The sequence below is a fragment of the Pontibacter actiniarum genome (assembly GCF_003585765.1).
GTDB classification, from domain to species: domain Bacteria; phylum Bacteroidota; class Bacteroidia; order Cytophagales; family Hymenobacteraceae; genus Pontibacter; species Pontibacter actiniarum.
This window is the reverse complement of record NZ_CP021235.1, coordinates 2,873,040-2,930,710: the sequence shown is the minus strand read 5'-3', so window position 1 is coordinate 2,930,710 and position 57,671 is coordinate 2,873,040. Positions and strand designations below refer to the sequence as shown.

Sequence of the window (57,671 nt, the reverse complement as noted above, 5' to 3'; positions counted from 1 at the left end):
ACGAAGGAAAAAGACCTGGACACGTTGATCAGCGAAATCGGGGACGCCCGGGTGGTCATGCTGGGGGAGGCCTCGCACGGCACCTCGGAGTACTACACCTGGCGCACGGCCATCTCCAAACGGCTGGTACAGGAAAAGGGCTTCAACTTTATAGCGGTGGAAGGTGACTGGCCTGAGTGCTACGCCGTGAACAGGCTGGTAAAGGGCTACCCGAACGCGGGCAGTAAGATTGCGGATGTGCTGCAGGTGTACCGCCGCTGGCCCACCTGGATGTGGGCCAATTGGGAGGTGGCCGCCCTGACCGAGTGGCTGCGCGAGTACAACAACCAGCGCAACGGCAAAGAGAAGGTGGGCTTCTACGGTTTGGATGTATACAGCCTGTGGGAGTCGCTGGACCAGATCGTGCGTTTCCTGGAGCGTAACGACGGGCAGGCCGCCGAGGCGGCGCGCCTTGCCATCAACTGCTTTGAGCCCTTTAACCGCGACCCGCAGACCTATGCCCAGGCCACGGCCTTTGTGCCGACCGACTGTGAGAGCGAGGTGGTCGAGATGCTCCAGAAAGTGCAGCAGCAGCGTACCTTCACCGATGACCCGGAGCAGGATTTCAACACGAAGCAGAACGCGCTGGTGGCTGCCAATGCGGAGAAGTATTACCGGGCCATGGTGCGGGGGAGCAGCGAGTCCTGGAACGTGCGTGACAGCCACATGATGGAGACCCTGGACCGGTTACTGGAGTTTCATGGGCCGGAGGCCAAAGCGATTGTGTGGGAGCACAACACCCACATCGGCGACGCCCGCTACACCGACATGGCCGATGACGGCATGTTCAACATCGGGCAGCTGGCCCGGGAGAAGTACGGCCGGGAGAATGTGAAGCTGGTCGGTTTTGGCTCCTACCAGGGCACCGTTATTGCCGGGAGAAGCTGGGGCGCCCCCATGCAGAAAATGGACGTGCCGCCTGCCGTGGAGGGAAGCTGGGAGGAGATGCTCCACAACATCAGCACAGATGACAAGATCATCCTCTCTGCCGACCTGAAAAACGTGCCGGAGCTGCAGCAGCGGATCGGCCACCGCGCTATTGGCGTAGTGTATGACCCCAAGTATGAGATGTTCGGCAACTATGTTCCCACTGTTATCCCCGAGCGATACGATGCCTTCCTCTATTTCGAGGAAACCGAGGCTGTGCACCCGCTCCGCATGAAGAACCGCGGCGGAAAAGAGCCGGACCTCTACCCCTGGAACTACTAAAGCCTTGCCACTATGGGAAAGTACGATGGAGCGGGTGCCTGAGAAGGCTCCCGCTTTTTTTTGTGGCCCGCTGTGTACAGCTGCCTGGGTACAAGCCGGTTTGTTAGCGGGCTGTGGCTGCCACAGGGTAGGCGCGCTACGTAAGTGAGTGCTGGCTTTTTGAAAATTCCTTTTTATTTACGAATATTAAATTATGCTTTACAATGAGTGTTGCCGGTTTCTGGTAATGCGGCAGCTCGTGCGGGCAAAAAGGGGAACACCCTGTTTCCGGTGAGCAGAGTAAAGCCGTCTGCTGCAGGCGCTCCTGAAAGTAAGGGGATAGCCGAAGGCAGGTGTAGTTATCAACTCCATATCTTAAAGCAGATCTATAGAGAGGCGGGAATTACCATGAAGAAGCTGAGTGTGTTGCTGCTGTTCTTGCTCTTACAATGCTGCCTGGCGCTGGCACAGGTAAAGAACGAAGGTATACCCTACATCAAGAACTATACACAGAAAGAGTACAAGGCGGCACCGCAAAACTGGGATGTGGTGCAGGACCATCGCGGTGTCATGTACTTTGGGAACAGTTTCGGTGTGCTGGAGTTCGACGGAAACCACTGGAGGCAGATCTCCCTGGCCAACCGCACCATTGCCCGCTCCCTTGCCGTGGATAAGGCCGGGCGTATCTATGTGGGCGGGCAGGATGATTTCGGTTACCTGCAGCCCGACAGCCAGGGGCTGATGAGCTACGTTTCCCTTAAGCAGAAAATAGCGCCTCAATACCGAAGCTTTGACGATGTCTGGAAGATCTATACTTCCGACGAGGGCATCTTTTACTGTACCGTGGAGGCCATATACCACCTGCAGAACGACAAGGTAAAGGTGTACAGGGCACCCGCATCACCAACTGGTTTTCCTTTTTTTGTGCTGAACAAGCTGTTGGTGCCTGTGCCTGCCAAGGGGATATATGAGCTGAAGAACGAGAAGTTCGTGTTGATACCCGGCAGCGAAAAGATGGCTGACTACGTGGTGGTGGCCATGCTGCCTTACAAAGACGGACAGTCGCTGGTGTTTACCGAGGAGGACGGCATTTTCGTGTACGACGGCTACAGTGGTTTTACGCCGGTAAACTGGGAGGTAGAGGCGTTTCTGAACAAAAACAAAGTATACACAGCCATTAGCCTGCCCGAGGAGTACGCCATAGGCACAGCCCATGACGGCCTGCTCATTGTGGACCAGGAGGGAGTGCCGCGGCAGCACCTGAACAGGGAGAAAGGGCTTCAGAACAGCAACGTGCGCAGCATCTACCAGGACCAGGCGGGTAACCTGTGGCTGGGGCTCAACAACGGCATCGACTATGTGGAGACAAACTCTGCTTTCACGCTTTTCAACGCCAAAAACGGTGTGCTCGGCACCGGCTATACTTCGTTGCTGCACAACAACACACTGTACCTGGGCACCAACGACGGCCTGTACTACAAGGCCTGGTCCAATGCCGAGAACCCGCTACACCCAGCGCCCTTTAAGCTGGTAGAGAACTCCCACGGGCAGGTGTACAACCTGCAGAAGATCAACGGAAAGCTTTTGCTCTCGCACCACAACGGCCCCTACGAGCTTATCAATAACACAGCACGCCGACTGTCGGGGCACCGCGGCGCCTGGATGTTTATGCCCCTGGCTTCTCACCCGGGTTACGTGGTCTGTGGGACTTACAATGGGCTTTTGCTTTACCGGTTTGTGGATGGGCAGCTGGTTTTCCAGCACAAGATCAACGGTTTCGAGGAGTCTTCGCGGGTAATGGAGGAGGACAAGGAAGGCAACATCTGGGTGGCGCACGGCTATAAGGGAGTCTACAGGCTCCGGCTTTCGGAGCAACTGGACAGTGTCAGGCAGTTGCGTTTCTACGATGAGCGGGCCGGCTTCCCGTCCAGCTTGTTTATCAATGTCTTTAAGATTGACGGGAAGCTTGTTTTCACCGGCGAGCGGGGCGTGTACAAGTATAACCCGCGCAGCGACCGCTTTGAACCGCATGAGGAGCTGGGCAAGCTCTTTGACCGCGAGCAGCACATCCGGAAGCTGACACAGGACAGCGAGGGCAGCATCTGGTTTTCGGCCGGGGATGAGATGGGGGTGCTAAAGAAGCGGAGCAACGGCAGCTATGAGGTGGAGAAGAACGTCTTCAACAAACTGCAGGGCAAGCTGATCGGCGGCTTTGAGCACATGATGCACTACAACCCGCTAAACGTGCTGATCGGTATCGACGAGGGCTTTGTGCATTACCACCCTTCGTACCTGCAGGCTAAAAGCCTAAGCAAGACCTTCTACACGCTGATCAGGAAAGTGGAAAGCAACACCCAGGCCCAGGACTCGCTTTTGTCGGGCGGTACGTACCAGAACGCCGGGCTGGTGGTGCTGCATCAGCCGGGAGAGGAGGTGCCGGAACTGCCCTATGGCCTCAACTCCCTGAAGTTCACGTACGGTGCCATCTCTTACGATGACATCGACAAGGTGCGCTACCAGTACTACCTGGAGGGGCTGGACGAGAAGTGGTCTACCTGGACTGCATCGCTGCAAAAGGAGTACACCAACCTGCGGGAGGGCACTTATACGTTCCATGTAAGGGCAAAGAACATTTACGATAAGCAGAGCGAGGAGGCGACCTATACCTTTGTGGTGCTGCCGCCCTGGTACAGGTCCTGGTGGGCGTACGTGGGCTACGCTGTACTTGCCGTGGTACTTCTTTTGCTGACCAAGTACATGGTAGGCAGGCACATCCACCACACCAAACTGCGGCTGCAGGAAGAAAAGGAGAAGGCCCTGAAGCTGAAGGAAGCGCAGCACATGGAGGAGGTGCTGCTGGCCGAAAGAGAAATTATTCGCCTCAACAACGAAAAGCTGGAGAACGAGCTGCTGCATAAGAATAAGGAGCTTACGACCTCAGCCGTTCATGTGATGCACAACGTGGAGGCGGTGCACAAGGTGCGGGACCAGCTGCACGAGACAATTGAGCTGGTTAGCTGCAAGGACACGCAGAAGCAACTCAAAAAGCTGCTTAAGTCGGTAGAGGAGGAGATAAAGTTTGAAAATAACTGGGAGCAGTTTGAGCTCCACTTCAACCAGGTGCACCAGGACTTTCTGAAGCGCCTGCGCGAGGCCTACCCAGACCTGACACACCGCGACCTGAAGCTCTGCGCCTACCTACGCCTGAACCTGACCAGCAAGGAGGTGGCTTCGCTGCTGAAGCTCTCGCTTAGGGGGGTGGAAACGAGCCGGTACAGAATCCGGAAGAAGATGAACCTGGGCCAGGAGGTGAACCTGACGGAGTTTATGCTGCACTACTAGCCTCTCTGTTTAGTTGCGGCCCCTGCAGCCAAGTATGAAAAAAGGATCGGCCACCATGGCCGATCCTTTTTTCATACTTGCGTTTACACTTGGCAGGTTTACACCGCAGAGGTTTTGCTGCCGTGGCAACAGCTGCCTCAGAACGTGTGGCCCACCAGGGTAAACTTCTGTGCCTGATCCCCGATCCGTACCTCAAACTCACCGGCCTCGATTGTTTTCTTGCCGTTTCTGTCGATATAGGCAAGATCATCCGGGGTGAGCGTAAAGGTGAGGGTTTTGCTTTCGCCCGGCTTCAGCGCTATCTTTTCGAACCGGCGCAGGCGCCTTACATCCGGGGTAATGCCACTGGCATACAGGTCGGAGGTAAACAGCTGCACCGTTTCCTTGCCCTCTCTGCTGCCGGTGTTCTTCACGGTTACAGAGACCGTAAGCTGTTCGTTGGCTAAAAGCTGCGGCTTGCTTAGCTCCAGGTTGCTGTACGTGAAGGTGGTGTAGCTCAGGCCATGGCCGAACTCGTATTGCGGGCTGTAGTCTGCCTCGTAGTTATAGACGCCTGCTACCTTGCCCTGCTCTGCTGCCGGCTTGTGTATGTAAGGCACCAAGGCATTGGGGTAGCGCGGGTAGTTGTAAGGGAGTTTGCCCGACGGGTTCACGTCACCGGACAGCACGTCGGCCAGGGCGTCGCCCCCGAAGTTGCCCGGCTGGTAAGCTTGCACCACCGCCTGTACTTCCGGCTCAATCCGGCTGATCACCCGGGGCCTGCCCTCGTTTAGCACAAGTATAACAGGCTTGCCGGTAGCGGCCAGCTTCTGTGCCAGCTCTGTCTGCAGGTCTGACAGGTACAGGTCGCTAAGGTTACCGGGGGTTTCGGTGGAGGTGTTCTCCCCAAGGCACAGAATGATGGCGTCCACCCCTTTGGCGGCTGCTACGGCCTGGTCTATGTTCTCGGCGACTTCTTCGTAGTACTTGCCGTCCGCCTTGTAGCTCACGCCGGGCACGTAGGTAACGTTCTTCTTCCCAAGCTCCTGCTGCAAAGCCTCCAGAATGGTGTTGTACTTGCCGGTAAACTCCTCTACTTTTTCGCCTTGCCAGGAGTAGGTCCAGGCGCCGTTCAGGGTGCGCATGCTGTTGGCGTTTGGCCCGGTTACCAGCACTTTTGCGGACTTGGCAAGCGGCAGCACGTTCTTCTCGTTCTTGAGCAGCGTGATGGACTCCGCCGCCATTTGGTAGGCTGCCTGCTCAAAGGCCTTGCTGCCAAACAGCGGGTAGTCTTTCGGGTTGGTGGTGGGCCGCTCAAACAGGTTCAGGGCGTACTTTACGCGGAGAATACGGCGAACGGCGTCGTTTATGCGCTCCTCTTTCACCTTTCCCTCCTTCACCAGCTCCACCAATCCGTTGCAGAAGGGCTCGTACTGGTAGGGGATCATCGACATATCCACCCCCGCGTTAACAGCCATCATAATGGCCTCTTTGTGGGTGGAGGCGACGCGGTCGCGGGTGTGCAGGTACTCAATGTCGCCCCAGTCTGTTACCACTAAACCTTTAAAGCCGAGTTCTTCCTTGAGCAGCTTTGTCAGGATGTCGTGGTTGGAGTGCACCGGCACGCCGTTTATAATGCCCGAGTTGATCATAATCGTGTGCGCCCCGGCGTCGATTGCGGCTTTAAAAGAGGGGAGGTGGTACTCGCGCAGCTCCGTTTCTGAGATCGTGGTGGGGGTTCTGTCTTTGCCCGAGGTCGGTACCTGATAACCCAGGAAGTGCTTCATGCAGGAGGCTACATGCTCCGGGTGGCCGATGTTGTTCCGCACGCCTTCATAGCCGTCTATCATCTGCACACCCAGCTCTGCCGCCAGGTAAGGGTCCTCGCCGAAAGACTCGAACTGGCGCGAAAACCTCGGGTCAGCCCCTAAATCCAGTACCGGCGAAAAGTTCCAGGGGATGGAGCTGGCGCGCGTTTCGTAAGCGGTGATTTCGGCCCCGCGCCGGACCAGCTCCCGGTTGCGGCTGGCCGCCTGGCCGATCTGCTGGGGGAACATAGTGGCTCCTGCGGTGTAGGTGGCCCCGTGAATTTCATCCACGCCGTAAATCACCGGTATGCCCAACCGCGTGTCTTTGGTTGCCACCTCCTGAATCTGGCTGATAACGCTGTACCACTTCTCCGGTGTAAGGGCGCGGTTGTTGGCCGTGTTCAGCACCGAACCGATTTTGTAGTCTACCAGGGCCTTCTTCAGCTCGGCTTCGTCCAGTTGCAGGGGCTCGATGCTGGAGTAGCGGTTTTCCCCCTTTCCAACCACGTCCAGGGTTATCTGTGCCATTTGGCCCACTTTCTCCTCCAAAGTCATTTTGGCAAGCAGCTCCTCCACCTTCTGGTCTATGTCGGTTGGGCTGGGGGTGGCCTGGGCCTTAAGAGCTTTGGAGGTTTTGCCTTTCTGGGCTTGTGCATTCGGCAGGCACGCGAGTGCGACAAGTGCGGCAAGCGCTAGGTTTTTGATTTTCATGCTGTGGTGTATAAAGGTATTCGTGTTGCTTAATTGTGACCGGTGTGGAGGCTAGGCGCTTTTCATTTTGTACACGCGCACATAGTCTACCTCCATCGTTTGTGGGAAAACAGAAGCGTCAACCCCTTCGGCACCGCCCCAGTCGCCACCCACGGCAACGTTTAGCAGCAGGTGAAAGCGCTTATCAAAGGGCCAGGACGTAAAGCCTTTGCCTTCGTTGGTGTACTCGAACACAGGCTGGTTGTCTATGTAGCCCCTGACGGCGTACGGGGTCCAGTCCACGCGGTAAACATGGAACTCAGTGCTAGCCGTAGGTATAACTTTGCTGTTGCCTTTCTGTGTGCCTTTGCTGTGGTTGTAGGCATCGGTGTGTACCGTAATGTGCACCTTGTTCTGGTCGTAGCCGACGTGCTCCATAATGTCTATCTCCCCGGATTTTGGCCAGCTGCCGTAGGCCCAGTCGGTCGGGAGCATCCAGATGGCCGGCCAGGTGCCCCGGCCGGTAGGCAGCTTTGCCCGGATCTCGAAGCGGCCGTAGAGAAAGTCGCCTTGCCCCTTGGTGATCAGCCTGGCCGAAGTATAGCCTTTGCCCTCCATGTTCTCCTTTCGGGCGGTGATGGAAAGGATACCGTTGGCTACACTTGCGTTGGAGGCCCTGTCGGAGTAGTACTGCAGCTCATTGTTGCCCCAGCCGGTGCCCCCGATATCGTAGCTCCACTTGCTCTTGTCGGGGAGCCCGTTGTAGTCAAACTCGTCTGCCCAGGCAGGGGTGGTCTCAAAGGTCCAGTTTTTGTCGGTAGGGGCCGTAGGGGTGGTAATCACCGGTTTCGGCGATTCGCTCTTGGAGCATGAGCAGCAGCTAAGCACCGCGCAGAAAGCCGAAAGCAGTAAGAGGGATTTGTTGTATAAGCTAAGCATATAGATAGGTGGTGGTTGCCGCAGCAGGACCGCGGCGGGTTGTGTAAATGTGGTGTTTTAGAAAAGCCAGCGCTACAAGCGCTGACTTTCTCTTTTACTCACCTTATTTTACTAGTTCAAAATCATCCAGGAAGAAAATACCCGGCACATAGTTGCCTTCACCGCCTACTTGTATGACGATGCGGTCGAAGTCTTTTCGGCTTATTGTCTCGGCTGCCCCGAAATCAAACGTCAGCTCCACCCACTTGTCCAGCTCGTTTACCTGCTGCTTTAGCTCTACCTGGTTGGCCCATGGTTCAGCGGCTGAGGCATCCTGTAGCTTAACAGAGACTTGCTTTTGCAGACGCTTATCGGTAACCCAGGACTCGCCGGCAGCGGTTTCGAAATCGTTATAGCCAGGTATGAATACCTTGAGCTTGAACACATGGCGCTCGCGCAGGTCCAGTTTGTGGTCAAAGTCGGTGAACATGTTGGCAAAAGCGTAGGGCTGCCCTTCCTGCTTTGCGTACAAGGCTACTTTGGCGGAGGTGTTAACCGGAACAGGGGCAGGGTTGTCGTAGTCCTCTTTAAGGGTGAGGGCGTCCTTTTTCCACGCGATGTTCCCTTCCTCGTCAAAGTTGTCGTAGATGTCGGCGATCTTGTACGGCTTCTCCACGACCGGAACGTCGTAGCCTTCCGGCACTAGAACGTAGTTGCGCACGCCGCCGCCGCCGCAGCATACTTTTCTGATGTGCAGCCTGTTTTCGGTAAGCTCTACCACCTCGTAAGTTCCTTCGTCGTCGTCCCAGGCGATGGTTTCCCCGTTGCTGACCGACAGCATCGTTTTGCCGTCTGCCTCGTAGAGCGTCCAGGTGCTGTTGGCGGCCGGTGTCTGGGGCACGCACACGTTTTCCTGCCCGTCGGCAATCCCCCACATGGAGCCGCCGCTCTTGTTCTCGAATCCGAACCCCTGCAGCTTAAACACATACTTATCGTCTTTCATACAGTCGTTCTGGGCAGCCAGCGCCTGGCTCCACCACGAGGAGGGCGCTTCTGGCGGGCCGCCGAAGTTCATTGGGCCTACCGGGGCAAACACCCAGGTTTTACCGTTCAGGCTATCGGCGCCTCCCGTCAGGAAGTTGTAGTCCTCCCGGTTCAGCAGTGTCTCATCCGTATTATCGATGTGGATAGTCTGGGTGTTGGACGTGTAGCCGGACTTGGTAAAGACGGTAAGTTTTACCGTATAGTCTCCCGCTAAGGCATAGGTGCCGCTTACGTTTGTTCCCTCCGTTGTTGTGCCGTTGCCCAGGTCCCAGAGGGCCTTGATGACGCCCGGCGTCTGATTCTGGAAGTTGATGATGTTCGCGTTATCATCGCTGGGTGTGGCAGAGAACGTCACGATGTCCGAGGTCGGGACAGGGCCTAATTCCTCCTCCATGTCGTCTGGAGTACATGCCACAAAGAAGCATGTCATCAACACCATTGCCAGGCAAGAGACAAGGTGCGGGGTATGTTTTATCATCTTCATGATCTTTTCAGTTAAGGTGGATTAATAACCTGGGTTCTGCTTCAGGACACCGTTGGTAATGTCTACTTCCTGCTGCGGGATTGGCAGCACCTCGTTCTTGTTTGCCTGGAAGCCCAGGGGCCCAAGTACGGCAGCGGCCCTGCCGGTGCGCACGAGGTCGAAGTAGCGGTGCCCTTCGGTGGCCAGCTCCAGGCGGCGCTCTCTGTAAATGTTTTCCAGGGTGGGCTCTACAGGAGCCAGGCCAACGCGGGCGCGCACAGCATTCAGGAGCTCTTTCGCGCGGTTCGTGTCACCTCCGCTGCGCACGAGCGCCTCCGCCTCCAGCAGGTACGTGTCGGCCAGGCGGATCTCTATTTCGTTGATTGGCCAGTTAAGCTCCGGTGTACCCACCGTAGAGCGGTAAGCTGCCAGAGGGGCGTACTTGCGGATGAAGTAGTCGGTGTTCTGGTAGCGGGTGTTGTAGGTGGCTCCTTCCTCTTTCAGCTTCTTGCCATCAATGATGGTGTACTCAAAGCGGGGGTCACCCTCCATGGCTTCCACCAGCTCCAGGGAGACGGGGGCAAAGCCCCAGCCACCGGTAAAGGTAGGGCCGCTGTAGTCGGCGGGGCCGACAAACTGTGGCGCAACGTTGCCTTCGCCGCCGTTTACCCAGTTCCAGTCGCCCCAGGCGGCTTTGCTGGAGTGGGGGATCTCCAGGATAGACTCAGAGTTAAACGCGTTGTCGGGACGGAAAACGTCTTCGTAGCTCTCCTGCAGCGCATACACCCCGGAGGTGTTAACTTCATTGAAGAGCTGGGCAGCCTCCGCCATTCTGGCGTTGTTGTTCTGCCACATAATCACCTTACCAAGTATGGCCGTGGCCGTGTACCTGGAGAAGCGGCCCTTCTCACCTGCCGGAATCGTTGTCGGTAGCGCGGCTCTGGCATCGTTCAGGTCCTGCTCAATCTGCGCGTAAACAGCGTCCGGCTTTGCCTGTGGCTGTGTGTAGAGTTCAGAATTTGGAATGGGCTCTGTGATTAGGGGGACGTTGCCGAAGAAACGCACCAGGTCGAAGTAGAAGTAGGCCCTCAGCGCCTTGGTTTCGGCCACAACCCGGGCCTTCACGGGCTCGCTCAGGCCCGGCACCTGCTCGATCTTGGACAGCAGCAGGTTGGCGCGGTAAACGCCGGAGTAGCTCTTCTGCCACAGGCCCGAGGAGGGGGTGATGTAGGGGTCCAGGGTGAAATTGTCCCAGGCGACCCAGCTTGGCTGATCCGAGGCGTCGCTGCCGCCGGCGTAGGCCTCGTCTGAGGCTACCGTGAGCAGTGGCTGCTTCATGGTGTAGCCGCCACTGGTGCCCCACTGCAACACATCGTAAACGGCCACCAACGCCTGGTATACCTGCTCCTCGTTCTGATAAAAGTTGCTCTCCAACTGGGTGCCTTTGGGCTGCAGCTCCAGAAAGTCTTTGTCGCAGGAGCTAAACCCGGCTAGCCCGGCCGCCAAAAGCGTTGGATAAAGTATATGTTTAAGTCTCATGTTGATTTGCGTAAAAGGTTAGAAGCCAATGTTGATGCCTGCCATGTAAGCGCGTGCCTGCGGGTAGATGCCGCGGTCCACCCCAAAGCTGCCGCCGCCGATCTCCGGGTCGTAGCCGGTGTAGTTGGTGAAGGTAAACAGGTTGTTGCCGGTCACGTACACACGCAGCCTGCTCAGGCCAACCTTGCTGATCAGGTTCTGCGGCAGCGAGTATCCCAGCTGCAGTACCTTAATCCGGAAGTAGGAGCCGTCTTTCACGTAGAAGTCTGAACTGCTGCTAAAGTTCTTGTTGGCATCGTTGAAGGAAAGCCTTGGAAAGGTGTTGCTGGTGCCTTCGCCTGCCCAGCGGCCAAAGACCTCGGTTGTCCAGTTGGCGCCCTGCAGGTCGTAGCGGCGGATGGCCTGGAACACGTCGTTGCCGGCTACGCCCTGGCCAAACACCATCAGGTCAAAGCTTTTCCACTTGGCCGATGCCGTAAAGCCGTAGGTCCAGTCCGGCGTAGGGTCGCCGATCATGGTGCGGTCATCGCTGTTGATGACACCGTCGCCGTTCACGTCCACTCTTCTGAAGTCGCCGGGCTGCGCTTTGGGTTGCAGCATTTCACCTTCGCTGTTTACGTAGGTGGCGATTTCTTCTTCGTTCTGGAAGATACCGTCGTTCTTCAGGCCGTACAGGAAGTTTATGGGTTTGCCCACCTCGATGCGGGTGATCACCTCGCCGGAAGGGCCGAAAACCTGCCTGTTCAGGAATTCCTTTTCAGGCCCCAGAGAGGTTACCTCGTTTTCTAGATAAGAAGCGTTGCCGTTAAGGCTAAAGGCCACTTGGCCAATGGTTTTGTTGTAGCCGAGCTCCACTTCGAAGCCCCTGTTCTCCATTTCTGCAATGTTGCCGTAGGGACCGTTGTTCCCTACATACCATGGGATAGTAGTCTGAAGAAGCATGTCAGACGTTTTCTTCTTATAGTATTCTGCTGTCAGGGTAAAGTCGCTGAACAAGACAGCCTCAAAGCCAAAGTTCAACTGCGAGGTTTCTTCCCACTGCAGGTCGGGGTTCGAGAGCGCTTCCGGGCTCACCCCGTTAACCAGCTCCAGGTCAGGGCCATAGCCGATGGTATAGTTACGGCCACCGCCAACCCTGGCCAGGTACAGGAAGTCGTCAATCCGGTTGTTGCCTACAACGCCGTAAGAGCCTCTGATCTTCAGGAAGTTTACAATGTCGTTGGCCGGGAAGAAGCTTTCGCGCGAGGTAACCCATCCTACCGAAACCGAAGGGAACACGCCATACTTGTTGTTGGGCCCGAACTTGGAGGACCCGTCCCGGCGAATGATACCGGTGAGCAGGTACCTTTCATCGTAGTTGTAGTTCACTCTGCCGAATATGGACGAGAGCGTGTTTTGATACTCACCGCCCCAGAAGAACTGGTCTTCGGTAGGCACGCTAAATGCGAGAGAAGCGTCGTCGAGGTGGCTCACCGGTATACCGGACTTGGTGCCGCCCTGGGTTTCGCCTTTGTTTTTCTGCGCAGAGGTACCAACCAGCAACGTAGCGTTGTGCCTGCCAAAGCTGCGGGTATAGGCCGCCGTGGCTTCCCACAGCCAGTTCAGGCCCCGGTTGTTGTTGCGGGTATAGTCGTTCTGGGTGTTGTTGTTGGTGGTGTTCAGGTAAAACACAGGCGAGAAGTTGTGGTCTCCCCAAAACGCCAGGTCAGCGCCAATGGAAGACCTTAAACGGAGGCCTGCCAGGGGCTCTATCTCCACAAAAGCGTTGCCTACCACCTTATCTGACCAACCCCTGCGCTGGTCTACCAGCAGGGCGGCAACAGGGTTTACAATCTCGGAGGAGATGTTGTTCGATATGCCGTAGGGGCGCCCCTGCGGGTCTCTTACAACAGCTTTGTCATAGGGGCTGGCATTCGCCTTTTCGGGATCCGTCTCTATGAGCGGCGTAAGCGGATCCATGTTGATGGCCCGTGTCAGCGGCGCCCCCCACTCACTGTTGGGCTCTACGCCTACCGACGAAATGCGGGTGTAGCCAATGTTGTTACCGAAGGTGATGGCCTTGGTAACCTTGTGCGTGGAGTTGAAACGCGCCGTAAACCTTTCGTACTGCGAGTTGGACGGGGCCACGATGCCTTCCTGGTTAAAATAGCCGAAGGAAGTATAAAACGTGGATTTCTCACCGCCGCCGGATACGCTCAGCTCATGGTTCTGGATAGGGGAGTTGTCGCTGAAGACGGCTTCCTGCCAGTCGGTGCCTTCGCCCAGGTCCTGCGGGTTCGGGTATTTAATGGCACCGCCGCCGGCCACACTCGCCTCGTTGTAGAGCGTGGCGTACTCGCGGGCATTCAGCAGGTCGAGCTTGCGCCACGGCTCCTGCACACCGTAGTAACCGTTGTAGCTCACCTGCATCTTTCCGCTGGTCCCTCTCTTGGTTGTTACAAGTATAACGCCGTTCGCCGCACGGGTACCGTAAATGGCAGCAGAGGCCGCATCCTTCAGCACCTCAATAGAGGCGATGTCCGACTGGTTAAGGTAGTCGATGCCCCCGTCAATCGGCACGCCATCCACCACATAAAGCGGGTCACTGTCCTCAGGGTTTTTGCCGATAGTTGTCGTACCCCTCACCCGCACGGTGGCAGGTGAGCCTGGCTGGCCTGAGTTAGAGGTGATCGTAAGCCCGGACGCCCTGCCCTGCAGCGCCTGCTCTACACGGGTAACAGGCATGTTGTCGAGGTCAGAGGCCTTAACGCTGGAAATTGCGCCTGTCACCACGCTCTTCTTCTGTTCTCCGTAGCCAACCACTACTACCTCCTCCAGGGCTTTTGTGTCTGGTGCCAGCGAGACGTTAACGGTTGCGCGGTTGTTGATCTGGACCTCCTGTGAAGTATACCCGATGAAGGAGAACAGTAGGGTGCCGCTGCCGTCGGGTACTGGCAACGAGAAGTTTCCTGTCGCATCTGTTGTGGTTCCCTTTGTGGTTCCTTTGAGCACAACTGTTACGCCAGGGAGCCCGGAGCCGTTTTCATCCACGACCCTTCCGGAGACGGTAACCTCCTGGGCCGTTTGCAGGGGCAGGAGCGGCTGCCACTTACCAGGGCCAGCCGCGTGCGCACCCGTGTGCAAGCATGCGGTCAGGGTAAGGCAGCCAAGTGCTGTGTGTAAAATTTTTCTCATAAGGTGTTATGTTAGGTTGAGCGTTAGGTGATAATAGTTTGTGATTAATCAGTTACTGCATCCGGCAAAATTTTTTAAGCCGGTTCGTTCTGGTGCGTCCATCAAACAGGCACATTAGAAGGGGCTTGTTTGAATGCTTAATGTTATGCCTAATATGGAATATATCAAAAGAAGTAGCTACAGCATGACTACTTAAGGGCTACGTCATGACTACTTCACACGGCAGGATTTGGTGTGTAACTAGTTGTAAGCTAAGGGAATTTGCTTGCAGGGCTGGCTTTGCCCTTGCTCCTGCTACAGAATTGGAGCTGGTGAGTGAGTGGTAAGTGACGTGCACTGCGGCTGTACCGAAGTAACCGTTTCGGCTACTTCGGTACAGCTGCAGTGCACAAGTAAAGAGAGTGCGAATAATGAGAGAAGGAGTACGCCCAGGTGCGCCTCAAAAGGCAGGAGGAGAAAGCCGCCCGGCTACCCGCGCATGATCAGGTAAATGATGTAGCCGAAGTAGGTAACCAGAAAGAAGACGCCGTTCCAGCGGTCGATGGCGTTGCGCTTGCCGATAGGCATGGCAATGATAAGCAGGGTGCTGGCCAGGATCATCATCACAATATCGTCATTGTTCACCACGTCAAACGGAAGCGGGTTGATAAGCGCGCTGATGCCCAGGATCCAGAGCAGGTTAAAGATGTTTGAGCCCACCACGTTGCCAACGGCAATGTCAATGTTGCGGCGGTAGGCGGCCATGGCCGAGGTAACCAGCTCTGGCAGCGAGGTGCCTATCGCCACCACGGTCAGGCCGATGAACGACTCGCTCAGCCCCATCGACTGCGCCATGCCCACAGCGCCGTCTACCACCCATTTCCCGCCCACAAACAGGCCCACTACGCCCAGCAGAATGTACAGGATGGATTTGCCCATGGGCATCAGCTCCGTTTGCTCCTCCTCCGGCAGTTCATCGTCTTTGTTCGTCTTGGCGATGTTGTAGATGTACACCATAAAGAGCAGGAAGAAGAAGAGCAGGATAGCGCCGTCCGCCCGGCTGATGTAGAGCTCCGGGCGTTTGTCTATCAGCGTGGCATTGGCCAGAAAGCCTACCAGCAGCGTGGCGATGAGAGAAAAAGGGATTTCCGTGAGAATGGTGTTGCGCTTGATGGGCAGCGGGCAGATAAGCGCCGTAACCCCAAGTATAAGCAGCAGGTTGGCCACGTTGCTGCCAAACACGTTACCGATCGCCAGCTCCGACTGCCCCTGCATACTGGACAGTATGTTGATGATGAGCTCCGGCAGCGAGGTACCGAACGAAACAATGGTCAGACCTACTACCATATCCGGAAGGCCATAGCGTTTGGCGATAGAGGAGGAGCCGTCTACTAGTAAGTCGGCGCCCTTTATCAGCATTACAAATCCTATCGCGAAGAGTATGTAGAGGAGCATGTTGTGTGGGTTTCTGGTGGCTAGGCTTGGGTACGAATAAGCTAAAAAAAGAAGGCTGCCCTAAGTGTTATCTACGGGCAGCCATTAGTATCTACAGGGTCAGGAGCTTAGGCCATGTTGTGGAAAACAGCCTGCACGTCGTCATCTTCCTCAAAGCGCTCAATCATACTCAGTACTTCCTCCTCCTGCTCTTCCGTTAGTTCGGTACGGGTTGTAGGGATGCGCTGCAGTTCCGCACTTATTACCTCCAGGCCTTTTTCCTCCAGGCCCTTCTGCATGTTGCCGAACTCGGTGAAAGGCGTTTCGATGATGATCTCGCCTTCGTGCTCATAGATGTCCTCGGCACCAAAGTCAATCAGCTCCAGCTCCAGTTCTTCCAGATCCACGCCTTCAGATGAAATCTTAAAAATGCCCTTGCGGTCGAACATGAAATCCAGTGATCCGGTTTTGCCCAAAGACCCGCCGCCCTTGGAGAAGTGCATGCGCACGTTGGCAACGGTGCGGTTCAGATTATCGGTGGCACACTCCACCACCACAGCGATGCCGTGGGGGGCGTATCCCTCGTATACTACTTCTTCGTAATCCTTCTCCTCTTTGGAGGATGCTCTTTTGATAGCAGCCTCGATCCGGTCCTTCGGCATGTTGACGCCTTTGGCGTTCTGGATGGCCGTGCGGAGGCGGGAGTTGGTGTCAGGGTTGGGGCCGCTTTCTTTCACGGCCATGACAATCTCTTTGCCAAGGCGCGTAAAGGCCTTCGACATTTTATCCCAGCGTTTAAATTTACGGGCTTTTCTGAATTCAAATGCGCGTCCCATAGTATGCTTTTTGTGTGTTTACAAAGTTAGGCAGCTTAGGCGTAAATTGGTAATCTTTTCGGTTTTCGTTGAGCGTTTTTCCCAAGCCGGGTACTAGCACCGTGGCGCAAAAACCTCTGGCGGAGGCTAAGTACAGTAAGTTAGTGAGTTAAAGCAGGCAAGCCCTTTTCTGCCTGCGCCCCCGTTGTTAGCGTATTCTCCCTTGCATAGAGCCTCTTAGCTGCCGCTAAGTTCTTTTGCTTCAGCCGCCGCATAGCGGGAGTTTACGGGTTGTAGGCTAGAGGGGTGGAGCCAGGGCTACAAGTATAAACCGGCTGCGGGCACCGATGCATGTAACACGGTCGTGCAACGGTAATGTGCTTACTTTCCGGGGGTGGTGTGGTAGTCGGAAATGCGCAGCTGCTGATCGCAGAAGCTGTACTCGTGCTGGATGTTGGAGCCAACAATGATGAGGCGGTCTTGCCTGTTCTGGCTCACGTGCTCCTGGTACCAGGCCACGCCCTCCTGGTCAAGGTTGGTGGTTGGCTCGTCTAGCAGCAGCATGGAGCTGTTGGAGTAAATGGCCAGGCCCAGCTTCAGACGCTGCTTCATGCCCGACGAGAAGTCCTTCACGTATTTGTGCTTTGACTTCTGCAGGCCCATGCGGTCCACGAGCTGCAGGGCGGAGAGGCCGTGGCGCAGCGGCTTAAAGCGGGAGTGGAAGTTGAGCATCTCCAGCAGCGTGAACTCCTCTACCAGCTCCAGGTAAGGGGCCGTAAGGGAGAGGTGGCGGTAAGCGGCATCCAGGGCAATGGCTTTGCCGCCGAAGCTGTACGTGAGTTCGCCCTCGCTTGCCAGGTTATGCCCTGCCACTACAGTAAGAAGAGTGGATTTACCGGACCCGTTGTGCCCTAAAACGGCATAAGCGGTGCCTGACTCAAACGTGTAAGTCAGGTTCCGGAAAATCCACTCGTAGTTATAGCGTTTACCTAAACCTGTTAGGTTAATTTGCATCTTTTGCGAAATAGCCTTTGATAATACCGCGACCTGAGTTGCGGACAAAGTTGATGATCTCATCGCGCTCACGGCTCGGTGAAAGCTCTACTTCGATCTTATCCAGCGCCTGGCTGTTGTTGAGCCCGTTCATGAACAGCAGGCGGTACACGTGCTGTATGTCATTGATCTGCTCACTCACGTAGCCTCTGCGGCGCAGGCCGATAGAGTTGATGCCGGCGTAGGAAAGCGGCTCGCGGGCGGCCTTCACAAACGGCGGAACATCCTTGAGTACCAGTGAGCCGCCGGAGATAAAGGCATGTGAACCGATCTTCACAAACTGGTGAATGGCGCTGGTGGCACTAATGATGGCAAAGTCACCAACCTCTACGTGGCCTGCCATCTGTACCGAGTTACCGATAATGCAGTTGTCTCCCACAGAGCAGTCGTGCGCCACGTGGGCGTAGGCCATCACCAGGCTGTTTCTGCCTACTACCGTCTTCATCCTGTCGATGGTGCCGCGGCTAACGGTCACATACTCGCGGATAACCGAGTTATCGCCGATGTGGGTGGTGGTTACCTCGCCGGCAAACTTCAGGTCCTGGGGGATAGAGGAAATCACCGCACCCGGGAATATCTTACAGTTTTTGCCGATGCGGGCGCCTTCCATGATCACGGCATTAGAGCCGATCCAGGTGCCCTCCCCAATTTCCACGTTCTTGTGGATGGTGGCAAATGGCTCAATAACTACGTTTTGTGCGATTCTAGCCTCTGGGTGTACGTATGCTAATGGCTGGTTCATGCGTCTTTCTTTACTAAACTTGCCGACATTTCTGCTTCCATTACCAACTGGCCACCTACAAAGGCCTGGCCACTCATCTTGGCAATACCGCGCTTCACGGGAGCCAGCAATTCACATCTAAAAATTATTGTGTCGCCCGGAAGTACCTTGCGCTTAAAACGGCACTTGTCTATGCCCAGGAAATACGGCCAGTAGTCTTCTGGTTTCTCTACGGTGTTTAGCACCAGGATACCGCCTGTCTGTGCCATGGCTTCTATCTGGATGACACCCGGCAGCACAGGGTTGCCCGGGAAGTGCCCCTGAAAGAAAGGCTCGTTCATGGTTATGTTCTTAACGCCCATAACCGTGGTTTCGTCTAAATGGATGATCTTATCGATGAGCAGGAACGGATAGCGGTGCGGCAGCGTGGCCGCAATCTGGTTGATATCCATGACCGGCTTCTTCTTCGGGTCGTAGGTCGGCACGTTCTTGATCGTCGCCTCGTGGATCATCTTCTTTACCTTTTTGGCAAAGGCGATGTTCGCTGCGTGGCCAGGGCGTGCGGCCAGAATCTGCCCCTTTATCGGCTGGCCGATCAGGGCCAGGTCTCCGAGCAGGTCCAGTAGCTTGTGGCGCGCCGGCTCGTTGCGGTAGCGCAGCTCGGTGTTGTTCAGCACCCCTTCTTCCTTCACTTCCACTTTCTGCTTTTGCAGGAGCTCCGAGAGGTGCGTCAGCTCGTCGTCCTGCACCACGCGGTCCACAATCACGATGGCGTTATCCAGGTCGCCGCCCTTGATCAGGTTTTGCTTGAAAAGGGCCTCCAGCTCATGCAGGAACACAAAGGTGCGGCAAGGGGCAATCTCTTTTTCGAACTGCTCCAGGTCCGTGATAGAGGCGTGCTGGCTACCGAGCACAGGTGAGTTATAGTCCACCATTACCGTCAGGCGGTAGTCGTCGAGTGGCAGGGCGGCAATTTCTACGCCGCGGGCGTCGTCTTTGTAGCTGAGGCCCTGCGGTATCTCGAAGAAGTTGCGCAGGGCGTTCTGCTCCTGAAAGCCGGCCTCGTGCAGGGCTTTCACAAACTCGATGGAGGAGCCGTCCATGATCGGAGGTTCCGGGCCGTCCAGCTCAATCAGCACGTTGTCTATCTGCAGGCCAACGAGTGCCGCCAGGGTATGCTCCACGGTATTTACGCGTGCGCCGTTCTGCTCAATGGTCGTGCCTCTGGAGAGGTCCACCACGTTGTCTACATCGGCAGCCACAATGGGCTTGCCGGGCAGGTCGATGCGCTGGAATTTATAGCCATGGTTGATTGGCGCGGGTTTAAACGTCATGTTAGAAACCACGCCGGTGTGCAACCCAATGCCCGATACAGTTACCGGAGCCTTTATGGTGTGCTGTTTATCGTTCATTCACGTATTTATAGTCGTGTTATCGCTTGCTTTACAAGAACAAGGGCGGCAGTAACAGCTGCCGGTGCAGCAGGTAGTTATACGCCTGGCCCACTGCCCTGCAAACTTAAGGTTTTATATAAGGTATTGCCAATTTTTGTAAATAAACTAGCGAGGCGCGCCGGTATAAAGTGCTGATTTATACTTTCTCCTTCAGGATTTCCAGCTCTCGCTGCAGCTCCGGCAGTTTCCGGAAAACGGTCATCGCGCGCAGGTTCTGCTTGTAGTCGAAGGCAGGGGAGCCCTGTATAATAAGGCCTTCCTCTTTTACCGATTTGGATACGCCCGACTGAGCCCCAATTGTGGTTTTATTGGCGATGGTGATGTGGCCTACAATGCCCACCTGGCCGGCAATAACGCAGTTGTTGCCGATCTTCGCTGAGCCCGACACGCCCGACTGAGAGGCGATCACGGTGTTCTGGCCTACCTCCACGTTGTGAGCGATCTGCACCAGGTTATCGATTTTAGTGCCTTTGCGGATGATGGTTGAGCCCATGGTGGCGCAGTCGATGGCCGTGTTGGCTCCTATGGAGACATCGTCTTCCAGCACCACGTTGCCGATCTGCGGCACAGGCTTATAGGTGCCGTCGGGTTGCGGTGCCCAGCCAAAGCCGTCGCTGCCGATCACGGCACCGGAGTGGATGGTGCAGTTGCTGCCCACCACGGTGTTGGTATACAGCTTCACGCCGGCAAAAATGGTTGTGTTGTCGCCGATCTGCACATTGTCGCCGATATAGGCCTGCGGGAAAATGCGCACGTTCTCGCCTATCTTGCAGTTGGTGCCGATGTAGGAGAAGGCGCCCCGGTAATGGTTGCTGCCAATCTCGCTGCCCTGGCCTATAAAGCAAGGCTCCTCTACCCCAACCTTAGAGGCCAGTATAGCCGTGTGGTAGTAGTGCAGCAGCGTGGAGAAGCTGGAGTAAGGGTCCGCCACGCGTATCAGCGTCGGCTTCACGTCACTTTTCAGCTTCAGCTGGTCCGAAACGATGACAGCGCTGGCACTGGTACTATATAGGTATGATTCGTACTTCAGGTTGGATAGGAAAGCTAGGGCACCCGGCTGGGCATCCTCAATTTTGGCTAAAGTGCTGACCTTGACAGAATTGTCTCCCTCTACCTTGCCCTGCAGCAGGTCAGCTATCTGTTGAACAGTAAATTCCATTTTGTAAAATTAGAGCAAAAACTCAAAAACGCTAACGCTTTGGGGGTGCAAACTTAACAAAATCTTACCGCCTGCCACATCTTGTTTTAGAATATAGTTTAAAGAGGTTGTTGTTTTGGTACAACAGGGAAGGAGGGGGCGGTGCTTCTTTACAAATGCGCGACCTCTTTCGGGTAACACACGAAGTGCTTCTCCACTTTATAGCTTAGGGCGCGAATGTTCGGCAGGTCCGAAGCCTCGGCCACGTCTACGACGTATCCGGATTTGGTGAGCATGTTAATGGTCTGGCCCTCCACATCGTAGGCGTTGTTGCTGATCTTGCCCGAAATCATCAGGTATTTCACGTCCTCCTCCGTTACTTTATACTTGTCCTGCACCAGCTCACTGATCCCAAGCAGCATATCCTCTTCAATGGGTTTGTTGGACAGGTACACCTTAAACAGCTTCCGGCTCAGGATACTCTTGGCCAGGTATGAGAGCACAAAGTCCGGGTGCGCGGCCCACTCCTTAATGCCACTCCACACATCGTGGTCGTCGAGGGCTACGAAGCGCTCCAATATGCTTTTGTCCTCCTTAAAATCGCCCATGGTAAGGTCGGAGGAGAGGAAGAAGTGGAGGTTAGGGCTGGCTGGCACCTCCACGCCACGCTGCATCAGCTCCCGGGCACGCTGCACCGCGCGCAGCACCATGTGCTCGGCGCTGATCACGGTCTTGTGCAGGTATACCTGCCAGTACATCAGGCGGCGGCTCACCAGGAAGTTCTCGATGCTGTAAATCGCCTTTTCCTCCACCACCAGCTTATCGTTGGCAATGTCCAGCATCTTAATAATCCGGTCGGCGCCTATTTTCCCCTCGTACACACCGGTGTAGAAGCTGTCGCGGTTCAGGTAGTCGAGGCGGTCCACGTCGAGCTGGCTCGACACGAGCTGGTGGAAAAAGCGCCGGTGGTAGTTATCTTTGAAAATATCGATGGCCAGGCTCAATCTTCCGCCGAACTGCTCGTTAAGCAGGTGCATGATGTGCAGCGAAAGATGCTCGTGGTGTACGTTTTTGAAAATGGCCGTCTCCAGGGCGTGCGAGAAAGGGCCGTGGCCCACGTCGTGCAGCAGGATGGCGATGAGCGAGGCCTCATATTCGCTGTCGTTTATTTCGTTATTTTTACTGCGCAGCGTTTGCAGGGCCGTGTCCATGAGGTGCATGGCGCCCAGGGCATGGTGGAAACGGGTGTGGAGCGCGCCCGGGTACACCATCTCCGTCAGGCCCAGCTGCTTTATGCGGCGGAGGCGCTGGAAGTAAGGGTGCTCAATAATATCGAAGATGAGCGCTGTCGGAGCTGTGATGAAGCCGTAAACAGGGTCGTTGAAGATCTTTTTTTTATTCACAGAAAGGGAAATTACGTTTTTGGCTGTTAAACCAGGTACATATACCGCAGGTTTTCAACTTGTGGTGGTAATGGGCAAGTTCTTAACTTGCGCAAAGCAAACGGCACTGAAACCAGGTACGGCGTAAGCTGGACGTTTGCCTCATGCCGGGCCACAAGGTACAGGCCTGCGGCAGGGGCACGCATCACAGCTAACGAGCAAGTGGTAATTAATACCCGCTTTTGATTGTTACCCATACAGAAAGGGAGCTGTTACAGGGGTGTCTGCCGCTCCGGCTTGCTTAAGAGCCAGGGGCAAAAGCCCGATCAACTAACAACTACGCCTTTCAGACGTTAAACAAATTAGCCATACTTACACAAGTATAAAACTATGCAAAGATACAATATATTATGGGCCGATGATGAGATCGACCTGCTAAAGCCGCACATCCTGTTCCTGGAAGACCGCGGCTACGACATTACACCGGTAAACAGCGGAGCCGATGCCATTGAGGAGTTCCGTGACCGCAGCTTCGACATTGTGTTCCTGGATGAGAACATGCCCGGCATCAGCGGCCTAGAAACGCTGAACGAGCTGAAAACCATACGCCCGGCCGTGCCGGTGATCATGATCACCAAGAGCGAGGAAGAGCATATCATGGAGGAGGCGATCGGCTCCAAGATTACCGATTACCTGATCAAGCCGCTGAACCCGAACCAGATCCTGCTGTCGGTAAAGAAGGTGCTGGAGAACAAGCGCCTGGTAAGCGAGAAGACCAACATGAGCTACCAGCGCGACTTCCGCCAGCTGGGCATGGCCTTCGGCGAGCGCCTGAGCCAGCACGAGTGGGCCGACATCTACAAAAAGCTGGTGTACTGGGAGCTGGAGATCGACGAGACGGAGAACAAAAGCATGGCCGACGTCATCAACATGCAGAAGGATGAGGCCAACTCCAACTTCGCCCGTTTCATCATGGACAACTACGAAGACTGGATGAACGGCGATGACGAGGCCCCGCTGATGTCGCACCAGCTGTTTAAGCAGCGCGTGTTCCCGATGATGAAGGAAACCGACCGCCCCGTGTACTTCCTGCTGATCGACAACCTGCGCTATGACCAGTGGAAGGTGCTGGAGCCGCTGATATCGGAGTACTTCACCGTGGACTCGGAGGAGATGTTCTACTCCATACTGCCGACCACCACGGCCTATGCGCGTAACGCCATCTTCTCGGGCATGCTCCCTACCGAGATCCAGAAAAAGTACCCGAACATGTGGGTGAGCGACGATGAGGAGGAGGGGAAGAACCTGAACGAAGCTGATTTCCTGGATATCCAGTTCCAGCAGAACCGCATCACCGACAAGCACAGCTACCACAAAATCACGAACGTGCAGGCCGGCCGTGACCTTTTGAGCAAGTTCAGCAACCTGGACAACAACAAGCTGAACGTGATCGTGTATAACTTCGTGGACATGCTCTCGCATGCCCGCACCGACAGCAACATGGTGCGCGAGCTGGCCCCGGACGAGTCGGCGTACCGCTCCATTACCAAATCCTGGTTCCTGCACTCGCCGCTGTTCGATACCCTGAAGGCCATTGCCGACAAAAAAGGCAAGCTCATCATCACCACCGACCACGGCACCATCCGGGTAAAAAGGCCCTTTAAGATCATCGGCGACCGAAATACCAACACCAACCTGCGCTACAAGCACGGTAAAAACCTGGGCTATACCGACAAAGACGTGTTCACGGTGCGCAAGCCGGAGAGATTTTTCTTGCCTAAAGCCAACGTTTCCACTACGTTTGTATTTGCGATAGAAGATTACTTTTTCGCCTATCCGAACAATTATAACTACTACGTGAACTACTACAAAGACACTTTCCAACACGGAGGCGTGTCGTTGGAGGAGATGATTATACCGTACATAACGCTTTCGCCGAAGAATGTATAATACAGGAGTTGAACGGGCACATATCAGGATGTCGTCGTTGGAGGAGCTGCCAGCGGCGGCTTCTGTGCTTATAGAGGAGGCCGCATCGGAGCCCATTATCCTTTTTGAGGGGCCAATGGGTGCGGGTAAAACGACCTTGATAAAGGAGCTGTGCCGGCAGCTGGGGGTGCAGGAGAACGTGAGCAGCCCTACCTTTGCCCTGGTGAACGAGTATGAAGGGAAGGGCGGGAAACTAATTTACCACTTCGATTTTTATAGGATTAACGACGAGCGGGAGGCCCTTGATATAGGGGCGCCGGAGTATTTCGAGTCCGGTAACCTGTGCCTGATCGAGTGGCCCTCCATGATCCCGAACCTGCTGCCGGAGCACTACCTGCTGGTGGAGCTCCAGCCGGATGCGGAAGGCAAGGAGAGAAGCCTGGTGATTCGCAAAGTAGAGAACTAGCGGGGAGAAGTTGATTTAAGCTACCGCGCTCGCTGTACGTCTTAACCCATTGCTGAGCAGGTGTTGCTTTCACTAACGGAAGGCAGTGGAGTGAAGCAGTGTAGAATTAAGTACCCTTCCGAGGGAGAGTGTGGCGTGGATGGCTGCACCGGCAGCGAAAAAAAGACGACGAAAACTACTGCGAAAGCGAACATATGATGCTTTCGCATAAACTGGCTAGAAAACAGGGTTGGATTGTACGGTACCTGTTGCAGTGTACCCTTCAGTTCGGACTCTTAATTTAAAAACGTATGACGGAGAAGTTTGCCGTAGATTTAGGAAAGTTGGCCGCAAGCCAGGCCCTGTACCCGAAGGAATCAATGCTGGCTGTGGAGGAAAGGCGCCGGAGCTTGTTTATCGGGATTCCGAAGGAGTCGTCGTTCCAGGAGAACCGCATTGGCCTCACGCCGGATGCCGTGAAACAGCTCACCGACCAGGGGCACCGCATCCTGATCGAGGCAGGCGCCGGCATCCCGTCTAAATACTCCGATAACGAATACTCTGAGGCCGGTGCCAAAATTGTGTATGCTACGGAGGAAGTATACGACGCCGACATCATCCTGAAGATCGCTCCCCCCACCTACGACGAACTGGATTACCTGCGCCCCGGTCAGACCCTCATCTCCGCCCTGCACTTCGGCAACCTGACCTCCGACTATATCAATGCCCTGCTGCGCAAAAAGATCAATGCCATCTCGTTTGAGTTGATCCGCGACAAATCGGAAGCAAAGCCGGTGGTACGGGCCATGAGCGAGATTGCCGGCAGTACGGTGATGCTGGTGGCAGCCGAGTACCTGAGCAGCAGCAACGAAGGGAAAGGGATTATACTAGGAGGTATAACAGGCGTGGCTCCGACCAAGGTGGTTATACTTGGTGCGGGTACGGTGGCAGAGTATGCCGCCCGCGCCGCCCTGGGTATGGGGGCAGAGGTGCGGGTGTTTGATAACCACATCTACAAACTGCGCCGCCTGAAGCACAACGTAGGGGCCCAGATTTTTACATCCACCCTCGATAAGGCGGTGATGAACGCCGAAATAAAGCAGGCAGACGTTGTGATCGGCGCTTTTGTGGCCGACGAAGGACAGATAACCTGTGTGGTGGAGGAGGGAGTGGTGGCCCAGATGAACCCCGGCTCCATCATCATTGATGTGTGCATCGATCAGGGCGGCTGCTTTGAGACGTCCGAGATAACCTCGCACTCGCGGCCTATCTACCGCAAGTATGACATCATTCATTACTGCGTGCCCAATATCCCGTCTCGTGTTCCGAGAACGGCCACGCAGGCACTCAGCAATATCTTTACGCCTATCTTTACCGAGTACTCCAAGTATGGCGGCATCAACGAGGTGCTGTTCATGAACGAGCACTACCGCAGTGGGGTGTACATCTACAAAGGCAGCCTCACCAACGCCCACATCGCCAAACGCTTTGGGATGCGCTATAAAGAGCTGGGGCTGATGATTGCGGTGCGGAACTAGGAGGAAGTGTAGAAGGGTTGGCGCTTTGTTTTACTCCTTTCATAAAAGTGCTAGCGTTCTGTTTTAGCACAAAATAGCATCTAATTTTAAGGTAAAGCCTGTCTTTGTCAGTTGATAAAGGTATCTTTGCTAAGATGCTAATTTTAGGGTGCTTTTAATACTTTATTTTAAGTTTTACAAGGCAACTTTTTTATTTCTTTCACATATAGTATGGCTTAGCTGAAGCAATTTCTGTGTTAGTGACAGCTTCATGATGGTGAAAGAAGTTTAATTTTAAGCGAACGTATAGACAATGCCAGATAAATTACAGTTGGAAGACCCAAAGATTGCAGTTATTGGGTTAGGATATGTAGGCTTACCGCTAGCCGTAGAGTTTGCCAAGCAGTTTAAGACCTTTGGCTTCGATATAAACAAGCAGCGTATCGAGGGACTCCGGCAGGGGCATGACCACACGCTTGAGGTGTCTGATGAGCTGCTGGCTGAAGTGCTGACACAGGACTGTTCAGTTGAAAAAGGGCTTCTGTGTACAGACCAGCTGGAGCAGATTGACCAGTGCAACTTCTATATCATTACAGTGCCTACCCCTGTCGATAAGCACAACCGCCCGGACCTGACGCCGCTCTTTAAGGCGAGCGAGACGGTAGGCAAAGTGCTGAAGAAAGGGGATATTGTTATCTATGAGTCCACAGTATACCCGGGTGTAACGGAAGACGAGTGTGTGCCTGTACTGGAGCGAGTGTCAGGCCTGACGTTCAACGAGGACTTCTTCGCCGGCTACTCGCCTGAGCGTATCAATCCGGGCGATAAGGAGCATACAGTCGCTAAAATCCTGAAAGTTACCTCCGGATCCACGCCTGAGGCAGCTGATAAGGTAGATGCGCTTTATAATGCTGTGATTACAGCCGGTACGCACAAAGCTCCCTCAATCAAAGTGGCCGAGGCTGCCAAAGTCATTGAGAACGCGCAGCGCGATATCAACATCGCCTTTGTAAACGAACTGGCTAAGATATTTAACCGCCTTGGCATTGATACCGATGAGGTCTTACAAGCAGCTGGCACCAAGTGGAATTTCCTGAAGTTTAAGCCTGGCTTGGTGGGCGGGCACTGCATTGGTGTCGATCCGTACTACCTGGCACAGAAGGCCCAGGAGGTAGGCTACCACCCGGAAATTATACTTGCTGGCCGCCGTCTGAACGACGGCATGGGCGAGTATGTGGCGCACGAGGTAGTGAAGCTGATGGTGAAGAAGGATATCCCGGTAAAGAACGCAAATGTGCTGGTGCTGGGAATTACCTTTAAAGAGAACTGCCCGGATGTACGCAATACAAAGGTAGTGGACATTCTGCGTACCCTAAAGGACTACCAAATGAACCTGACTATCTACGACCCATGGGCAGCCCCTGCCGAGGTGAAGCATGAGTATGGATGGAGTTCCGTGACCTCTCTGGACAATTCATCGACTTACGATGCCGTTATCCTGGCAGTGTCACATAAGGAGTTTGAGCAGCTTGATCTGAGTAAGCTTTGCAAGCCGAATGCAGTGATCTATGATGTGAAGGGAACGCTGCCGAAGGAAGTGGCTGATGCGAGGTTGTAAATTAAATCTTATTTTTACTCAATGAAAAGGAGCTTTGGTCTCTTTTTAAAATTCAGTAAAAAATCAATAAATAAACAGATATGAACCTTAATAATAAACGTGTTTTAGTAACTGGAGCAGATGGTTTTATTGGTAGCCACTTAGTAGAACGCTTGCTAGAAGAAGGGTGCAAAGTAAAGGCATTTGTTTACTACAACTCGTTTAATAGCTGGGGATGGTTAGATACTTTGTCTAAAGAGAAACTATCTCAGATAGAAATTTTTGCAGGAGATATCCGTGACCCTAATGGGGTACGTACAGCAATGAAAGACATCGAAGTTGTTTTTCACCTAGCTGCTTTAATTGCCATTCCTTTTAGCTATCACTCTCCAGACAGCTACATTGATACCAATGTGAAAGGTACTCTGAATATCGTTCAGGCAGCAAAAGACTTAGGCGTAGAACGGGTTTTGGTAACATCTACCTCAGAGGTTTATGGGACTGCACAGTACATTCCAATAGATGAGAAACACCCTAGGCAGCCTCAGTCACCGTACTCAGCCTCTAAGATCGGAGCAGACTGTATCGCAGATTCATTCTACAGAAGCTTTAACCTTCCTTTGACTATCGTAAGGCCATTCAATACCTACGGCCCACGTCAGTCGGCTAGAGCCGTAATACCTACGATAATCACGCAACTATTACAGGGTAAGACAGAGATTAAACTTGGCGATCTTACACCTACACGTGACCTTCTGTTTGTGAAAGATACAGCCAATGGGTTTGTTGAAATTGCTAAATCAGATAGTTTGATTGGAGAGGATTGTAATATCGCAACTGAGTCCGAAATCTCAGTTGGGGATTTAGCACAGAGCCTGATTAACCAGATTAATCCGCAAGCAAGGATAATTCAGGATGAAGTGCGTCTTAGACCTGAAAAGAGTGAAGTATTCCGCTTATATGGCGCCAATGGTAAAATTAAGAGCAATACGAACTGGGATTTGAAGTATACTTTGGAAGAAGGTCTTGCCGAAACGATTGAGTGGTTCCGCAACACCGAGAACTTGCGCCAGTACAAGGCAGACATCTATAACATATAAATTATAGTACTACTATGACGCAATCAAGTAAGTACAGTAATATAATTGACTATATCAAAGGACTTTTTCCTAACCAAAGTTTCATTCCCTTACATGAGCCGCGCTTTGTCGGGAATGAAAGAAAGTATGTGATCGATGCAATAGATTCAACTTATGTGTCTTCAGTAGGGGCATACGTTAATCGTTTCGAGGAGATGATGCAGGAAATAACCGGGGCTAAGTATGCTGTGGCAACTGTCAACGGAACAGCAGCTTTGCATATGGCACTTATTGTTGCAGGTGTCAATCAAGGAGATGAGGTTATCTCACAAGACTTGACCTTTATTGCCACGGCCAATGCTATTAGCTATTTAGGAGCTTCGCCTGTGTTTCTAGATATTGACAGAAACAACTTAGGGTTGTCTGCTGCCAGCTTAGAAGCTTTCCTGCAGGAAAATGGGAAGAAGGAAAGCAATGCAACCTTCAACAGGAAAACAGGAAAGCGCATAGCTGCTTGCGTGCCTATGCACAGCTTTGGTTTTCCATGTGATATAGACAAAATTGCTGCAATCTGTGATGAATGGCATATTCCACTAGTAGAAGATGCTGCTGAATCTTTGGGAAGCTATCATGATAGTAAACACACAGGTACAACTGGCCTAGTAGGGACGTTTAGCTTTAACGGCAATAAAACCGTAACCTGTGGCGGCGGCGGCGCAATAGTAACAAATAACGAAGCTATAGCTAAGCTTGCAAAACACCTGACAACACAGGCCAAGGTTCCTCATGCATGGGAGTTTAATCATGACCACATAGGCTATAACTATCGCATGCCAAATTTAAATGCCGCTTTAGCCTGTGCTCAGCTTGAGCAACTAAGTACTTTTATAGAAAATAAACGCGAGCTGGCTAGTAAGTATAAACTCTTCTTTGATGGAATTGAGGGGGTGGAGTTTGTGACAGAGGAGCCAGGCGCAAAAGCAAATTATTGGCTGAATGTGCTCTTGCTCGAAAGCAAGGAAGAAAGAGACGCCTTTTTAACCGAGGCAAACAGCAATGGCGTTATGGTACGCCCTGCATGGACACTGATGCACAAGCTGCCAATGTTTCAGAACAACATATATGGCGATGTAAGTGTCAGTACTTGGGTAGAAGAGAGGTTGGTAAATATTCCTAGTAGCGTTAGATTGTAACAATGCAGCGGATAGTTCTCATTGGGTATTCTGGTCATGCATTTGTTGTTGCAGACACTGTAGAAATGCTGGGAGGCGAAATAGTTGGCTACTGTGACAAAGTAGAGGCTAAGCGTAATCCTTATAGCCTGGTATATCTTGGAGATGAGCAGGATGCAACAACAGTATCTAAACTCACCGCTTTAGAAGCACGCTTTATTGTCAGTATAGGCAACAACTCCGCTCGAAGAAACCTCACCAAGCAACTTACTGAGCAGGGAATACACAGCATATCAGTCATTCATCCTAGTGCATTTATTTCTAAGCTTTCTACTGTAGGGCAAGGAAGCTTTGTCTCCGCAGGAGCCATAGTAAATCCTATGGCAAGTATAGGTATGGGGGCTATAATCAATACAAGTGCAGTGGTTGAGCATGAATGCTTAGTTGGAGATTATGCACATATTGCACCTGGCGCTGTGCTTGCTGGTAACGTAAGTATTGGTGAAGGAAGTTTTATCGGAGCAAATGCTGTGGTAAAACAAGGTACATCTATCGGGAAAAATGTTGTAATCGGAGCTGGTGCAGTGGTGGTGAAAGATGTGCCTGATAATTTAATTTTGGTAGGGAATCCTGCCGTAGAGTTGAAAAAATGAATAAAACAGTAATAATTGCCGAAGCCGGAGTGAATCACAATGGTGATATTCAGCTAGCTAAACAACTAATAGATGTTGCAGCTGATGCGGGTGTTGACTATGTAAAGTTCCAGACTTTTAAAGCTGATAAACTTGTAAGTAAGACGGCCAAGCAGGCTGTTTACCAGGTAAAGAATCAGAAAAGCCAAAGTGATGATACACAGTACTCAATGCTCAAAAAGCTGGAGCTTTCTGAAGAAGATCACTATGTGCTTCAGGCATATGCGTCTGATAAAGGAATAAAATTTTTATCTACTGGCTTCGATCCCGAGAGTATTGATTTTCTAGATCAACTTGGAATTGATTTGTTCAAAGTACCGTCTGGTGAAATAACAAACAAGCCGTACTTGGAGCAGATTGCTAAGAAAGGAAAGGCTGTTGTTCTTTCTACAGGTATGGCAACCTTACAGGAAGTTGGTGATGCAATTTCTGTTCTGGCAAAGGCAGGGCTAAGTAATGAAGATATTTCTGTGCTTCATTGCAATACAGAATACCCGACTCCTATGGGTGATGTTAATCTAAAGGCAATGCTAGCTATAAAAGATAGCTTTGGGGTTAAAGTGGGATATTCAGACCATACATTAGGAATTGAAGTACCCATTGCTGCAGTTGCACTAGGTGCAGTCCTAATAGAGAAACACTATACCTTAGATAAGGAGTTGCCTGGTCCAGATCACAAAGCTTCTCTCAGCCCTCAGGAACTAAAAGATATGGTTCTTGCAATTCGAAACGTTGAGCAGGCATTAAGCGGAAGTGCTGAAAAGGAACCTAGTACATCTGAGCTCAAGAATAGGGAGCTAATCAGAAAAAGTATTTATTACAGTTCAGCTTTAATTAAGGGTACTGTAGTAGGTGACGATCATTTAATAATGATGCGTCCTGCAACTGGTATAAGCCCAATGGAAGTAGATTCTGTAGTTGGCAAAGCGCTAAAATGCAATGTGGAGCAGGGGCAGATTGTGAATTTTGATGATTTTGAGTAATGAAGGTTTGTGTAGTCACCGGCACCAGAGCTGAATACGGCCTTCTCTTTTGGACACTAAAAGAGTTACAGCAAGATCCTGATGTTGACTTGCAGATATGTGTTACTGGGATGCATCTCTCACCAGAATTTGGTCTAACATATAAGCAAATTGAGCAAGATGGGTTTCAGATAGACAAAAAAGTAGAAATACTGCTGTCTTCTGATACATCTGTTGGCGTTTCAAAAAGCATAGGCCTTGGCGTTATTTCTTTCTCTGAAGCTTTTAATGAGCTCAAGCCAGATCTAATCCTATTATTAGGTGACCGTTTTGAAGCATTTGCAGCCGCCACTGCTGCTATGATTGGTAAAATTCCTGTTGCTCATTGCCATGGAGGGGAGGCGACAGAAGGGTTAATTGATGAGCCGATTCGGCATTCAATTACCAAGATGTCACACATACATTTCACTTCAACTGAAGAATATAGAAAAAGGGTAATCCAGTTAGGCGAGCAACCTCAAAATGTGCACAGCGTGGGGGCTCTTGGAATTGAAAATATCAATAAGCTTGCACTATTAAGTAGAACAAAGTTCGAAGAGAGTATAGGCTTCAGGCTTGGAGATAAAAATGTACTCGTAACTTTCCATCCAGTAACGCTTGAAAACGCTACAGCTGAGCATCAATTTACTGAGCTTCTAGAAGCCTTAGATGACCTAAAGGCTACTAAGATAATTTTTACAAAGCCTAATGCAGATACTGATGGAAGGGTTATAATTAATTTAATTGATCAGTATACGAAGAAGAACCCGGAAAAGAGTATCGCGTTTGTGTCTTTGGGTCAACTGAGATATTTATCAGCTTTACAATTCATGGATGCCGTAATAGGCAACTCTTCAAGTGGGTTAATTGAGGTGCCTAGCTTTAAAACTGCGACGATAGATATAGGAGACAGACAAAGAGGGAGAATCAAAGCAGACAGTGTGATATCCTGCGAGCCTAACTCTAATTCAATCAAAAATGCTATTGAAGAAGCGTTCTCCGATAGTTTTCAAGAGAGACTACTTCATGTTAAAAATCCCTACGGAGAAAAAGATTCTTCTAAAGAAATAGTTAAAGTAATTAAGAACACGAACCTAAGCGCACTTCTTAAAAAGAAGTTTTATGACCTGGTATGAGAGTAGTCTTTATTGGTACTGTAGAGTTCTCAAGGAAAGCCTTACTTAAGCTTCTAGAACTTAATGTTAATGTTGTTGGAGTCGTAACCAAGGCGAAGTCAGAGTTTAACTCAGATTTCGCCAATTTGGTAGATGTATGTGAAGAGCAGGGTATTGGTTATAAATATGTTAACAATATCAACCATCCAAATAATGTTAAGTGGATTGAGCAACTAAAACCAGATGTGTTATTTTGTTTTGGATGGTCCAGTTTGCTCAAGCCTGAAGTTCTTACTCTAGCCCCTCATGGTGTTGTAGGATTTCATCCTGCTCTTATTCCTGCTAATAGAGGTAGGCATCCTATTATTTGGGCTCTGGCATTAGGATTGAATAAAACAGGGTCTACTTTCTTTTTTATGGATGAAGGTGCTGACACCGGTGATATTCTTAATCAAAAGGAGGTTTTAATTACTAGTGATGATGACGCAGCTAGCCTCTATAATAAAATTATAGAAGTAGCATTGGGCCAAATTGAAGAATTCATACCTGAACTAATCAGTGGGAAGTATAAAAGGATAAAGCAGATAGGCGAAGGTAATACCTGGAGGAAAAGAGGAAAAAAAGACGGAGAAGTTGACTGGCGAATGTCAAGTAAATTAATTATGAATCTTGTTAAAGCTTTAACAAGGCCTTATCTCGGAGCACATTTTGTGCACAATAGTGAGGAGTATAAAGTTTGGAAATGTGAAGTTGGTACTACTGAGAAATTGACAAACATAGAGCCAGGCAAAATTTTGAAAATTGAACCTGATAGAATGTTAGTCAAAACAGGAGATGGAGCATTATGGCTTACAGAGTTCGATGAAATTAAAGATATAGCAGTAGGACAATATATATAATGGCAAAGGTTATAGTTATTTCTGCCCATCCAGATGATGAAGTTCTTGGTGTAGGTGGTGCGTTACTCAAGCATAAAGAAAATGGAGATGATATATATTGGTTAATAGTTACCAACATATTTGAAAAGGATGGTTTTTCGGAGGATAGAGTTAGAACTAGGCAGGACGAAATTGTAAAAGTGGCGAACCTGCTTGGAGTTAAGCAGACTTATAAACTTGACTACCCTACAATGACGTTGTCAAGCTCCAGCTTGATTAAAATGGTCCCTGAAATATCTGCCATTTTCCAAGAGATTAAGCCTGAAATCATCTACTCGTTAAACAGGTCTGACGCGCATTCTGATCATAGAGTTATTTTTGATGCTGTGATGGCCTGCACAAAGTCATTTCGATATCCATTCATAAAGCGAGTTCTTATGTATGAATGTATTTCTGAGACAGAATTCGCTCCAGTACTTCCAGAAAAAGCCTTCTTACCAAACTACTTCATAGATATTTCAGAGCATCTGGAGCAGAAGCTTGAAATTATGAAAGTATATGAATCTGAGCTTGGTGAGCACCCATTTCCACGATCATTAGAAAATATTAAAGCGCTAGCACATTTTAGAGGGGCTAGTGTTGGAGTGCATTATGCAGAGGCTTTCCAGCTAATAAAATATATTGATAAATAAGCATGATTGATTATCGCAAACATATTATTCTGTGCCAAACCCCCATCAAGACAGCGCTAGCCCAACTAAATGAATTGGCAGCTGATGCTATACTTTTTGTTGTAGATGGAGAAGAAAAGCTGATCGGGTCTTTAACCGATGGGGATGTAAGAAGGGGGTTTTTAAAGGGGCTCACGCTAGAGGATGTAGTAGATAACTTTATACAGCCTAATCCAAAGTTCTTGCAGAGGGGCTCATATACAATTGATGAGGTAATCCACTATAGGAATAATAATTTTAAAATAGTCCCAGTTCTTTGTAAAGAGGGGAAAATCGTAAATATTATAAACTTTAGGTTTTTAAAGTCTTATTTACCAGTTGATGCAGTGTTGATGGCAGGCGGAAGGGGGGAGCGTCTTCGTCCGCTTACAGATAATACACCTAAACCATTACTTAAAGTAGGCAATAAGCCAATCATCGAACATAACGTTGATAGGTTGGTAAGTTTTGGAATAGATGATCTTTGGATCTCGGTAAGATATTTAGGTGAACAGCTTGAGGAGTATTTCCAGGATGGTAGTTCTAAATTTATCAATGTAAAGTACGTTTGGGAAGATGAACCGCTAGGTACGTTAGGGGCGGTTAGTAAGATAGAAGACTTTCAGCATGATTACGTTTTAGTTGCAAACTCAGATTTGCTAACTAACCTTGACTATGAAGACTTCTTCCTTGATTTCCAAAAGAATGATGCTGCTCTTTCTGTCGTAACGATTCCATACACAGTAAACGTACCCTATGCCGTTCTAGAAACAGAGGATAATGATATCAAAAGTTTTAAGGAAAAGCCAACATATACCTACTACTCCAACGGTGGAATATACCTTATGAAGAAAGAGGTATTAAAGTATATTCCAAAAAGCAGCTTCTACAACACTACTGATCTCATGGAGTTGTTGATCGACAAGGGGCTGAAGGTAACGTCATACCCGTTAAGAGGATATTGGTTAGATATTGGTAAACCGGAAGATTTCAAAAAAGCGCAAGAAGATATATACCATATTAAGTTTTAATGAGGACTCTCTTTTTAATCCCTGCAAGGGGTGGTTCTAAAGGTTTACCGGGTAAAAATATCAAAAGCTTAAATGGTAAGCCTCTAATTCTTTACACAATTGAAGCTGCCAGAGAGGTTAGTGATGCTGCTGACATCTGTGTTTCTACAGATGATGTTGAAATCAAGAATGTTGTGGAGCAATATGGTTTAAAAGTGCCTTTCTTAAGGCCGTCAGAAATAGCTACAGATTTCGCTACTTCTGAGCAGGTAGTGGAGCATGCGTTGCAAGTTTATGAGGAGAATGGCCTTGTTTACGACTATATTGTTTTGCTTCAACCTACTTCCCCACTGAGAACAGGCCAACATTTGAAAGAAGCTTTGAGACTTATAGATGAGGGGACAGAGATGATTGTATCAGTAAAAGAAACTGATGCAAACCCTTATTATGTATTAATGGAGGAAGATTCAGAAGGAGTGCTTTATAAGTCTAAAACTGGCTTGTTCCATAGGAGACAGGATTGTCCTAAAGTATATGAGTTAAACGGGGCGATCTATATCATAGAAGTAAAGAAGTTTAAAGAGGTTGGGCTTGCACAACTGAAAAAGAAAAAATATTTGATGGATAAGGTTTCATCTATTGATATAGATGATGAGTTGGATTTTACTTTAGCTGAATTAGTCATTACTAGAAAGGGTGAATAAATTAAAAGAATTAATTAATAGTCATTTAGGCAGCTTCATTTATTTCCATAAGCACTTGGGGAACAAGATATTTATTTCTGTTGCCTTAAGCTTGCTTGTTGGGGTTTTAGACGGCTTTGGCTTAGCCATGTTTTTGCCATTGTTGCAAATGGTAGATGGCAGTGGAGCTGAAGTGAGTTCTGAGGAAATGGGGAAACTGTCTTTCTTAGTTGAAGGCCTACGTACTGTTGGACTTGATATTTCTCTTCAGACAGTATTAATGGTAATGCTTGTCTTTTTCGTACTGAAAGGTGTTATGAAGTTTTTTGAGGGGTACTACAAAGTCATTCTGCAACAGGTTTTTATTAGGCAAATTCGGTTTACTAACATTGACCTCTTGTCTGGCTATGATTATAAATCTTTTGTTAGTAGTGATTCTGGTAAGATTCAAAACACCCTCAGTGGTGAGGTTGAAAGGGTAATGCAAGCGTACCGGTCATACTTCAGTGCTTTCCAAAGTGGTATTTTGGTTGCTGTTTATATGTTTCTGGCCTTTATGTCTAATGCACAGTTTGCAATTCTTGTAATGATAGGGGGAGGATTGACAAATTTCATTTTCAGCAAATTCTACAAGAAAACAAAAATACAGTCTAAGAACCTCACTTTAGAGTCACATTCTTTTCAAGGCCTTCTCATTCAAAAAGTGGCTAATTTTAAGTACCTGAAAGCAAGTGGACTGATCAGAAACTTTGGTTATAAACTTAAAAGTTCAATTGCTCACATTGAGGAGGTTCAGAGGAAATTAGGAATGCTTGCATCGGCCCTAGTAGCCATTCGAGAGCCAATTGTTATGCTGGTTGTTGTTGCTGTTATTCTTATTCAGATGAAGCTCCTTGGAGGGAGCTTGGGCCTGATCATCTTGAGCCTACTTTTCTTCTATAGGGCATTGACTTTTTTAATGGCAGTGCAAAATCATTGGAACACATTCTTGTCAGTATCAGGATCACTAGATAACATGACGGAGTTCACCAATGACCTGGCCGTTAACCAGGAGCACCAAGGAACAAAATCTGTTAATAGTTTTAACCAATCGTTAAGACTTAACGGCTTAGACTTCTTTTATAATCAGGAGCAGGTATTAAAGAACGTCTCTTTCACAATATCTAAGAATGAGACAATTGCTTTGGTAGGTGAAAGCGGATCTGGTAAGACAACATTGATGAACGTATTATGTGGTTTACTTCCGGTTGGGAGAGGTATGTATGAAGTTGACGGTGTAGATAGAAAAGACATAAATATGCTTTCCTTCCAAAAAAGGATTGGTTATATAACTCAGGAGCCTGTCATTTTTAATGACACTGTCTTTAACAATATTACATTTTGGGATGAGCCAACTGAAGCTAACATTCAGCGTTTTGAAAATGCGCTGAAGTTGGCCGCAATTTTTGATTTTGTAATGGAGTTACCTGAAAAGCAAAATGCACCTTTAGGTCATAATGGAGTAATGGTAAGCGGAGGGCAAAAACAAAGGATTTCTATTGCAAGAGAACTATACAAAGAGGTAGATTTTCTCTTTATGGATGAGGCTACTTCTGCCTTGGATTCGGAAACAGAGAAAAGTATTCAGGAGAACATAAACCTGCTTAAAGGTAAGTACACCATAATAATTATTGCCCATAGGTTATCTACTGTTAAAGATGCTGATAAGATTGTATACCTCAAGAATGGTGCTATTGAAAGTATAGGAACCTTTGATCGTTTAAGAGAAACTTCTAGCAGGTTTAACAAGCTTGTTGAAATGAACAACTTGTAAGCTTACATAATTGGCTTAAGCTCAGAATAAGATTCTATTCCCATTCTTTCGGCTTAACAAAAACCCTTTTCGCTTCAGGCGCATATAATATGGTAGTTTTTATAGAACTCCGGCTCTTCCGAAACAGTATGATTGAGACCTATCAAATCAATCAACTAAAGCAGTTAGGGCACGAAGTGCAAATCTGGTACCTTGGAGACTTGTTTGGGGTAAGTGGTAGTTTTATTACCAGCGCTCCAGCTATTAAAGAGTATGCAGTAGTAGTTAAAAGCTTTAAGTCTTTGAAAGAGAAAGTAAAAGGATTGGAGAAAAATACAATCATATTTTCTCAGTTAGGTCTCTTTTATTATTACCCGGTACTGTACAAAATGGTCAAATCACGAGAGGATTTGATCTGGGTTGGTAGAGTCACTAAATCAGTTCCCTTGAAAGCCGATAATCGTGATAGTGCATTGAAAGCCATGATAGGGACTATACTTCACTTTAAGTTGTATAAGCCCCTTCGGAATGTGTTTCTATATGCTTATCAGAAAGTTGTACGAAAATATGGGAAGGCGCTAGGGGTGCAGGCGTACCAACCGGATTTTTTAATGGCTTCTAACTTTAGTGTTGTTCCAGCTTACATACCTAAAGAGAAAGTAGTCGTTACCCATACTGATGATTATAATATTCATTTGCTTAATATTGAATCACAGCTAGAAGAGGAGTTAAAAGATGCAATCGTTTTTCTAGATCAAATGATATTTCATCATCCTGATCTAAAAGAACTTATTACTGAGCCAGTTGATGTAGATAAATATTATCGAGATTTAAACATTGTTCTAGATCAAGTTTCTAAAATGTACGGCAAACCTGTTATTATTGCCGGGCACCCAGAATCTGAGAAGTATCCTGACTATGTAGCAAAATTTGAGGGTAAAAGATTTATTGTAGGTGAGAGTTTAAGTTTGGTTAAGTATTCTTTCTTGGTACTAACGCACTTTAGTACTGCTGTCAATTTTGCAGTTATATATGATAAGCCCTTAATTATGTTGGAGAGTAATTCTTTTGACAGTATAGAAAGGGTTAAGCGTTCAATAAGATCTATGGCTTCCGAGCTGAAGGTACCAACAATTAATATAGAAAAGCCTGTATATACACATCTAGATATTGATGCTCTCGCCGGTTATAAAGGTTACAAATCTAAATATATCAAATCAGAAGGCACCCCAGAAGAACTATCTTATCCGTACGTAGTAAATTATATCTCAAAGAAGGAAGAGTATAGTTAAAAGGCTCTCTTCATTCATCGTTGTTAGTATAAAATATATAGTAGGATAATTAAGTATAGCATCTTTTTATGTTGTGGCAGCTCCACTAGCCAGACTAACTAAGTTATACATCTAAAGTAAAAGATGAAACCCCACATGCTCAAATGTGATTCGCACAGATATATTAAAAAAGGCGAAAATAAGAGCCTCCGTAAGGTTTTGGGAGGACCTGGAGTCAGGTTTATGTACCTGTTCCGAATGTGTAACATTTATGGGGCTTTACATCCCTTAGGTGTTATAGCCAGATTTTTCTTTAGAAGAATGCAGGTTAAATATGGGTTTCAAATACCTCATACTTGTAAGATAGGAAGCGGCCTCTTTCTAGGACACTATGGGTCGATAGTGATAAACCAGCATGCTGTACTAGGCGAAAATTGTAACGTTGCACAAGGAGTAACAGTAGGTCATGTGAGTAGAGGAGCAAAGAAAGGCAGTCCCATAATCGGAAACAGAGTCTGGATAGGTGCTAACGCTGTAGTTGTGGGAAATGTCAAAATAGGAAATGATGTGTTGATAGCACCCTTATCATTTGTAAACTTTGATGTTCCTGATCATGCAGTTGTTGTAGGTAACCCTGCAAAAATTGTAAGTATGAAGGGTAGTGAAGGTTACATTAAAAATGTGTAGTACCACTTTAAGCCTCATGCTGCCTGTCTGATAAAGCCCAACTGAAATAATTAAAAATGGATATAATTAATGAGATATTATCTTATCGTAAAATAGTTACTTACCACAAGATTAAGCAGAAGAACAATCTGTCAAAACATTTCCAGTTATTTAAAAAAGAAAATGTAGCTATTACTGTTGATGATGGAGATGTTTCTTTTTACAACTACATGTTCCCTCTGTTAAAGCAGAGCAACATACCTTCCGTTTTGTTTATTATTACTGAGCTTATTGATACAAAGACACCTTTTTGGTGGGATGAACTTGTGTATTTACTTGGGGATGCAGAAGGAGAGAAAAAAGTATGGGAAGTTAAAGGTTGGCCAAATAAAGACAGAGTTGAGTATCTAGAGAGGTTAAGAGAGCAGTCTAGCAAGCCTAGGCTTGAGCAATTGCAGTTAACAACAGAGCAGCTCCTAGAAATGCAGGATGCTGGAGTTGTTATAGCAAACCATTCACATACCCACCCCATGTTCGATAAGTGTACTGCTGAAGAGTTAAAGCAGGAACTTCAAAATTCAAAGGCTTTCTTTCAGAAGCATGGGCTAAATGGGTATGAATTGTTAGCATACCCGAATGGCAATGTAAATTTATTAGCTGAAGAAGTAGCCAAGCAGGAAGGGATTAAATACGCATTTTTGTTTGACCATCAGTTGTCGGACCCTAACGGTAATCCTTACAGAATATCTAGGCTAAGTGTTACCGACCAAATTAGTTTAGGTAAAATGAAGTTCATTTTAAGCGGTATGCACTCAAAACTGCTACCACTCCGAAAGAAAGTTTACAATATATTAAAGAGGTAGAGTTAAAATAACTAGATGTACTACATCCTGTAGAGCTAATCGGGTGTTAGCTTATGGTTTCTAAAATAACTATAATTGTTTCATGGTGAGTAAGGCATAATACAGCTTTGGATGCGTGTTGTTACCAAAATCTTTATTAACTGTTGATAAATTAAATAAATTACGATTCTCGTTCTTTTAGCTGTTTTACAACTTTTGCCGGATTGCCAACTGCAATGGACCAAGCTGGTATATCATTTACAACAAGTGAGCCGGCTCCAATGACAGAGCCCTCACCTATTGTAACACCAGGCATAACTATAGACCCCATTCCTACTACACACCCTTTCTTCAAGGTAACGGGGAGCTTCAAATAACCAAGACTATTATATCTATCATGCTTACGGTAGTTTGATAAGTCTCTTTTATGACACAAGATTAGGCATCGACTTGCTACCCAAACATCATCCTCAATATGTATAAGGGACGCATTGTGCACATCGAAGTAAACATCATATCCAATGGCAACATTCTTCCCAACATGACATCCCACCATTCTCCATATGGAAGGTCTTAAACTTAAGCTTATACGGTCTAAAATAACCCAATTCTTAGCAATCTTAAAGAGCCACCAGTGTAGTATCATTTCAGCTTTTAGATAAGCTGCGCGAGGGACTTTTTTTAATTTTTGGAAAAACTGGCCTTTACTCATATAGCTTTTTGCTGGTAAAAATAAGCAAATAATTGCTGAAATATCTTTTTGGGTCTCCTAATAGCAAAGAAAGAAGGCTGAGTAGTAGCAAAGACGTTACAGAATGAGCCTTCAAGAATTTGTTGCTTTAGCTTTTGTGTCAGCTCCCCTGCAAATAGAACTGTTTTGAAGTAGAGAAAAACCTCTAACTTTGAACAGTTACTTATGAAGAGAAAAACATTTACCCCACAGCAAATCGCCAAAATCCTCAAGGAGTTCGAGGCAGGCAAGAGTGCGGCAGAGATCAGCCGTGAGCATGGCGTGAGCCAGGCAGCCTTCTACAAGTGGCGCCAGCGCTACAATGGCATGGACGCCACCGAGCTCAAGCGCCTGAAGGAGCTGGAGGAGGAGAACCGCCGCCTCAAGGCCATGTACGCCGAGCTGGCGCTGGACCTGAAAGTAGCAAAGGAGATAATCGAAAAAAAGCTTTAGCGCCCTGCCAGAAGCGACAGATAGCTCAGGAAGTGGCCTCTTTGCCGGAGGTAGGCATCAGCAGGGCGTGCCGTGTGCTCAAACTGAGCAAGTGCGTCTACTACTACAAGAGCAAAAAGGACGACTCGGCCGTGGAAGCGGCGCTGCGGCAGAAGGCCGAGCAGCACCCGCGGGAGGGCTTCTGGAAAGCCTACCACCGGCTGCGCAGGGAAGGCAAGCCCTGGAACCATAAGAGGATGCACCGGGTCTACAAGAACATCGGGCTGAGTATCAGGAGGAAAGCCAAGAAGCGGCTGCCCGAGCGGGTAAAGGAGCCGCTGCAGGTGCCTGAGGAGGCGAACCACACCTGGTCGGTTGACTTTATGAGCGATGCCCTGGCCAACGGAAGGAAATTCCGCTCTTTTCACGTGATGGACGACTATAACCGGGAGGCCTTGCACATCGAGGTGGACTTCTCCTTGAAGAGCAATCGGGTGGTGTGGGTGCTGAATCACCTGATAAGGAGAAGGGAGAAGCCAAAGCGCATCCGGATGGACAACGGGCCGGAGTTCGTTGCCTCGCTGACGGAGGAGTGGAGCCGGGTGCAGGGCATTGAGTTCGTCTACATCCAGCCGGGCAAGCCGACGCAGAATGCCTTCATTGAGCGCTTCAACGGCACCTTCAGGGAGCATGTGCTGGATGCGCACCTGTTCGACTCGCTGGACCAGGTCCGGCAGATAGCCCAGAGTTGGCTGGAGGACTACAACCACCTCCGCCCCCATGACAGCCTGCAAGGGATGAGCCCGGTGGAGTACGCCAGGGCAAACGCGCAGGGCGTTCACAGTGGATAACCCTCTCAGGTTACCCACAATGAACACCCATAGCAGTGGTAGCAGAAGTGAATTTAAGTTTGTTGAAAATTCTACTCCAAGGCAGTTCTAAAGTTGGGGAGCCGACATTTGCACCAGTTACCAAGAATTAGATACAAAGCTTTTTACATGTTGCTAGGGCTAATCTTCTTTCCAAACCTTAGTGATTTGATAAGGACACTGTATTGAATTATAAGTTGTAGGAGAACCCTCCTGGCCGAATGTAGTGTCAAGGTTTTAACCAATAAAAAGGTTAAATTGCGGTTATGAAGATAATATATTAAAGGTGTGCAGATTTGCGTCTAGAACTGTTTTGTTTATTAGCTTCAAAGTATAAGATGCGGAATAGGGTGTCTCACAAACTTAATGTTAATACGAAAGGCATACTTAATTTACATTATACTCTTTACTCTGCCTGCACTTAATATCTTGTAAAATAGATTTTCTTAAAAATCCGAATACCCGATAAAGGATTATATGAATAAACTTAAAGTTCTGATAGTAATCGACTCACTTGGTTCTGGGGGTGCGGAAAGATCAACCCAAGTCCTTTGTGATTATTTAGCACGTGTACAAGTCCCTTTTGAGATTATTTGCTTAGATAAAAGGAGTATAGGTGTACAGCAGGACATGTTATCGAAGGGTTACACTATTCATTTTTTAGATCACCTTAGTTTTCTAAAGCAGGTTAGCTATATAGCTACTGTAATTCATGAGAAAGCAATAACAGTTGTGCACTCCGTTCTTTTTCGTTCAAATTTACGTGTAAGGCTCTGTAAACTTAAAGCTAAGTTTGTGCATCTGGAAAGCTTGGTTAACACGACTTATTCTGAACAAAGATTCTTGGACCCTAAAGTAAATAAATTGGGACTGAGACTTTATAAGATGATAGACAAATTGACAGCTAATAAATTTGTAGATCATTTCCATAGTATTACTGACGCTGTGAAGCACCACTATGTTGAGCAGTTAAATATACCCTCCAATAAAATAACTGTTATCTACAGAGGGAGAAATGCTGCTAAAGTATCCCCTAAAGATTCTATGCAGGAGTTTGGGGTAAACAAATCTGACTTTATCGTAGTCAATACCGGCAGGCATGAGTTCCAAAAGGGACAACTTCAGCTTCTGAAAGCCTTTAAACTACTCGCTGAAAAAGGATTTACTGATGTAAAGCTTATTATATTAGGTAGAGATGGAACCTGTACAAAAGAAATGAAAACTTTCGTTTCTCAAAATAACTTGAACGCTTCTGTTTGCCTCGCCGGATATAGACATGATGTTCCTGAAATATTACGCAGCTGCAACTTATTTGCTTTTAGCTCATTTTATGAAGGGTTGGGAGGGGCTGTTATTGAAGCTCAGGCTGCAGGTTTGCCCATTGCTTGTAATAACATTGATGTACTACGAGAGGTCGTTAAAGTAGGGCAAAATGCTGCACTTTTTGATTCGCTTGATGTAAGCTCAATCGCTAAGACGATAGAGTTCTTTTATAAGTCTCCTGAATCCTGTGCTAAATACGGAATCAAAAGTAGAGAAAACTTTGAAGCAAACTTCGACCTGGAGGTGGTGCACGAAAAGATGTTACAGCTTTACCAAAAATTAGGCAAACATAATTCTATAAATTAAGTAGACAGGTCAGCAAATATGTAGAGGCTCGTAAGTGGTTTATCAAACTGTTGCCACTGTTCCTTTAAGCTAGTTAAATGTAAATACTAATTCTGTAGCCAACCTAAATTCTTGATTTATTCTTTTCATGAAGTTAAGCACATTTTTTTACTTCTAAATTACTATCAGGATCAAAAGATTTTGCCTGCTTACATTTGAATATAGACATGGAAATCCTGCAGTTAATTCAAAAGCCACAACCTCGTGGTGCTGAAACTTTCGCAGCTCAATTATCTGATAATTTAGAACAGCAAGGACACGCCTCCAAATTACTAGCACTGTATGCTGGGAACGAAGCTGGTAAGTTTAAGAGAAACAACTACCAATTGCTAGGTGCAAATGCTCAAGCTCGCCTTTGGGATAAAAATGGTTGGAAAGCGTTAGCGGATGTTATAAAGGAAATGAACCCTGATGTTATACAAGCGAATGCTGGAGATACATTAAAATATGCTGTGTTTTCAAAGCTGTTGCACAAATGGCCTCAGCCAATTGTGTTCCGTAATGCAAGTACGCTAAGTTCTTATCTAAAGAATCCGTTACAAAAAGTTTACACAAGGTTTTTGCTAAGTAAAGTTGATGCAGTTGCATCAGTAAGCGATTATTCAAGAGGTGACATAGTGAGGCTCTTTCCAGAATTGGCAAAAAAGACCTTAACTATTCCGATAGGTTTGGAGCCTAAGTTACGTGTTAGTAACCCTTTTGCTCGTACTGCCTTCTCTGGATCTAAAAACCTAGTGCATGTAGGAGGTTTCACTTTTGAAAAAAATCATGTTGGCTTGTTGCGGATCTATAAAAGGATAATTGAGTTAGTACCTAACGTGCATCTTTGGCTTATTGGTGATGGACCTCTTAGAAAAGACGTCGAAGAAAGCGTTCAGCATATGGGGATAGCAAATAGAGTTAGCTTCACAGGCTTCATAAACAACCCCCTGGAGTATATTGCGCATGGAGATGCGCTTCTTCTGCCTAGTGTAATTGAGGGTTTGCCAGGCGTGATTTTAGAAGCGATGCTGTATGAAACACCTGTTGTTGCGAATAATGTGGGCGGAATAAGTGAAGTGGTAATACCTGATAAAACAGGTTGGTTAGTAGAACGTGGAGAAGAAGAAGCCTTTGCCCAGGCTGTAAATAACTGCTTAACTAATAAATCAAAAGTTTCAAGTTTAGTGGGGTGTGCCTTAAGCATGGTGGAAGAGAAGTATATGAATAAAAACATAGCCAGTTCTTTTGCTAACCTATATCAAAAGTTGTCTAATAGAATCTAAGATGCACACAGGCTATAATTTTAATTTCTCATGAATAAATCTGTTGGGGTTATAATTCTAACCTGCAATCGCCTGAAACTTCTCAAGATAACCCTTTGCAAAGTTCTGGCGCAAACACATAAGTCTATTCAAGTTTTAGTAGTTGATAACAATTCACTTGATGGAACGCGGGAGTATCTTGATTCAATGGATAACATTGAAAAAATTTACTTAAGCGAAAATACAGGCCCGGCAGGTGGATTTTATGAAGGGGTTAAGTTCTTCGCAGAAAAAACAAATGTTGACTATGTTTGGATGATGGATGATGATTTCTTCCCGTTCGATAGCTGCTTGGAAGTCCTGCTAAACTCTACGAATGATAAAACAGTAGTCTTTCCCTACATACGTGAAAAAGATTTTGCGACAAGGAGAATGCCGGGATGGTGGGGGGTGCTTATACCCATGCAAGTTATAAAGCACGTTGGTTATCCCCGCAAAGACTTTTTTTTCTGGGCCGAGGATTCGGAGTACCTAATGGACAGGATGAGAGATAAATTTAACTATCCCCTTAAATGGGTTCCGGCTGCCAAGGGCGTTCATTTTACGACAAGAGTCACAAATTACAGGCAACCCTGGCGGTACTATTATACAGTTCGTAATATGCTTTACATGCGCTTGTATGTGAAGGAGCGCACAACTTTAAGAGCCTATAAACTAGTTAGAAGTTGGGTTAAGTTATTGGGGGCTATATTGCTCAAGGAAAATAATAAATCAGCAAAGCTAGAATGGTTTTTCCGTGGAACGGTTCATGGAGTAACCAAGAAATTAGGTAAAACAATAGATCCTCATGTCGCAAAAGATAAAAGTTCTTCACGTTATAAAGTCTCTAGGTAGAGGTGGAGCTGAGATGCTGCTACCTGAGACGTTGAAGTATCATAATAAAGTTGAGTTTGAATTCCACTACATCTACTTCCTCCCTTGGAAAAACCAAATGGTTGAAGCTATCAAAAATAATGGTGGAGTAGTTAGTTGCTTTGAAGCGTCTAATAACATACAAATTTTTCAAAAAGTACCCAGCTTGGTCCGATATATACGTGAACAGGGTATTAATTTAGTCCATTGCCATTTGCCATGGGCCGGAATAGCAGGTAGAATAGCTGCTAAGCTAACAGGTGTGCCAGTTATTTATACAGAGCATAACAATTTTTCCCGGTATCATAGCTTAACAAAGTTCGCGAGCCGCTTAACTATTTCTCTGAACCAACTAATAATACCTGTATCTAGAGACGCTGAAGTAGCTCTAAAAAAGTTTGTTAGCCCAGAGAAAATTAAGCTGATACTTAATGGTGTAGACACAGGTTCCTTTAGAAAAACATCAGAAGATGCAGGCTTTCGTTCCAAATTAGAAATTCCTGCCGATAACCTAGTTGTTGCAACTGCTGCGGTTTTCCGTGAACAAAAAAGACTTGATAACTTTTTAAAAGTTGCTGAAGGAGTGTGCAGTACGAATGACAAGGTTTCTTTCATTATTGTTGGTGATGGGCCTGAAAAAGAAAAGCTGAAAGTTCTGGCTGAGCCCTTACGATCTCAAGGGAAGGTGCATTTCGCAGGTCTACAAGAAAATGTGAAGCCATACTTTAATATGGCAGATGTTTATCTGATGACTTCTGATTTTGAGGGGCTTCCAATTGCACTGCTAGAAGCAATGAGTATGTCTTGTGCAATAGTTTCTACAGCTGTTGGAGGAGTACCCGAGGTGGTCGAGAATGGAGTGTCAGGGCTATTATGTGATGCAGGTGATGTGGTAGCTCTTGAAAAAAACGTGAACTTATTATTGCAAGATAAAGAGAAGCGTACCACTTTAGCTGCTAATGCGCGTGAGAGAGTAGAGCAACGTTTTAGCATGAAGAACATGGTACAAAAATTAGAGGTTGTGTATAAGCAGTATGCAAAATATGGAGTATGAAGTAAGAGCAGCAACGGAGCAGGACTTACCCGCAATTCTGGATTTATTTGAGCTTTCGTTAGGTAGTGATGGAGGGGCCCCAGTAGAAACCTTCTGGAGGTGGAAGCACATCGATAATCCTTTTGGTAGATCCCCTGTTTTGCTCGCTTTCGATAAAGATAAGCTAATTGGCTTGCGTGCGTTTATGCGCTGGAGATGGGAGCTTAACAGTAAGAACATTCCTGCCTTTAGAGCAGTTGATACAGCGACTCATCCAGATTACCGTGGGAAAGGTATATTCTCAAAATTAACAAAAGCACTAATTCAGGAGCTCAAGCAGACAGAGCCTTCCTGTTTTATCTATAATACTCCAAATACTCAATCCAAACCCGGCTACCTTAAAATGGGATGGAAAGTACTAGGCAAGCCAAATGTAGTTGGAAGTATAGCGCTGGCATTTAGTAGGAAGGCTTTAGAAAGGTTTGAGAAGTATAGAGGTTCTTTGCAGAAGGTTGACTTCGATAATTTACCTTTCAAACCTGCTTCTTCACAAGGTTTGGTACATACACATCATACCCTTGCGTACTTTAGGTGGCGTTACCAACTTATCCCTGAGATACCTTACGGTTCTTATGTGTACGAAGGTAAAGAAAGAGCAATAATGCTTTTCTTTCACCTCAAGATGAGGGGACGGTTCTATGAGTTGAGAATTTGTGATGAAATTTGGTCTGATGGAGTTGCTGAGTCAGCAACTGCCTTAAAAGCCTATCATAGTCTTGCACGTAAGCTAGGCACACCTGTTATAAGTTTCATTCCAAACTACAAAATGAACTTTGTGCAAACAGTAGCTTACAGAGTATTCTCGTTAAAAAAGTACGCACCAGAGATCACTATCAGAGAAGTGAATGATGCTGAGCTAATTACTAGGGTAGAAGATGCAAATAATTGGTCATTTAATTTGGGCGATCTAGAACTGTTTTAGTATGTGTGGGATTTTTGGTAAAGTGGGCTCTTTGAGAGAAAGAGATATGCACGTGGCAACAGAGATGTTATGCCACCGAGGACCTGATGGGCAAGTACATAAAACTTATGCTCAAAATGTACATTTCTTTCATGCCAGGTTAAGTATTGTTGATATTGAGGGCGGAACTCAACCTATGGACGATGAAGGCCTTGCTATTATATTTAACGGTGAAATCTATAACCACCAAGAGCTAAGAACTAAATTTGGCCTTACAGGTAAAACTCGATCTGATACAGAGACAGTGCTACTAATGTATAAGCAATTAGGGCTTGATATGCTTTCTCACATGGATGGCATGTTTGCGATAGCTCTTTTTGATAAAAAGCAGGGTAAGGTGTTTCTGCTAAGAGACAGAGCAGGCAAAAAGCCTCTTTATATAGGGGTTGCGGATGATGGTATCTACTTTGGTAGTGAGCAAAATCTCTTGCAGAAGATCATGAGGCCAAGTATATACTTACCTTCCATTGCAGAATACCTGCAAACAGGTATGGTATATGGTAAAAATACACCTTACAAAGATATTTATGAGCTTCAGCCAGGACATAGAATTTCTATAGATGTAGAGAACTTATCTATGTCCGAGCAACAACAGTGGTGGTCCATAGAGCCTTACTATGAGCAAGTGCTGGAACTTCAGGAGCAGGAGGCGTTAGCGTTGCTCGATGAAAAGTTAAAAATTGCAGTAAAGAGGCGTGTAGAAAGTAGTGACTTAGAAGTAGGGTGTTTTTTGAGCGGAGGTATCGATAGTGGCATAATGGCTGCGATGGCTTCTGAGTTGAAACCTAATCTAAGAACTTTTACAGTGAAGTTCCAAAATGAGTATGATGAGTCTGTCGTTGCGAAACAAGTTGCTAAGTATCTAAATACAAATCATCAAGAACTGGAGGTTTCATACGATAAGCTAACAAATGATTTTGAAAGCATTGTTAGAGCATATGGTGAACCCTTTATGGATGATTCTCAGATCCCGTCTTACTATGTAGCTAGAGAAGCCAAAAAGCATGTTACAGTGATCATCAACGGAGATGGAGGGGATGAATTGTTTGGCGGTTACAGGAGGTATGTACCTTTTGCGCATTCTTTTTTTAGAAATGGTGTTGTAAAGGGGGCATCTAAAGCTGTAGCTCCTTTTTTACCTGCTCCTGCCTCTAAAATGAATATGTACAACTATCTGTACCGACTCGTGAAGCTAAGTAGCAGGAACGATTTTGAGCAGTATCTTAGTGCAAGTACAGATGTACTCTTCGACTATAAACGTGATTATAAAGTTCAACCTGAACCCTCTTTTCAGACCCTTGTAGCTCGAAATTTTTCAAAAAACATTTCGGGCTTAAGAAAGATAATGTTGACCGATTTTCAAGGAATTCTACCTTATATCCTGCTCAAGAAGATAGATATAAGTTCCATGCAAAGTTCCTTAGAGGGCAGGTCTCCGTTCCTGTCTAAAGAGATTATGGAATTTGCACCAAGCCTTTCGGATAACTTAAAGATCAGGGGAGGGACAACAAAATACTTGTTGCGCAAGCTTGCCAGTCAGTACCTTCCGGCAGGCAATGATAAACTGCCGAAGAAGGGATTTGAAGTGCCAATCATCAATTTGGTTGATAAAGATATAAACCCACTTCTTAAAGATTATGTGAACAGTAGCGACTGCCTTTATAAGGAAGTAATAGATCCTAAGCTGGTTCAGCGCCTAATGAATGGAACATTAAATATCTCAAAAGATAAGCGAGCTAAGATTTTATTTAGCTTACTGACAATGGAAATATGGTATAAGAATCAAAAGCAGGTTTAAGTATTTTGAGGTTGCTATTTAATAATAAGCTAGTCCTGAAACAGGTAACGGTCATTAATAGAAATTAACTTGATATTGTAAGATGGTAGGGGCGATTATTCTTATTCTTTTATTGTTTGCTGTTAATCAACCCATTTTGGGGCACTTTAAGAATAAGCATACTTTTATATCAGTTGGGTTGCTGAGTAAATTGTACTTTTTCCATGTGTTATTTTGGTTTATCTATTATCTTTATGCTACTTATAACCCTTCAGATTCGAATGGATATTATGAACGCACTTCGCGTTTTTCCACATGGGTAACCTCTTATGGAACAGATACAAAATTTATAGAATTCATAGCTTCTCCTTTTATCAATGGCTTAAACTTTTCTTATGAAGCCATTATGGCTTTATTTTCATGGTTTGGGTACATTGGATTTATTTACTTTTATATCTTCTTTAAGGAAAATGTTAGGCTGAATATTAAGTTCCTCAACTATGACTTGTTAACCCTGTTACTCTTTCTGCCAAACATGCATTTCTGGACTGCCTCCTTAGGGAAAGGTTCACTTATATTTTTAGGTATAGGATTGTTTGCTTATGCTATGAAGTTTCCGCAGAAGCGGTTGATGGCTTTAATTATAGGTTCTTTTATAGTTTATAGCATTAGGCCACACATGTTTCTGTTTTTAGGGGTTGGAGCAGTATTAGGCTTTTTTACTGGTCAGGAGAGGGTACCGCTGTATCAGAAGTTGTTTGTCTACTTAGCTTTTGTAGGTAGTTTAGCTTTAATGTATGATGAGATCTTGGCTGTTGCTAACATAGACGCTGAGAATCCACTTGAAAGTTTTGATGAATTTGCCGAGACACGAGCAGGCCATTTAGCGAAAGCCGGTTCTGGAGTTGACATGAGCAGTTACCCTCTACCTGTCAAGCTTTTTACATTTTGGTTTAGACCACTTTTCTTTGATGCTTCCGGAGCTCTTGCTTTATATATTTCATTAGAAAATCTGTTATACTTGCTGCTGACTTGGAAGCTTGTGGACAAAGACTTCATTCCTTTCCTAAAGAAATCTTCATCAATGGTAAAGATGAGTCTAGTCATATTTCTTTCATCATCAGTTGCCCTGTCATTTGTTATGTCTAATCTTGGTATTGTTATAAGGCAAAAAAGTCAAGTTATGTATTTCCTCTTCTTTGTAATTATGGCTTTCATGGAGTACAAGCAACGCAAGAAAGCGGACTCTGGGAGCAATGAGGAGGCTGTTGCCACTGCTCCTCGTAAACGTTTACGTCTAGTTTAATGCAAAACATACCCGTCTTTACCATTTCCTTAGACTTTGAGTTATACTGGGGTATTTTCGATAAAGTCCCTTTAAAAGACCGTTACCAGTACTTTGAAAATACTCGGAAAGTAATTCCGCAAATGTTGCACCTTTTTGAGCAGGAGCAGGTGCATGTTACCTGGGCAACAGTAGGAATGCTGTTTGCCAATGACTGGCCTGACTGGAGTGCCCTTGCTCCTGCAGAGAAGCCGGCATACAGTAACAAAAAACTCTCTGCCTACAGCCAACAGGAGCTGCACGGGAAAGCTGAACTAGAGCCTTATTTCTTTGCTCCTGAACTAGTAAAAAAAGTGGCTGATACCCCGTACCAGGAGATGGCCACGCATACCTTTAGTCACTATTACTGCAAAGAGCCAGGCCAAACCGTAAACCAGTTCCGCAGCGATATTCGTGCTGCAAAACATGTGGCAGCGCGTATTGGCGCTCCCATGCGCTCTTTGGTGTTTCCAAGGAATCAGTACAATCAGGACTATTTGAAAGTGTGCTTTGAGGAAGGTATTACAAGTGTTCGTTCAAATCCAAAGGATTGGTTTTGGCAAGATACGGTAGAAGATAAATTTCTTAACAAAGTATTTAGAACGGGTGACGGCTATTTACCGTTAGGGCAACGGGCTTCATTTCCGCTTTCTTCTCTTACAAAAGAGCCGAACCTTCCTCTTTCAATACCGGCAAGCAGGTTTCTAAGGCCAGTAGGAAGCAAATCTATACTTAATAAGCTCCGGCTAAAGCGTATCCTAAGTGAAATGTCGGAAGCTGCCAAACGAAAAGAGTGCTATCACTTATGGTGGCATCCGCATAATTTTGGAGGGTATCCAGAGCAGAGTATGGCTGACCTGAAGGTTATTATAGGCCATTATAAAAAATTGCAGAAGGAGTATGACATGGTAAGTATGACCATGCAGGAGATTTACGAATACGTGGAGGGAAACAGGTAATCTATGACAAAACTTTTCCGAATCACTACAGTGCCGCTCTCCCTGCAGAAGCTCATAACAGGGCAGCTGCCGTACATGCGCTCTAAAGGTTTTGAGCCGCTGATGATCTCAGCTGAGGGACCGGAGGCAGAGGCTGCAAAAAGAGAGCAGGAGAGCCCCTTGGTTGTTGTTCCGATGACGCGCAAAGTAACGCCGCTACAGGATCTGCGCTCGCTGTGGACGTTTTACAAGCTGTGTAAAAAGCACAAACCACAGATCATTCATTCGCATACTCCAAAGGCCGGTATCATCGGGATGTTGGGCGGCAAACTGGCGGGGGTGCCAGTGCGGCTGCATACCGTGGCCGGGCTTCCGTTAATGGAGGCCACAGGTACGAAACGCCGTGTGTTGGATGCTGTGGAGAAGCTAACTTATGCCTGCGCGACCAAAGTATACCCAAACTCAACTGTGCTAAAAGACTTTATACTTCAAAGCGGCTATTGCGGTCCAGAGAAGGTAAAGGTGATTGGGAATGGCAGTAGCAACGGCATTAACACATCCTTCTTCAGCGTAGAGGCGCTTAACCTGGACAAGCTGCAAGCGCTGAAGCACGAGCTGGGCATAAACACTGGCGACTTCGTATTTGTCTTTATCGGCAGGCTGGTAAAAGACAAGGGCATTCGGGAGCTGGTGTCGGCGTTTAAAGCGGTGCAGGCAAAGTATGCACAGGCAAAGCTTCTGCTAGTGGGCCCGATGGAACAGGATCTGGACCCGTTGCCGCCTGAAACGTTGCTCGAGATAGAGCAGAATGAAAGCATTATACCCGTTGGTTATCAAAATGATGTTCGGCCGTACCTTGCCTTGAGTCAGGCCCTGGCTTTCCCTTCTTACCGGGAGGGCTTTCCGAATGTGCCGATGCAGGCGGGATGCTTTGAGCTACCAAGTATCGTTACAAATATCAACGGCTGTAATGAAATCATAGTAGAGGGAGAGAATGGCCTGATTATCCCTCCGAAGAACACGCAGAAGCTACAGGAGGCAATGGAGCGGCTGTTAGTAGATGAGAATCTCTACGCACACCTCCAGTCAAACGCCCGCCGTATGATTGTGGAGCGCTACGACCAGGAGCATTTCTGGGAGTTACTATATCAGGAGTACCAAGAACATTTAAGACAGCATGAACTGGCTATACCGTAATTACTTAAAACGCCTCGTTGACTTTATACTTAGCCTCACGGCTTTCATCGTGCTGTTACCGGTTTTCCTGGTCGTAACGGGGCTACTTTATATGGCCAACCAAGGCAAGCCTTTTTTCCTGCAGCCGCGTCCCGGGAAGGATGGCAAGATCTTCCGTGTCATCAAGTATAAAACCATGAATGATCAGCAGGACGCACAGGGGAACCTGCTGCCCGATGAGGTGCGCCTGACGCCTGTAGGTAAGTTTGTGCGTAAGACTTCCCTGGATGAGGTCCCGCAACTGCTGAATGTGATCAAAGGGGATATGTCGCTAATTGGTCCGCGCCCCTTGCTGGTGGAGTACCTGCCACTCTATAATGAGGTACAGCAGCGGCGGCACGAAGTGAGACCGGGCATTACGGGTTGGGCTCAGGTAAATGGCCGCAATGCCATCAGCTGGGACCAAAAGTTTAAGTATGATGTGTGGTACGTAGATAACATATCGCCCATGCTGGACATTAAAATCATCTTCCTCACCATTCTGAAAATCTTCAAGTCTGAAGGTATCAGCGCGGAGGGAGTGGCTACAATGCCGAAGTTTCAGGGGAACAAAAGTTAAACCCATTTGCACCAATGCTAGATGTGCTGTGAAGCTTTCACTGGCGAAGCAGACTCTGTGGGGCCTGCTAATGCTTGTCTTTCATGGTAACTGTCGAATCTCTAACTCATAACTCTTAACTCTCAAATGTACTTATACGGAGCCAGCGGCCATGCTAAAGTTATCATTGATATCCTGCGAGGGATAGATGTATCTGTTGCGGGCCTGTTTGATGATAACCCAGACCTGAAGCAGCTCTCCGGGTTACCAGTGCTTGGTAAGTATAAGGCTGAACAACAGTTAGACTTGCCCCTCATCATCAGCATTGGGCATAACCAGATAAGGCAAAAAATCGCGCAGCAACTAAAAGTAAACTTTGGACAGGCTATTGATAAAACTGCTATCTTGTCTCCTACAGCTACTGTAGGGAAAGGAACGGTAGTGATGCAGGGCGCCATTTTGCAGGCTGAGGTACAGGTAGGCGAGCATGCTATTGTCAATACAGGGGCCAGAGTAGACCATGACTGCATTGTGGGAGATTTTGCCCATATTTCGCCGGGTGCGGTATTGTGTGGCAATGTACAGATCGGAGAAGGAACATGGATAGGTGCTGGCGCTGTGGTCATTCCGGGTGTAAAGATCGGGAAATGGTGTAAAGTTGGTGCTGGCGCTGTAGTTTTAAGAGATTTACCAGATCATGTTGTGGCTGTCGGAAACCCGGCCAAGATTATAAAACACTGCTAATATGAACGATAAAATATGGCTCTCTTCGCCGCACATGGGCGAGAATGAGTTTAACTTTGTAAAAGAAGCCTTTGATACAAACTGGATAGCGCCACTGGGGCCTAACGTAGATGGTTTTGAGAAAGACCTGGCTACCTACTTAGGCGAAGGCGTGCACGTGGCTGCCCTAAGCTCAGGCACGGCTGCTTTGCACCTTGCTTTAATTATGCTGGGCGTGCAGGCCGGGGACGAGGTTATCTGCCAGACCATGACCTTCTCGGCCTCAGCCAACCCAATAGCCTACCAGGGCGCAACGCCTGTATTTGTGGATAGCGAGGAGCAGACATGGAACATGTCTCCGAAGTACTTAGAAGCTGCTATACTTGATAGGATAGAAAATGGCAAAAAGCCTAAAGCCATCATCGTAGTACATCTTTATGGCATGCCAGCGCAGATGGACCGCATCATGGAAATTGCGGACAAGTATGAGATTCCTGTCGTAGAAGACGCAGCAGAGGCGCTGGGCTCATCTTATAAAGGGCAGAAGCTGGGTACGTTTGGTGCCATGAGCATCCTCTCCTTCAACGGAAACAAAATCATCACCACTTCTGGCGGCGGAGCCTTGGTGTCAAAGAACGAAGAGTGGATCAAAAAATCCCGCTTCCTGGCGACACAGGCACGTGATGCCGCACCGCACTACCAGCACTCCCACATTGGCTATAACTACCGCATGAGTAACATCAGCGCTGGTATAGGGCGTGGACAGATGGAGGTGCTGCCGCAGCGGGTGGAGAAGCGCCGAAGTAATTTTACTTTCTACAAAAAGGCCTTTTCGGGCATGGAGGCCATCAAGTTCGCCGATGAGCCAAACGCAGACTATTCTTCAAACCGGTGGCTAAGCACTGTACTGATTGAGGCCAACGGTGGCGTAACGCGGGAAGACATTCGCCTGCACCTGGAGAAGGACAACATCGAGACGCGCCCACTCTGGAAGCCGATGCACTTGCAGCCTGTGTTTGCCAACAGCCCTTTTTATGGGGACGGTACGAGTGAGCGGCTGTTTGACTTGGGCCTCTGCCTACCCTCAGGCTCTAATCTATCAGATGAGGACCTGAAGCGGGTTGCAGCGCAAATGACAGCTGTATTGGAGGGAACTTCTGTATAGGCGTAAACCTATAGTGTTTACCTCGTGAAAAGCCACAAAAGGTTTCAGCAGAATATGGCTGGAGTGCTAGGCTTTAGCGTTTCCTAACATAAGAGGACGACATATAACACAGCGGCCCCGGGGTTTTGCCCCGGGGCCGCTGTGTTATATGTCTCTTTACTTACCGGTAGGCGTGCTGCCTCCCTGGCCTCCATCACCGCCGCCGCTCTCTGTGCCGGTGCGGCTGTCTGTGTTCTTGTTCTGTGCTCCCTGCCCTTGCTGTTGGCTGGCTGTTGGCTTTGTGCCGTTTCTGCCAGTGTCTGTTGCACCTTTAATATTCGCTTCGTTAGAATAGTCTGCCGGGTTAGGCTGTGCGTTTGCCTTGCTGGCCAGGTTTCTCTTCGTTGGTTCTGTTTTATCTTTATTCTGATTGTCTGCCATAACTTTGTTTTGCTCGTTTACGGTTTACTACCTGCAATTCTTGCAGGCCTCATGTTAGTCTACGACCATAAGAAGGCGAGGTTTATCAACTCGTGGCGCAGCGGGGCACTTGTTGTGCTATGCCATCTGTACGCTTGCAGGTTGCCGTTTAAGTGTAATAAAGCACCGTGGAGTAAAGAGCGTTGAGCAGTAGCTATGGAAAACAAGGCTGTGCTGCAGCCGTATCCTGTGCAGTGGTGGGGGGTACAGAAGTTAAACGGTGCTGCCCGGTGTAAATGTAATATTTAGATAATACGGCACAGTTGCTTCCAGGAAACCAGGTGCGAACAGCGTACCGCAGCAGGTTCGGAAAGGCAATGTCTTGTCCAAATTATTATGGTTTTTGCACTGTTTTATCGTAAGGTAGCAGCATAGCTATAAATTATCTTTGCTATATAGTATAACTAAAATGTTTAAGGGTATAAATTAAAAAAGACTTTTAACGAAGGTAAAACCAAACATTTTTCTTTGCGTTTTAATGTAACAACTAGGGCCAGGCCCGTGTTGCCCTTCTTTCCGGGGTAATAATATTTTATAACTTTTTAGAGGAATACCATTAACTTTGTGTTTAGGTAGTTTTGTTGAATGGTAGTATAGCTTTACTAAAGGTACACAGATTTTGCAGGGACTGCAGCTGCTACACACAGCTTTGGTAATGTAAGTGTGTATAGATACAACATATGAAAATTTTACTTAATAAGTCACTCCCTAAGTGGATTGTCCTTTTAATCGACCAACTTATCATGAGTTGGTCTTTTGCGCTCTCTTTCTTTATTATCAAACAGTTTGCGTTTGATGAGATCATGCGCGGGCACTTTCTAGTGTACATCGGCCTTTTCGGTATCATCTCGCTCATCACATTTTACAGCATGCGGGTGCACACCGGCCTGATCCGGTATTCCAGCATATACGATATCTACAGGATATTTTCAGCTGTATCTATCACAAGCCTTGTATATGCGGCACTGATAGGCCTGTGGGTGGCGCCAATTCACCATATCGACTCTGTCAACATCTACCTGGTCTTGCTGATCAGCTTTTTC

47 protein-coding genes (2 of these 47 cut by a window edge) are annotated in these 57,671 nt (G+C 47.9%); 33 read left to right on the top strand and 14 right to left on the bottom strand.

The annotated features are described in order from the left end of the window. A protein-coding gene (locus tag CA264_RS12605; protein WP_025607634.1) for an erythromycin esterase family protein crosses the window boundary here: on the top strand, positions 1–1,248 show its 3' portion. The gene continues 33 nt to the left of window position 1, outside the view; only the last 1,248 of its 1,281 coding nucleotides appear in the window; its start codon lies off the left edge, out of view; the stop codon is at positions 1,246–1,248. Between the two features lie 387 nt (positions 1,249–1,635). After that, entirely contained in the window at positions 1,636–4,569 is a 2,934-nt protein-coding gene (locus CA264_RS12600) for a two-component regulator propeller domain-containing protein (protein ID WP_025607632.1), read from the top strand. A gap of 137 nt (positions 4,570–4,706) precedes the next feature. On the opposite strand, the gene CA264_RS12595 is transcribed toward CA264_RS12600, so the two are convergent. The 12 genes from CA264_RS12595 to CA264_RS12540 form a co-directional block, all read right to left on the bottom strand. Further along, positions 4,707–7,067, bottom strand: coding sequence for a glycoside hydrolase family 3 N-terminal domain-containing protein (locus tag CA264_RS12595; RefSeq protein WP_071784596.1), 2,361 nt, complete (start codon positions 7,065–7,067; stop codon positions 4,707–4,709). Between the two features lie 51 nt (positions 7,068–7,118). Further along, complete coding sequence (locus CA264_RS12590) at positions 7,119–7,985, bottom strand: glycoside hydrolase family 16 protein (protein WP_051364433.1); 867 nt, start codon at positions 7,983–7,985, stop codon at positions 7,119–7,121. 103 nt (positions 7,986–8,088) lie between these two features. After that, on the bottom strand, positions 8,089–9,492 hold the full coding sequence (locus CA264_RS12585) for a PKD domain-containing protein (protein WP_084196223.1): 1,404 nt from the start codon (positions 9,490–9,492) through the stop codon (positions 8,089–8,091). Positions 9,493–9,513: 21 nt separating this feature from the next. After that, on the bottom strand, positions 9,514–11,010 hold the full coding sequence (locus CA264_RS12580) for a RagB/SusD family nutrient uptake outer membrane protein (protein ID WP_025607627.1): 1,497 nt from the start codon (positions 11,008–11,010) through the stop codon (positions 9,514–9,516). Between the two features lie 18 nt (positions 11,011–11,028). Continuing rightward, a complete protein-coding gene (locus CA264_RS12575; protein WP_084196222.1) occupies positions 11,029–14,184 on the bottom strand; it encodes a SusC/RagA family TonB-linked outer membrane protein in 3,156 nt (1,051 codons plus the stop codon). Between the two features lie 468 nt (positions 14,185–14,652). Further along, positions 14,653–15,618, bottom strand: coding sequence for a calcium/sodium antiporter (locus CA264_RS12570; RefSeq protein WP_025607624.1), 966 nt, complete (start codon positions 15,616–15,618; stop codon positions 14,653–14,655). A 107-nt stretch (positions 15,619–15,725) separates the two neighbouring features. Further along, entirely contained in the window at positions 15,726–16,433 is a 708-nt protein-coding gene (locus tag CA264_RS12565; protein ID WP_025607622.1) for a YebC/PmpR family DNA-binding transcriptional regulator, read from the bottom strand. A gap of 360 nt (positions 16,434–16,793) precedes the next feature. Then, positions 16,794–17,426, bottom strand: coding sequence for an ABC transporter ATP-binding protein (locus tag CA264_RS12560; protein WP_025607620.1), 633 nt, complete (start codon positions 17,424–17,426; stop codon positions 16,794–16,796). Continuing rightward, positions 17,416–18,207, bottom strand: a complete 792-nt coding sequence (lpxA, locus tag CA264_RS12555; protein ID WP_025607619.1) for an acyl-ACP--UDP-N-acetylglucosamine O-acyltransferase — start codon at positions 18,205–18,207, stop codon at positions 17,416–17,418. Before lpxA ends, CA264_RS12560 begins: the two co-directional genes overlap by 11 nt. Continuing rightward, on the bottom strand, positions 18,204–19,598 hold the full coding sequence (locus CA264_RS12550; protein ID WP_025607617.1) for a bifunctional UDP-3-O-[3-hydroxymyristoyl] N-acetylglucosamine deacetylase/3-hydroxyacyl-ACP dehydratase: 1,395 nt from the start codon (positions 19,596–19,598) through the stop codon (positions 18,204–18,206). The genes lpxA and CA264_RS12550 overlap by 4 nt, the downstream gene beginning before the upstream one ends. A 178-nt stretch (positions 19,599–19,776) precedes the next feature. After that, positions 19,777–20,799 (bottom strand): UDP-3-O-(3-hydroxymyristoyl)glucosamine N-acyltransferase, encoded by a 1,023-nt coding sequence (lpxD, locus tag CA264_RS12545; RefSeq protein WP_025607616.1) that lies wholly within the window; start codon positions 20,797–20,799, stop codon positions 19,777–19,779. A gap of 149 nt (positions 20,800–20,948) precedes the next feature. Beyond that, positions 20,949–22,181, bottom strand: coding sequence for an HD domain-containing protein (locus CA264_RS12540; protein ID WP_025607615.1), 1,233 nt, complete (start codon positions 22,179–22,181; stop codon positions 20,949–20,951). A gap of 369 nt (positions 22,182–22,550) precedes the next feature. Between CA264_RS12540 and porX the strand changes: the two genes are divergently transcribed. From porX to CA264_RS12455, 17 genes are all read left to right on the top strand, one after another. Next, the gene (porX, locus tag CA264_RS12535) at positions 22,551–24,110 is read left to right on the top strand and encodes a T9SS response regulator signal transducer PorX (RefSeq protein WP_025607613.1); all 1,560 of its coding nucleotides are present in this window, start codon (positions 22,551–22,553) and stop codon (positions 24,108–24,110) included. Continuing rightward, complete coding sequence (tsaE, locus tag CA264_RS12530) at positions 24,103–24,555, top strand: tRNA (adenosine(37)-N6)-threonylcarbamoyltransferase complex ATPase subunit type 1 TsaE (protein ID WP_036776135.1); 453 nt, start codon at positions 24,103–24,105, stop codon at positions 24,553–24,555. The genes porX and tsaE overlap by 8 nt, the downstream gene beginning before the upstream one ends. 290 nt (positions 24,556–24,845) lie before the next feature. Beyond that, a complete protein-coding gene (locus CA264_RS12525) occupies positions 24,846–26,072 on the top strand; it encodes an alanine dehydrogenase (protein WP_025607610.1) in 1,227 nt (408 codons plus the stop codon). A 292-nt stretch (positions 26,073–26,364) separates the two neighbouring features. Further along, complete coding sequence (locus CA264_RS12520) at positions 26,365–27,669, top strand: nucleotide sugar dehydrogenase (RefSeq protein WP_036776133.1); 1,305 nt, start codon at positions 26,365–26,367, stop codon at positions 27,667–27,669. Positions 27,670–27,749: 80 nt separating this feature from the next. After that, positions 27,750–28,748, top strand: coding sequence for an NAD-dependent 4,6-dehydratase LegB (locus CA264_RS12515; protein ID WP_025607607.1), 999 nt, complete (start codon positions 27,750–27,752; stop codon positions 28,746–28,748). Positions 28,749–28,762: 14 nt separating this feature from the next. After that, entirely contained in the window at positions 28,763–29,920 is a 1,158-nt protein-coding gene (locus CA264_RS12510) for a LegC family aminotransferase (RefSeq protein ID WP_025607606.1), read from the top strand. 2 nt (positions 29,921–29,922) lie between these two features. Further along, the gene (locus tag CA264_RS12505; protein ID WP_025607605.1) at positions 29,923–30,552 is read left to right on the top strand and encodes an acetyltransferase; all 630 of its coding nucleotides are present in this window, start codon (positions 29,923–29,925) and stop codon (positions 30,550–30,552) included. After that, positions 30,549–31,574, top strand: coding sequence for an N-acetylneuraminate synthase (neuB, locus tag CA264_RS12500; protein WP_025607604.1), 1,026 nt, complete (start codon positions 30,549–30,551; stop codon positions 31,572–31,574). Before CA264_RS12505 ends, neuB begins: the two co-directional genes overlap by 4 nt. Next, on the top strand, positions 31,574–32,728 hold the full coding sequence (gene neuC / locus CA264_RS12495) for a UDP-N-acetylglucosamine 2-epimerase (protein WP_025607602.1): 1,155 nt from the start codon (positions 31,574–31,576) through the stop codon (positions 32,726–32,728). The genes neuB and neuC overlap by 1 nt, the downstream gene beginning before the upstream one ends. Further along, the gene (locus tag CA264_RS12490; RefSeq protein WP_025607601.1) at positions 32,725–33,606 is read left to right on the top strand and encodes a methionyl-tRNA formyltransferase; all 882 of its coding nucleotides are present in this window, start codon (positions 32,725–32,727) and stop codon (positions 33,604–33,606) included. Before neuC ends, CA264_RS12490 begins: the two co-directional genes overlap by 4 nt. Further along, positions 33,606–34,277: a PIG-L deacetylase family protein gene (locus CA264_RS12485; RefSeq protein WP_025607600.1), complete on the top strand. Its 672-nt coding sequence runs from the start codon at positions 33,606–33,608 to the stop codon at positions 34,275–34,277. The genes CA264_RS12490 and CA264_RS12485 overlap by 1 nt, the downstream gene beginning before the upstream one ends. Before the next feature lie 2 nt (positions 34,278–34,279). Next, complete coding sequence (locus tag CA264_RS12480) at positions 34,280–35,326, top strand: nucleotidyltransferase family protein (RefSeq protein ID WP_025607598.1); 1,047 nt, start codon at positions 34,280–34,282, stop codon at positions 35,324–35,326. Then, positions 35,326–36,009 (top strand): acylneuraminate cytidylyltransferase family protein, encoded by a 684-nt coding sequence (locus CA264_RS12475; RefSeq protein WP_025607596.1) that lies wholly within the window; start codon positions 35,326–35,328, stop codon positions 36,007–36,009. Before CA264_RS12480 ends, CA264_RS12475 begins: the two co-directional genes overlap by 1 nt. Next, the gene (locus CA264_RS12470) at positions 36,002–37,801 is read left to right on the top strand and encodes an ABC transporter ATP-binding protein (protein ID WP_025607595.1); all 1,800 of its coding nucleotides are present in this window, start codon (positions 36,002–36,004) and stop codon (positions 37,799–37,801) included. Before CA264_RS12475 ends, CA264_RS12470 begins: the two co-directional genes overlap by 8 nt. A 128-nt stretch (positions 37,802–37,929) precedes the next feature. Continuing rightward, a complete protein-coding gene (locus tag CA264_RS12465; RefSeq protein ID WP_157593700.1) occupies positions 37,930–39,072 on the top strand; it encodes a hypothetical protein in 1,143 nt (380 codons plus the stop codon). A 123-nt stretch (positions 39,073–39,195) separates the two neighbouring features. Next, positions 39,196–39,738, top strand: coding sequence for a serine O-acetyltransferase (locus CA264_RS12460; RefSeq protein WP_025607592.1), 543 nt, complete (start codon positions 39,196–39,198; stop codon positions 39,736–39,738). Between the two features lie 56 nt (positions 39,739–39,794). Beyond that, positions 39,795–40,580, top strand: coding sequence for a polysaccharide deacetylase family protein (locus CA264_RS12455; protein ID WP_025607591.1), 786 nt, complete (start codon positions 39,795–39,797; stop codon positions 40,578–40,580). A 160-nt stretch (positions 40,581–40,740) separates the two neighbouring features. Here the strand turns inward: CA264_RS12455 and CA264_RS12450 are convergent, their stop codons facing one another. After that, entirely contained in the window at positions 40,741–41,271 is a 531-nt protein-coding gene (locus CA264_RS12450) for an acyltransferase (protein WP_025607590.1), read from the bottom strand. Positions 41,272–41,475: 204 nt separating this feature from the next. On the opposite strand from CA264_RS12450, the gene CA264_RS12445 reads away from it, so the two are divergent. From CA264_RS12445 to CA264_RS12385, 13 genes are all read left to right on the top strand, one after another. Further along, positions 41,476–42,572 (top strand): IS3 family transposase gene (locus CA264_RS12445; protein ID WP_119570418.1). Its coding sequence is split into 2 segments (ribosomal slippage): positions 41,476–41,737 and positions 41,737–42,572, totalling 1,098 coding nucleotides; the frame shifts between segments, so codons are not numbered across the junction. Between the two features lie 495 nt (positions 42,573–43,067). Then, on the top strand, positions 43,068–44,219 hold the full coding sequence (locus CA264_RS12440; protein WP_025607587.1) for a glycosyltransferase family 4 protein: 1,152 nt from the start codon (positions 43,068–43,070) through the stop codon (positions 44,217–44,219). Positions 44,220–44,425: 206 nt separating this feature from the next. After that, on the top strand, positions 44,426–45,523 hold the full coding sequence (locus CA264_RS12435) for a glycosyltransferase (RefSeq protein ID WP_025607586.1): 1,098 nt from the start codon (positions 44,426–44,428) through the stop codon (positions 45,521–45,523). Positions 45,524–45,553: 30 nt separating this feature from the next. Continuing rightward, a complete protein-coding gene (locus CA264_RS12430; RefSeq protein ID WP_025607585.1) occupies positions 45,554–46,396 on the top strand; it encodes a glycosyltransferase family 2 protein in 843 nt (280 codons plus the stop codon). Next, the gene (locus CA264_RS12425; protein ID WP_084196221.1) at positions 46,350–47,468 is read left to right on the top strand and encodes a glycosyltransferase; all 1,119 of its coding nucleotides are present in this window, start codon (positions 46,350–46,352) and stop codon (positions 47,466–47,468) included. The genes CA264_RS12430 and CA264_RS12425 overlap by 47 nt, the downstream gene beginning before the upstream one ends. Continuing rightward, positions 47,458–48,429, top strand: coding sequence for a GNAT family N-acetyltransferase (locus tag CA264_RS12420; protein WP_025607581.1), 972 nt, complete (start codon positions 47,458–47,460; stop codon positions 48,427–48,429). The genes CA264_RS12425 and CA264_RS12420 overlap by 11 nt, the downstream gene beginning before the upstream one ends. A 1-nt stretch (position 48,430) precedes the next feature. Further along, the gene (gene asnB / locus CA264_RS12415; protein WP_025607579.1) at positions 48,431–50,266 is read left to right on the top strand and encodes an asparagine synthase (glutamine-hydrolyzing); all 1,836 of its coding nucleotides are present in this window, start codon (positions 48,431–48,433) and stop codon (positions 50,264–50,266) included. A gap of 82 nt (positions 50,267–50,348) precedes the next feature. Further along, positions 50,349–51,551 carry a hypothetical protein gene (locus CA264_RS12410; RefSeq protein ID WP_025607577.1) on the top strand — a complete coding sequence of 401 codons (1,203 nt, stop codon included), beginning with the start codon at positions 50,349–50,351 and terminating at the stop codon, positions 51,549–51,551. Then, the gene (locus CA264_RS12405) at positions 51,551–52,528 is read left to right on the top strand and encodes a polysaccharide deacetylase family protein (RefSeq protein WP_025607575.1); all 978 of its coding nucleotides are present in this window, start codon (positions 51,551–51,553) and stop codon (positions 52,526–52,528) included. The genes CA264_RS12410 and CA264_RS12405 overlap by 1 nt, the downstream gene beginning before the upstream one ends. A gap of 3 nt (positions 52,529–52,531) precedes the next feature. Then, entirely contained in the window at positions 52,532–53,704 is a 1,173-nt protein-coding gene (locus CA264_RS12400) for a glycosyltransferase family 4 protein (protein ID WP_025607573.1), read from the top strand. After that, positions 53,685–54,302, top strand: coding sequence for a sugar transferase (locus tag CA264_RS12395; protein WP_025607572.1), 618 nt, complete (start codon positions 53,685–53,687; stop codon positions 54,300–54,302). The genes CA264_RS12400 and CA264_RS12395 overlap by 20 nt, the downstream gene beginning before the upstream one ends. A 126-nt stretch (positions 54,303–54,428) precedes the next feature. After that, positions 54,429–55,025 (top strand): acetyltransferase, encoded by a 597-nt coding sequence (locus CA264_RS12390; RefSeq protein WP_025607570.1) that lies wholly within the window; start codon positions 54,429–54,431, stop codon positions 55,023–55,025. A gap of 1 nt (position 55,026) precedes the next feature. Further along, positions 55,027–56,169: a DegT/DnrJ/EryC1/StrS family aminotransferase gene (locus CA264_RS12385; protein WP_025607569.1), complete on the top strand. Its 1,143-nt coding sequence runs from the start codon at positions 55,027–55,029 to the stop codon at positions 56,167–56,169. A 156-nt stretch (positions 56,170–56,325) separates the two neighbouring features. On the opposite strand, the gene CA264_RS12380 is transcribed toward CA264_RS12385, so the two are convergent. Then, positions 56,326–56,589 (bottom strand): hypothetical protein, encoded by a 264-nt coding sequence (locus CA264_RS12380; RefSeq protein ID WP_025607568.1) that lies wholly within the window; start codon positions 56,587–56,589, stop codon positions 56,326–56,328. A 719-nt stretch (positions 56,590–57,308) separates the two neighbouring features. Between CA264_RS12380 and CA264_RS12375 the strand changes: the two genes are divergently transcribed. Then, positions 57,309–57,671, top strand: partial view of a polysaccharide biosynthesis protein gene (locus tag CA264_RS12375; protein ID WP_025607566.1) — the start only. It continues 1,569 nt past the right edge of the window; only the first 363 of its 1,932 coding nucleotides appear in the window; it begins with the start codon at positions 57,309–57,311; its stop codon lies off the right edge, out of view.

Excerpts from the sequence above, each read along its gene's own strand:
- CA264_RS12400 (WP_025607573.1), top strand. The coding sequence starts at position 52,532 with ATGACAAAACTTTTCCGAATCACTACAGTGCCGCTCTCCCTGCAGAAG.
- CA264_RS12475 (WP_025607596.1), top strand. The coding sequence starts at position 35,326 with ATGAGGACTCTCTTTTTAATCCCTGCAAGGGGTGGTTCTAAAGGTTTA.
- lpxA (WP_025607619.1), bottom strand. The coding sequence starts at position 18,207 with ATGAACCAGCCATTAGCATACGTACACCCAGAGGCTAGAATCGCACAA.
- tsaE (WP_036776135.1), top strand. The coding sequence starts at position 24,103 with ATGTATAATACAGGAGTTGAACGGGCACATATCAGGATGTCGTCGTTG.
- CA264_RS12600 (WP_025607632.1), top strand. The coding sequence starts at position 1,636 with ATGAAGAAGCTGAGTGTGTTGCTGCTGTTCTTGCTCTTACAATGCTGC.
- CA264_RS12565 (WP_025607622.1), bottom strand. The coding sequence starts at position 16,433 with ATGGGACGCGCATTTGAATTCAGAAAAGCCCGTAAATTTAAACGCTGG.
- neuC (WP_025607602.1), top strand. The coding sequence starts at position 31,574 with ATGAAGGTTTGTGTAGTCACCGGCACCAGAGCTGAATACGGCCTTCTC.
- porX (WP_025607613.1), top strand. The coding sequence starts at position 22,551 with ATGCAAAGATACAATATATTATGGGCCGATGATGAGATCGACCTGCTA.
- CA264_RS12440 (WP_025607587.1), top strand. The coding sequence starts at position 43,068 with ATGAATAAACTTAAAGTTCTGATAGTAATCGACTCACTTGGTTCTGGG.
- CA264_RS12490 (WP_025607601.1), top strand. The coding sequence starts at position 32,725 with ATGAGAGTAGTCTTTATTGGTACTGTAGAGTTCTCAAGGAAAGCCTTA.
- CA264_RS12390 (WP_025607570.1), top strand. The coding sequence starts at position 54,429 with ATGTACTTATACGGAGCCAGCGGCCATGCTAAAGTTATCATTGATATC.
- CA264_RS12525 (WP_025607610.1), top strand. The coding sequence starts at position 24,846 with ATGACGGAGAAGTTTGCCGTAGATTTAGGAAAGTTGGCCGCAAGCCAG.
- CA264_RS12465 (WP_157593700.1), top strand. The coding sequence starts at position 37,930 with ATGATTGAGACCTATCAAATCAATCAACTAAAGCAGTTAGGGCACGAA.
- CA264_RS12580 (WP_025607627.1), bottom strand. The coding sequence starts at position 11,010 with ATGAGACTTAAACATATACTTTATCCAACGCTTTTGGCGGCCGGGCTA.
- CA264_RS12585 (WP_084196223.1), bottom strand. The coding sequence starts at position 9,492 with ATGAAGATGATAAAACATACCCCGCACCTTGTCTCTTGCCTGGCAATG.
- CA264_RS12595 (WP_071784596.1), bottom strand. The coding sequence starts at position 7,067 with ATGAAAATCAAAAACCTAGCGCTTGCCGCACTTGTCGCACTCGCGTGC.
- CA264_RS12425 (WP_084196221.1), top strand. The coding sequence starts at position 46,350 with ATGTCGCAAAAGATAAAAGTTCTTCACGTTATAAAGTCTCTAGGTAGA.
- neuB (WP_025607604.1), top strand. The coding sequence starts at position 30,549 with ATGAATAAAACAGTAATAATTGCCGAAGCCGGAGTGAATCACAATGGT.
- CA264_RS12450 (WP_025607590.1), bottom strand. The coding sequence starts at position 41,271 with ATGAGTAAAGGCCAGTTTTTCCAAAAATTAAAAAAAGTCCCTCGCGCA.
- CA264_RS12410 (WP_025607577.1), top strand. The coding sequence starts at position 50,349 with ATGGTAGGGGCGATTATTCTTATTCTTTTATTGTTTGCTGTTAATCAA.
- CA264_RS12455 (WP_025607591.1), top strand. The coding sequence starts at position 39,795 with ATGGATATAATTAATGAGATATTATCTTATCGTAAAATAGTTACTTAC.
- CA264_RS12395 (WP_025607572.1), top strand. The coding sequence starts at position 53,685 with ATGAACTGGCTATACCGTAATTACTTAAAACGCCTCGTTGACTTTATA.
- CA264_RS12480 (WP_025607598.1), top strand. The coding sequence starts at position 34,280 with ATGATTGATTATCGCAAACATATTATTCTGTGCCAAACCCCCATCAAG.
- CA264_RS12430 (WP_025607585.1), top strand. The coding sequence starts at position 45,554 with ATGAATAAATCTGTTGGGGTTATAATTCTAACCTGCAATCGCCTGAAA.
- CA264_RS12550 (WP_025607617.1), bottom strand. The coding sequence starts at position 19,598 with ATGAACGATAAACAGCACACCATAAAGGCTCCGGTAACTGTATCGGGC.
- CA264_RS12510 (WP_025607606.1), top strand. The coding sequence starts at position 28,763 with ATGACGCAATCAAGTAAGTACAGTAATATAATTGACTATATCAAAGGA.
- CA264_RS12505 (WP_025607605.1), top strand. The coding sequence starts at position 29,923 with ATGCAGCGGATAGTTCTCATTGGGTATTCTGGTCATGCATTTGTTGTT.
- CA264_RS12515 (WP_025607607.1), top strand. The coding sequence starts at position 27,750 with ATGAACCTTAATAATAAACGTGTTTTAGTAACTGGAGCAGATGGTTTT.
- CA264_RS12590 (WP_051364433.1), bottom strand. The coding sequence starts at position 7,985 with ATGCTTAGCTTATACAACAAATCCCTCTTACTGCTTTCGGCTTTCTGC.
- CA264_RS12405 (WP_025607575.1), top strand. The coding sequence starts at position 51,551 with ATGCAAAACATACCCGTCTTTACCATTTCCTTAGACTTTGAGTTATAC.
- CA264_RS12385 (WP_025607569.1), top strand. The coding sequence starts at position 55,027 with ATGAACGATAAAATATGGCTCTCTTCGCCGCACATGGGCGAGAATGAG.
- CA264_RS12575 (WP_084196222.1), bottom strand. The coding sequence starts at position 14,184 with ATGAGAAAAATTTTACACACAGCACTTGGCTGCCTTACCCTGACCGCA.
- CA264_RS12570 (WP_025607624.1), bottom strand. The coding sequence starts at position 15,618 with ATGCTCCTCTACATACTCTTCGCGATAGGATTTGTAATGCTGATAAAG.
- CA264_RS12420 (WP_025607581.1), top strand. The coding sequence starts at position 47,458 with ATGGAGTATGAAGTAAGAGCAGCAACGGAGCAGGACTTACCCGCAATT.
- lpxD (WP_025607616.1), bottom strand. The coding sequence starts at position 20,799 with ATGGAATTTACTGTTCAACAGATAGCTGACCTGCTGCAGGGCAAGGTA.
- CA264_RS12485 (WP_025607600.1), top strand. The coding sequence starts at position 33,606 with ATGGCAAAGGTTATAGTTATTTCTGCCCATCCAGATGATGAAGTTCTT.
- CA264_RS12460 (WP_025607592.1), top strand. The coding sequence starts at position 39,196 with ATGAAACCCCACATGCTCAAATGTGATTCGCACAGATATATTAAAAAA.
- asnB (WP_025607579.1), top strand. The coding sequence starts at position 48,431 with ATGTGTGGGATTTTTGGTAAAGTGGGCTCTTTGAGAGAAAGAGATATG.
- CA264_RS12380 (WP_025607568.1), bottom strand. The coding sequence starts at position 56,589 with ATGGCAGACAATCAGAATAAAGATAAAACAGAACCAACGAAGAGAAAC.
- CA264_RS12560 (WP_025607620.1), bottom strand. The coding sequence starts at position 17,426 with ATGCAAATTAACCTAACAGGTTTAGGTAAACGCTATAACTACGAGTGG.
- CA264_RS12520 (WP_036776133.1), top strand. The coding sequence starts at position 26,365 with ATGCCAGATAAATTACAGTTGGAAGACCCAAAGATTGCAGTTATTGGG.
- CA264_RS12435 (WP_025607586.1), top strand. The coding sequence starts at position 44,426 with ATGGAAATCCTGCAGTTAATTCAAAAGCCACAACCTCGTGGTGCTGAA.